General features: G+C 71.1%; 43 protein-coding genes and 6 pseudogenes. 32 read left to right on the top strand and 17 right to left on the bottom strand.

The window, feature by feature from the left end; all coding sequences use genetic code 11:
* Positions 1–1,068: 1,068 nt before the first annotated feature.
* Complete coding sequence (locus AC07D6_RS27250; RefSeq protein ID WP_479048653.1) at positions 1,069–4,266, bottom strand: AfsR/SARP family transcriptional regulator; 3,198 nt, start codon at positions 4,264–4,266, stop codon at positions 1,069–1,071.
* A gap of 142 nt (positions 4,267–4,408) precedes the next feature.
* On the opposite strand from AC07D6_RS27250, the gene AC07D6_RS27245 reads away from it, so the two are divergent.
* Entirely contained in the window at positions 4,409–5,188 is a 780-nt protein-coding gene (locus AC07D6_RS27245) for an SDR family oxidoreductase (RefSeq protein ID WP_479048651.1), read from the top strand.
* A 461-nt stretch (positions 5,189–5,649) separates the two neighbouring features.
* Here the strand turns inward: AC07D6_RS27245 and AC07D6_RS27240 are convergent, their stop codons facing one another.
* The 3 genes and pseudogenes from AC07D6_RS27240 to AC07D6_RS27230 all read right to left on the bottom strand — a co-directional run.
* Positions 5,650–5,841 carry a hypothetical protein gene (locus AC07D6_RS27240; RefSeq protein ID WP_479048762.1) on the bottom strand — a complete coding sequence of 64 codons (192 nt, stop codon included), beginning with the start codon at positions 5,839–5,841 and terminating at the stop codon, positions 5,650–5,652.
* Positions 5,842–5,975: 134 nt separating this feature from the next.
* Entirely contained in the window at positions 5,976–7,670 is a 1,695-nt protein-coding gene (gene tcmP, locus AC07D6_RS27235; protein WP_479048649.1) for a three-Cys-motif partner protein TcmP, read from the bottom strand.
* A 378-nt stretch (positions 7,671–8,048) separates the two neighbouring features.
* A pseudogene (locus AC07D6_RS27230) lies at positions 8,049–8,523 on the bottom strand (transposase family protein); the annotation flags it as partial.
* A gap of 413 nt (positions 8,524–8,936) precedes the next feature.
* Between AC07D6_RS27230 and AC07D6_RS27225 the strand changes: the two are divergent.
* Positions 8,937–9,419, top strand: coding sequence for a hypothetical protein (locus AC07D6_RS27225; RefSeq protein ID WP_479048646.1), 483 nt, complete (start codon positions 8,937–8,939; stop codon positions 9,417–9,419).
* A gap of 281 nt (positions 9,420–9,700) precedes the next feature.
* Here the strand turns inward: AC07D6_RS27225 and AC07D6_RS27220 are convergent, their stop codons facing one another.
* Positions 9,701–10,063, bottom strand: a complete 363-nt coding sequence (locus AC07D6_RS27220) for a hypothetical protein (RefSeq protein WP_479048643.1) — start codon at positions 10,061–10,063, stop codon at positions 9,701–9,703.
* 64 nt (positions 10,064–10,127) lie between these two features.
* Positions 10,128–11,183, bottom strand: a pseudogene (locus AC07D6_RS27215) (IS630 family transposase).
* Between the two features lie 63 nt (positions 11,184–11,246).
* On the opposite strand from AC07D6_RS27215, the pseudogene AC07D6_RS27210 reads away from it, so the two are divergent.
* A pseudogene (locus AC07D6_RS27210) lies at positions 11,247–11,850 on the top strand (transposase family protein); the annotation flags it as partial.
* Here the strand turns inward: AC07D6_RS27210 and AC07D6_RS27205 are convergent.
* The 4 genes from AC07D6_RS27205 to AC07D6_RS27190 form a co-directional block, all read right to left on the bottom strand.
* Entirely contained in the window at positions 11,839–12,420 is a 582-nt protein-coding gene (locus tag AC07D6_RS27205) for a hypothetical protein (protein ID WP_479048640.1), read from the bottom strand. The pseudogene AC07D6_RS27210 and the gene AC07D6_RS27205 sit on opposite strands and share 12 nt — an antisense overlap.
* 138 nt (positions 12,421–12,558) lie before the next feature.
* Positions 12,559–13,866 carry an MFS transporter gene (locus AC07D6_RS27200; protein ID WP_479048637.1) on the bottom strand — a complete coding sequence of 436 codons (1,308 nt, stop codon included), beginning with the start codon at positions 13,864–13,866 and terminating at the stop codon, positions 12,559–12,561.
* Positions 13,867–13,989: 123 nt separating this feature from the next.
* On the bottom strand, positions 13,990–15,159 hold the full coding sequence (locus AC07D6_RS27195; RefSeq protein ID WP_479048634.1) for an acyl-CoA dehydrogenase family protein: 1,170 nt from the start codon (positions 15,157–15,159) through the stop codon (positions 13,990–13,992).
* Positions 15,160–15,173: 14 nt separating this feature from the next.
* Entirely contained in the window at positions 15,174–16,730 is a 1,557-nt protein-coding gene (locus tag AC07D6_RS27190) for an acyl-CoA synthetase (protein ID WP_479048631.1), read from the bottom strand.
* Positions 16,731–16,843: 113 nt separating this feature from the next.
* On the opposite strand from AC07D6_RS27190, the gene AC07D6_RS27185 reads away from it, so the two are divergent.
* From AC07D6_RS27185 to AC07D6_RS27175, 3 genes are all read left to right on the top strand, one after another.
* Complete coding sequence (locus tag AC07D6_RS27185) at positions 16,844–17,470, top strand: TetR/AcrR family transcriptional regulator (RefSeq protein ID WP_479048628.1); 627 nt, start codon at positions 16,844–16,846, stop codon at positions 17,468–17,470.
* 300 nt (positions 17,471–17,770) lie between these two features.
* The gene (locus tag AC07D6_RS27180) at positions 17,771–17,896 is read left to right on the top strand and encodes a hypothetical protein (RefSeq protein WP_479048625.1); all 126 of its coding nucleotides are present in this window, start codon (positions 17,771–17,773) and stop codon (positions 17,894–17,896) included.
* Positions 17,893–18,732 (top strand): DciA family protein, encoded by an 840-nt coding sequence (locus AC07D6_RS27175; protein ID WP_479048622.1) that lies wholly within the window; start codon positions 17,893–17,895, stop codon positions 18,730–18,732. Before AC07D6_RS27180 ends, AC07D6_RS27175 begins: the two co-directional genes overlap by 4 nt.
* A 25-nt stretch (positions 18,733–18,757) precedes the next feature.
* Here AC07D6_RS27175 and AC07D6_RS27170 read toward each other — a convergent pair whose 3' ends face one another.
* Positions 18,758–19,045, bottom strand: coding sequence for a hypothetical protein (locus AC07D6_RS27170; RefSeq protein ID WP_479048619.1), 288 nt, complete (start codon positions 19,043–19,045; stop codon positions 18,758–18,760).
* 180 nt (positions 19,046–19,225) lie between these two features.
* Between AC07D6_RS27170 and AC07D6_RS27165 the strand changes: the two genes are divergently transcribed.
* The 9 genes and pseudogenes from AC07D6_RS27165 to AC07D6_RS27125 all read left to right on the top strand — a co-directional run bounded on the left by AC07D6_RS27165 (position 19,226) and on the right by AC07D6_RS27125 (position 29,545).
* Positions 19,226–19,516 carry a transposase gene (locus AC07D6_RS27165; RefSeq protein ID WP_479048616.1) on the top strand — a complete coding sequence of 97 codons (291 nt, stop codon included), beginning with the start codon at positions 19,226–19,228 and terminating at the stop codon, positions 19,514–19,516.
* A gap of 860 nt (positions 19,517–20,376) precedes the next feature.
* The gene (locus AC07D6_RS27160; protein WP_479048614.1) at positions 20,377–22,581 is read left to right on the top strand and encodes an MMPL family transporter; all 2,205 of its coding nucleotides are present in this window, start codon (positions 20,377–20,379) and stop codon (positions 22,579–22,581) included.
* Between the two features lie 42 nt (positions 22,582–22,623).
* Positions 22,624–24,090, top strand: coding sequence for a streptophobe family protein (locus tag AC07D6_RS27155; protein ID WP_479048611.1), 1,467 nt, complete (start codon positions 22,624–22,626; stop codon positions 24,088–24,090).
* 87 nt (positions 24,091–24,177) lie between these two features.
* Entirely contained in the window at positions 24,178–24,918 is a 741-nt protein-coding gene (locus AC07D6_RS27150; RefSeq protein ID WP_479048608.1) for a response regulator transcription factor, read from the top strand.
* A 41-nt stretch (positions 24,919–24,959) separates the two neighbouring features.
* A complete protein-coding gene (locus tag AC07D6_RS27145; protein WP_479048605.1) occupies positions 24,960–26,477 on the top strand; it encodes an ATP-binding protein in 1,518 nt (505 codons plus the stop codon).
* A 160-nt stretch (positions 26,478–26,637) separates the two neighbouring features.
* Positions 26,638–27,126 (top strand): annotated as a pseudogene (locus tag AC07D6_RS27140) (transposase family protein); the annotation flags it as partial.
* Between the two features lie 48 nt (positions 27,127–27,174).
* Positions 27,175–28,364 (top strand): annotated as a pseudogene (locus AC07D6_RS27135) (IS3 family transposase); the annotation flags it as partial.
* A gap of 12 nt (positions 28,365–28,376) precedes the next feature.
* Positions 28,377–28,667: a UDP binding domain-containing protein gene (locus AC07D6_RS27130; protein WP_479048754.1), complete on the top strand. Its 291-nt coding sequence runs from the start codon at positions 28,377–28,379 to the stop codon at positions 28,665–28,667.
* A 449-nt stretch (positions 28,668–29,116) separates the two neighbouring features.
* Positions 29,117–29,545 (top strand): DUF6892 domain-containing protein, encoded by a 429-nt coding sequence (locus AC07D6_RS27125; protein ID WP_479048602.1) that lies wholly within the window; start codon positions 29,117–29,119, stop codon positions 29,543–29,545.
* A gap of 24 nt (positions 29,546–29,569) precedes the next feature.
* Here AC07D6_RS27125 and AC07D6_RS27120 read toward each other — a convergent pair.
* Together AC07D6_RS27120 and AC07D6_RS27115 are read right to left on the bottom strand one after the other, a co-directional pair.
* A pseudogene (locus AC07D6_RS27120) lies at positions 29,570–29,728 on the bottom strand (IS5/IS1182 family transposase); the annotation flags it as partial.
* A 98-nt stretch (positions 29,729–29,826) separates the two neighbouring features.
* Positions 29,827–30,762 (bottom strand): transposase, encoded by a 936-nt coding sequence (locus tag AC07D6_RS27115; RefSeq protein WP_479048600.1) that lies wholly within the window; start codon positions 30,760–30,762, stop codon positions 29,827–29,829.
* Between the two features lie 1,190 nt (positions 30,763–31,952).
* On the opposite strand from AC07D6_RS27115, the gene AC07D6_RS27110 reads away from it, so the two are divergent.
* A complete protein-coding gene (locus tag AC07D6_RS27110; RefSeq protein ID WP_479048597.1) occupies positions 31,953–32,084 on the top strand; it encodes a SapB/AmfS family lanthipeptide in 132 nt (43 codons plus the stop codon).
* Positions 32,085–32,407: 323 nt separating this feature from the next.
* On the opposite strand, the gene AC07D6_RS27105 is transcribed toward AC07D6_RS27110, so the two are convergent.
* Positions 32,408–32,800 carry a transposase gene (locus AC07D6_RS27105; RefSeq protein ID WP_479048750.1) on the bottom strand — a complete coding sequence of 131 codons (393 nt, stop codon included), beginning with the start codon at positions 32,798–32,800 and terminating at the stop codon, positions 32,408–32,410.
* Positions 32,801–32,946: 146 nt separating this feature from the next.
* Positions 32,947–33,780 carry an SDR family oxidoreductase gene (locus AC07D6_RS27100; protein WP_479048747.1) on the bottom strand — a complete coding sequence of 278 codons (834 nt, stop codon included), beginning with the start codon at positions 33,778–33,780 and terminating at the stop codon, positions 32,947–32,949.
* A gap of 1,338 nt (positions 33,781–35,118) precedes the next feature.
* Between AC07D6_RS27100 and AC07D6_RS27095 the strand changes: the two genes are divergently transcribed.
* The 12 genes from AC07D6_RS27095 to AC07D6_RS27040 all read left to right on the top strand — a co-directional run bounded on the left by AC07D6_RS27095 (position 35,119) and on the right by AC07D6_RS27040 (position 51,359).
* Positions 35,119–35,562 (top strand): hypothetical protein, encoded by a 444-nt coding sequence (locus AC07D6_RS27095; RefSeq protein WP_479048594.1) that lies wholly within the window; start codon positions 35,119–35,121, stop codon positions 35,560–35,562.
* Between the two features lie 508 nt (positions 35,563–36,070).
* Positions 36,071–36,703: a hypothetical protein gene (locus AC07D6_RS27090; RefSeq protein WP_479048591.1), complete on the top strand. Its 633-nt coding sequence runs from the start codon at positions 36,071–36,073 to the stop codon at positions 36,701–36,703.
* 37 nt (positions 36,704–36,740) lie between these two features.
* Positions 36,741–36,986 carry a hypothetical protein gene (locus AC07D6_RS27085; RefSeq protein ID WP_479048588.1) on the top strand — a complete coding sequence of 82 codons (246 nt, stop codon included), beginning with the start codon at positions 36,741–36,743 and terminating at the stop codon, positions 36,984–36,986.
* A 908-nt stretch (positions 36,987–37,894) separates the two neighbouring features.
* Positions 37,895–38,161 (top strand): hypothetical protein, encoded by a 267-nt coding sequence (locus AC07D6_RS27080; protein ID WP_479048585.1) that lies wholly within the window; start codon positions 37,895–37,897, stop codon positions 38,159–38,161.
* 1,317 nt (positions 38,162–39,478) lie between these two features.
* Positions 39,479–40,006, top strand: a complete 528-nt coding sequence (locus AC07D6_RS27075; protein ID WP_479048583.1) for an effector-associated constant component EACC1 — start codon at positions 39,479–39,481, stop codon at positions 40,004–40,006.
* Positions 40,003–44,667 carry a caspase, EACC1-associated type gene (locus AC07D6_RS27070; protein WP_479048581.1) on the top strand — a complete coding sequence of 1,555 codons (4,665 nt, stop codon included), beginning with the start codon at positions 40,003–40,005 and terminating at the stop codon, positions 44,665–44,667. The genes AC07D6_RS27075 and AC07D6_RS27070 overlap by 4 nt, the downstream gene beginning before the upstream one ends.
* Positions 44,668–44,875: 208 nt before the next feature.
* Positions 44,876–45,070, top strand: coding sequence for a WD40 repeat domain-containing protein (locus AC07D6_RS27065; protein ID WP_479048579.1), 195 nt, complete (start codon positions 44,876–44,878; stop codon positions 45,068–45,070).
* A gap of 21 nt (positions 45,071–45,091) precedes the next feature.
* A complete protein-coding gene (locus AC07D6_RS27060) occupies positions 45,092–45,328 on the top strand; it encodes a WD40 repeat domain-containing protein (protein WP_479048744.1) in 237 nt (78 codons plus the stop codon).
* A gap of 198 nt (positions 45,329–45,526) precedes the next feature.
* A complete protein-coding gene (locus AC07D6_RS27055) occupies positions 45,527–46,264 on the top strand; it encodes a hypothetical protein (RefSeq protein WP_479048759.1) in 738 nt (245 codons plus the stop codon).
* Between the two features lie 70 nt (positions 46,265–46,334).
* Entirely contained in the window at positions 46,335–47,492 is a 1,158-nt protein-coding gene (locus tag AC07D6_RS27050) for a hypothetical protein (RefSeq protein WP_479048742.1), read from the top strand.
* 441 nt (positions 47,493–47,933) lie between these two features.
* Complete coding sequence (locus AC07D6_RS27045) at positions 47,934–50,369, top strand: SdrD B-like domain-containing protein (protein ID WP_479048576.1); 2,436 nt, start codon at positions 47,934–47,936, stop codon at positions 50,367–50,369.
* Between the two features lie 309 nt (positions 50,370–50,678).
* The gene (locus tag AC07D6_RS27040; protein ID WP_479048573.1) at positions 50,679–51,359 is read left to right on the top strand and encodes a hypothetical protein; all 681 of its coding nucleotides are present in this window, start codon (positions 50,679–50,681) and stop codon (positions 51,357–51,359) included.
* A 7-nt stretch (positions 51,360–51,366) separates the two neighbouring features.
* Here the strand turns inward: AC07D6_RS27040 and AC07D6_RS27035 are convergent, their stop codons facing one another.
* Positions 51,367–52,704, bottom strand: a complete 1,338-nt coding sequence (locus tag AC07D6_RS27035; RefSeq protein WP_479048570.1) for a right-handed parallel beta-helix repeat-containing protein — start codon at positions 52,702–52,704, stop codon at positions 51,367–51,369.
* Positions 52,705–52,790: 86 nt separating this feature from the next.
* On the opposite strand from AC07D6_RS27035, the gene AC07D6_RS27030 reads away from it, so the two are divergent.
* Positions 52,791–53,948 (top strand): Dyp-type peroxidase, encoded by a 1,158-nt coding sequence (locus tag AC07D6_RS27030; RefSeq protein WP_479048568.1) that lies wholly within the window; start codon positions 52,791–52,793, stop codon positions 53,946–53,948.
* A gap of 134 nt (positions 53,949–54,082) precedes the next feature.
* Positions 54,083–54,424 carry a hypothetical protein gene (locus AC07D6_RS27025; RefSeq protein ID WP_479048566.1) on the top strand — a complete coding sequence of 114 codons (342 nt, stop codon included), beginning with the start codon at positions 54,083–54,085 and terminating at the stop codon, positions 54,422–54,424.
* Between the two features lie 669 nt (positions 54,425–55,093).
* On the opposite strand, the gene AC07D6_RS27020 is transcribed toward AC07D6_RS27025, so the two are convergent.
* Positions 55,094–56,287 (bottom strand): trypsin-like serine protease, encoded by a 1,194-nt coding sequence (locus AC07D6_RS27020; protein ID WP_315875987.1) that lies wholly within the window; start codon positions 56,285–56,287, stop codon positions 55,094–55,096.
* A 186-nt stretch (positions 56,288–56,473) separates the two neighbouring features.
* Between AC07D6_RS27020 and AC07D6_RS27015 the strand changes: the two genes are divergently transcribed.
* Both AC07D6_RS27015 and AC07D6_RS27010 read left to right on the top strand, forming a co-directional pair.
* Complete coding sequence (locus tag AC07D6_RS27015; RefSeq protein WP_479048563.1) at positions 56,474–56,656, top strand: hypothetical protein; 183 nt, start codon at positions 56,474–56,476, stop codon at positions 56,654–56,656.
* A gap of 150 nt (positions 56,657–56,806) precedes the next feature.
* The gene (locus AC07D6_RS27010; protein ID WP_479048561.1) at positions 56,807–57,028 is read left to right on the top strand and encodes a DUF6207 family protein; all 222 of its coding nucleotides are present in this window, start codon (positions 56,807–56,809) and stop codon (positions 57,026–57,028) included.
* Positions 57,029–57,671 lie beyond the last annotated feature (643 nt).

The raw sequence follows: 57,671 nt of genomic DNA, 5'->3' as shown, positions 1-57,671 counted from the left end.
GGCGACCATCCACGACACCGCCGGCGGCCCGTTTTGCCGGACCCGTGCCGTGCGCGGGGCCCTGGCGGACCTGCCGCCCCGCGATACCGCGATGCTGCGACGCCGTGGTGACCGCGCCCGCCGCGCGGCACCTGGTTTTCGACGTCGACTGGGACGAGGTTTGCCTCGGCGACCCGGTGGCCTTCGTGGAGCCGCTGCTGGCCCGCGTGATCCTCGGCCTTGCCGTGGTGGGTACCGTGGCGGCCTTTCGCTCGCCGAGCGGCTGCGGGCGTGGCCCGCGACGGCTACGGGGGCCGGAACCTGATCACCGCCTGCCTCGGCGGAGTCCGAGACGACGGGGGGACCGAACAGCTCTGGGGCCACCCGGCCATCGAGCACCTGCGTGTCCCGGCCCGGCCGGGGTGGTTGTTGCTGGCTTCCGACGGCGCCTACGAACCCCACAAGGACGCCGACCACGACCTGGCCCCCCTACCTGACCAGCGACCCCCGCGACACCGCCGAGCGCCTGGTCGACGACGCCGTCCGGCGCCCCACGCACTACCGGACCCGTATGCGGACAACGCCACCGCCCTGATCGCCCGCGTCACCTGACCAACCGCCAAGGAGAACCACCCATGGACACCCCACCCGCCCCGCCGCCGACATCCGCGACCAGCACATCACCGACCTGCGCGCCGCGCTCCAGCGCACCATCCCCTGGCTCGCCTTCGCTGCCAGGCGGGAGGCGGTCACCGACCCCGGGCAGACGGAGCTGCTGCTGTCGGCCGCCGATGACATGACGCACGTCGTGAACCGCACCGCCCCCTGAGGCACGGACCCTTAGAAGGGCCCCGGGCGGCTGTGCGACGGGCACTGACAGGGTGCCCGTCTGGGGACTGTGCGAAAGGAGGAGCTGATCGAATGCGGGAAGGCCGCCCCCGGACCGGCGACGAGACTTCTCCCGTCGCTCAGGGGCCCTGTCAGCGGGGTAACGGCAGATGCACCGACCAGCGTGGCAGGGCGTCGAACGGTGCGGTGCGGGACAGGGCGGGGGCCGCTGGGGCGGTACGGCCTGTTCTGCGGTTGCGGTCACCTGCCCCCTCGATGTGGACGCAGCGTCGAGGACCGGTCCGCGGATGCCTTGTCGATCGCGGCCTTGATCCGGTCGACGTCCGCGCGCTCGGCCGCGGGCAGCGGAGCGCCGAGGCGTGCCCTGGCCGTGGTGGCTGCGTCGAGCAGCCGCGCCGCGCCTCGGTGTCGGCCCGCCAGGGCCCGGGCACCCGCCAGTCCTTCCAGAGCCAGGGCCACAGCGCGGGGATCACTGGTGCGCCGGGCTGCGGCCAGGCCGTCGCGGTGCAGAGCGAGCGCGGTCGGCGCGTCACCGCGCAGTTCGGCGATGAAGCCCAACTCGGCCAGGATCAAGGCGGTTCCGTGATCACTGTCCAGCCGGCGGTTCCACTCCAGCCAGTCGGTCAGGTACGCCTCGGCCTCGTCGAGGCGGCCCCGCCTGCGGGCCACCAGGCCGAGACCGACCTCGGCGATCTCCTGACCGGGCCGGTCGCCGTGGCGCACGGCGAGGTCACGGGCCTGCTCGTGGAGCCGCTCCGCTTGCTCCTGGTCGCCCGCCAACAGGGCGATCCTGCCCAGTTCGACGAGCCGTCGGACGGCTTCCGTCCACATCCCGAGCTCTTCGCTCATCCGCAGTCCCTCGCGGTGGTGCGACGTGGCCCGCTCGTAGTCCCCGGTGATCTCCGCGAGGGTGCCGAGCACGGCGGCAGCCTGCACCCGGCCCCATCCGTCACCCAGTTCCCGGAAGATCCTCAGCGCCTCTTCGCTGTCGGTCCGGGCGGCGGCCAGGTCACCGCACACATGCCTCAGTACGCCCCGCGTGCTGAGCGCCGCGGCGGTGACCCACCGGTCGTCGAGCTCCGCGGCGCCCGCCAGGGCTCCCTCGATGAGCCTCTGGCTCTCCGCCGGGTCGCCGATCCGGCACGCGGCGAACCCCAGGACCCACAGGGCCCGTATCCGCTCTTGCGGATCGTCGATGGCGTCCGCGATCGAACCGAACCGTGCTTCGGACCCCCGCTCCCCGCGCAGCATGGCGAAGGCGGCCAGCCACGCCGCGGCGGTGGTGTGCGCGGTCCGCCGTGCGGGGAGGCCCACCGGGAGGGTGAGGACAGCGGCCAGGGAGCGGACGGCCTCGCCGGTCCGGCCGCGCAGGAACCAGTACCAGGACAGGGCACAGGCCAGTCGTAGTGCCTCGTCCGGTGCCGCGTGCCGTACGCAATGGTCCAGGGCGACACGGCAGTTCGCCGCTTCCGCGTCGAGCCGGCGCAGCCAGCGCCCTTGCTCCGCGCCGCGCAGCCCGTCCTGGGACAGGACGGCCAGGTCCGTGTAGTACCGGGCGTGGGCGAGTCGCACGGCCGCCGTCTCTTGCACCTCGTCGAGTTTCTCGAGGCAGTACGCGGCCACCGACTCGAGCAGGCGGTAGCGCGGTCCGTCCTCTCCGTGGGTGACGCGGACCAGGGAGCGGTCCACCAGCCGGGCGAGCAGGTCGAGGACCTCCGCGGGCTTCACTCCGTCTCCCTGGCACACCGCTTCGGCGGCTTCGAGCGTGCAGCCCTCGACGTGTGCGGCCAGTCTGCGCAGCACGATCCGCTCGGCGGCCGTCAGGAGCTCCCAGCTCCAGTCGATCATCGCCCGCAGGGTCCGCTGGCGGGCCGGCGCGTCACGGCGTCCCGCGGTGAGCAGGTGGAACCGGTCGTCGAGCCGCCGCGCCAACTGCTCGACGCCCAGAGCCCGGATGCGGGTGGCGGCCAGTTCGAGGGCGAGGGGAATGCCGTCCAGACGTCGGCAGACCGAGGCGACGGCCGTTGAGTTGTCGTCGGTCAGGGCGAAGCCGGGGGAGGCGTCGGCGGCTCTGGCCGCGAAGAGGCGAAGGGCGTCCGGCTCGTCGAGGGGTTCGACCGTCCACAGCCGCTCTCCCGCGATTCCCAGCGGTTCTTGGCTGGTGGCCAGGACCCGGACGCCCGGAGCGCCGCGCAGCAGCGTCTCGACGAGTCTGGCGGCGGGTTCGATGACGTGTTCGCAGTTGTCCAGGAGGAGCAGCAGACGCTTGTCACGCACCGCCTCGACCAGGCGCTCGGTCGTGTCCGTGCCGGGGGTTTCGGTGTCATCGCGGACGCCCAGGGCCGTGGTGGCCGCTTCGGCCAGTTCGTCGACCGTGCACCGCGGACCGGGTTCCTCGGCCCGGCCGCGGCCCGCCAGCTCCACCAGCCAGGATCCGTCGGCCAGGTCCGCGGCGACGCGTGTCGCCGTCTCCAGGGCCAGCCGGGTCTTGCCCACACCGCCGGGGCCGGTCAGGGTCACCAGTCGGCCGACGGACAGCAGGCCCTCGATCCCGGTGACCTCCTCGTCGCGGCCGATGAGCGCGGTGGCGGGCGCGGGGAGATTCGTCCGCGGGCGCGGGCCGGCGGCGGGCTCGTCGTCTCCTCCGGGCGCGAGTGCGGGTGCGGGTGCGGAGAGCGCGGTGCCGTCGGCCCGCAGCCCCGGCTCGTGCCGGAGTATCTCCTCGTACAGGCCGGTCAGTGCGGGCCCGGGGTCCAGACCGAGCTCCTCGGCGAGCAGACGGCGCAGCTCGTGGTAGGACTCCAGCGCCTCGCTCGTCCGGCCCGCCCGGTACAAGGCGCGCATATGGGTCGCGCGCAGTTGTTCGCGCAACGGGTGCCGCCCCACCGGGCCGGCCAGCTCGGCCGCCACAGCGGCGTGCTCACCCAGCTCCAAGCGTGTCTGCGCGTGTTCTTCCAGGGCGTTGAGCCGTTGCTCGTCGAGGCGAGCGACGGCTTCCCGTACGAAGGGCTCGTCGCGGAAGTCGGCGAACGCGGGCCCCCGCCACAGGCCCAGGGCCTCGGACAGCAGCGTGGCCCGGTGGCGCGGTTCCCGGGTGGTTCGCGCCCGGGAGGTCAGCGCTGTGAACCGTGCTGCGTCCACCGCCTCCTCGTCGACGTTCAGTACGTAGCCCGGCGCCCGGTACGACACCAGGTCACGGACGCCACCGCCCGCCGTCAGCGCGCGGCGCAGCCGGGAGACCCGGGTCTGCACCGCGCCCGCAGGGTCGGCGGGCGGGCGACCGTCCCACAGATCCTCAAGGAGGGTGTCCACCGGCACCACGTGCCCCGGTGCGACCAGGAGCTCGGCCAACAGAGTCCGTACCTTGCGTTCGGGCACCGGTACCGGAACGCCGTCGTCCGTCCATACGGTCAGCGGCCCCAGCACTCCAAAACGCATGGGGTGAGCGTATCCCGGCCCGCTGCCGGCGAGCGGACCGCAAGAAGACCGTCAGAACTCCTCCAGCGCACGCGGCCACCGTAGTCCTCGTCCACACGAACCGCGGGAACCCGTGGGAACCCGTAGGAAAGAGGCAGGGACCATGAACACGTACGCGGGCAAGAAGGCCGTCATCACCGGTGGTACGCACGGCATGGGGCTGGCGATCGCCAAGGCGCTGCTCGACGGGGGCGCCGAGGTCGTCCTGACCGGACGCAACGAGAAGACCCTGGAGGAGGCGAGGACGAAGCTGGCTTCCCGGCCGGTCCACGTCGTCCGCTCCGATGCCGCCAGCCTGGCCGACATCGACGCGCTCGGCGCGCTCGTCGAGGAGCGGCTGGGCCGGGTCGACGCCCTCTTCGTCAACCACGGGACGGCGGAGTTCCAGACCCTCCAGGAGGCCACGGAGGAGTCTTTCGACCGGCAGTTCACGGTCAACACCAAGGGATCCTTCTTCACGGTGCAGCGTCTGGCCCCGCTGCTCTCGGACGGTGCCTCGCTCGTCTTCACCACCGTCGCCAACGACGTCATCTTCCCCGGCCTGAGCGCCTATTCGGGGTCGAAGGAGGCACTGCGGGCCATTGCCCAGGTGCTCGCCGCCGAACTGCTGCCCCGGCGGATCCGGGTGAACGCGGTGGCGCCCGGGTTCATCGAGACACCGACCATGGGTGTCGTGGGCCTGACCGACGAGCAGCGGGCCGCCTTCCTCAAGCAGGGCGAGACGAGCACCCCTCTGCGGCGCAACGGCACCGTCGAGGAAGTGGCGAAGGCCGCTCTCTTCCTGGCCTTCGACGCCACCTTCACCACGGGCATCGAGCTGCCCGTCGACGGGGGATGGGGACAGGGGCTCGTCGCCCCCGCCCACGAGGAGCAGGCGCCCTGATACGCCGGGGACCGTGTCCGGGTCGCCCGCGTGTTTCCGCCGGCCCGGTCACGCCTTCCTCGGCCGTCCCGCCCGGCCTGGCCTACGCCCGCCTGCTGGCCGAGCTGGAGCGTTACGACACCTACCGCAACGCGCCGTCGTCCGGACGCGGTAACGCCAACCGCGCCCCGCGCTCGCAGGAGACCTACGCCGGGCCGTCCACGGACCGGTCCTTCCCACCGCTGCTGCTCGTCTCGTCTTCGCCCCTGCCCCGTGCCGCGCGGCCCCAGCGACGAGGGAGGCCGCCTTGCACCACCGCGGCTGCCCGAACTGGCGGATCACCGTGGTGACGACGACCTTGCCCCTGCTGACCGAGCAGGGGGTCGATGGGCCGGTGCGGCGGGTCGTCGGCCACTGTGAGGAACGGCGGTCGCTGGTCGCGCTACCCAGGGCACGGTGAACACGGCGGGTCCGGCCTCCACTCAGGCCGGGCCCGCCGGCTCTGCCCGGTTGTCGGTGGCGGCTGGAAAACTGATGGGATGAACGGTGACGAACAGTTGCTGAACGGCCGTGTCCACGGCGCGGAACACCGCGATCCCCACCCTGGCCCGCTTCCACACCGAACCTGCGCCGAACTGGTCGGCGGGCCGCTGGACGGTCTGCTGGTCGTTCACGGCGCGGTCCCCGGCAGCCAGGACACATGGCCTTGATGAAACGGATAGCAGTACAGCGCCCAGGTGCCGCGCCAGACAATGCAGGCGATGGCTCGGACGTGAGCACGGGACGAGGGTGAGGTGGAGGAGGGCAGTCAGATGCCGACCGCCAGGCCGACGAGTACCAAGACCCACCACAGTATTTCCGCCGCCACCACATGCACGTACTTCCACGACTGGTGCTGGTTCCAGTGCACCGTGGTCACCAAGGCGCAGTAGCCGAGGGGAGGTGCGGCGTGGCCGAAGTACAGCGGGTAGTACTGCCAGCGTCGTAGCCCGGGCTGCGGTGGCGGATCGAATGGCCGAGGCGGTATTACCGGGGGCGGTGGCCCTGATGTCGTCGCCGGGGACTGATTGTGTTCGGCCTCCCACGCCCGGCGCAGCCAAGCCGTGCCCCCGGCATACGCTTGCTCTCGTTGTCGTAGGTCGGTGACACAGCAGTCCGCGAGTACTCGTACGGGGTCGACGCCCGCGCTCGGTTCCGGCAGTAGCCGACCGCTGAGGTACTGCTCCCACACCACGTCGTCGACGTGGCAGGCGTACTGCAACTCCCGTCGCGGCCGTTCACCCGCCAGGTTTCGCAGCCACTGTGCGAACGCTGCCGCCTCGGGTGTCGGTAACCCCGCTACCCCGCCCCCTCTCAGGTTGCGTGCCGGGAGCGGAAGTCGCGATGTCTCGCCCGCGTCTCGCTCGTCCATAATTATCGTGTCAACACACCTGCTGGGCGTCTTGCCCTGCGCGTGCAGGAGATGCACCGCCCGGCGCACCACGGGCTCGGTGACCTGCCCGTAGAAGGCTCCGAAGACCTCCAGCGTGTGGTCGACGAGCTTGACCGGCCGCCCGGTCCGCTCCAGGAGCTTGGCCAGGTTCTCGGCGATCTCCGGCACCGCCTTGCCCTCGACCTCCTTCGGATCCGGGCGCTCCAGCGAGGCCATGGTGAACAGCGCGCCGTCGTCCTCGCGCTCCTCGAGCGTCGCCCACCACGTCGCCCGGGCCCGGGCGACGGTGTCACCGAACACCCACAGCCCGTACGGGCTGCGGGTGGCGAACACCAGCCGGTACACAGCCCGCTTGTCCGGTGAGTGCGACACCGGCGCCGACCGCACGAGCATCCCGGTCCGGCGCTCCAGCCGGCGGGCGTACTCCTCCGCGACCGCCTCGATCGCGTCCGCGCCCGCATCGTCCTTGTTGCGGGAGGCCACCGCGTTGGCGAAGTACTCCCGCCACCAAGTGCCGCCGCACACGTCGTCGAACCGCTGCAGCGACTTCTCGTTGCCGTGGGGGGAGCGGACGTGCCCGCCCAGGCGCCAGACGGCCATCATGCTGAAGTTCATCAGCAGCTCGGTCGGCGGCCGGCCCCGCTGCGGGCGCTTGCGGGCCAACACGTCCACGAGCCGGTCCTGCGGCAGCACCAGCCCGCACGGGTCCAAGAAGAGCAGCAGCGGCTCCCGTACGGCCCGCTCGACGACCTGGTCGAGGACGCCGTCGCCCTCACCGCGGTGGGCGTGCGCCCTCACCCCGCGCGCCCGGTACTGCTGGACGACCTCGTGTAACCGGTCGAACGACTTGGCCAGCGGCTCCGAGAAGAAGCACTCCAACGCCAGTCCCGGCTTGCTGCGCAGGTCGGAGGCGACTTTCAGTGCGATCTCCGCGGACGCCGGCTCGCCGTTCTCGTAGCGGCCTTCACCGGCGTACCCGTCGAGGTAGACGACGCGCTTGTCGTGCGAGTGCGTGCCCGTCATCCCGCCGAACTGCGGCAGGTACCGCTTGAGAAGATCATGCTTGAACACGCTGGGCAGCGCCTTGTCCGCCCAATACCCCCCGCCCGTTCCCGACGACATCGCCACCCCCACGTCACCAGTATTCGTATGATCACAGATGGTGAGGCACGGCGGGGACAACGAGCAACCCCGCCGAGAGGGCCCCACGAGTTCCTAAGCTGCACACGACCGAGCCAACCCGCCCTCAGCGCCGCCTCCAGACCGCGGCGATCAAGGCCGCCGCCCCCGCGCCGAACCCGCGCCGGGAGAGCGAGCCGCCAGATAGAGCGACCATTTAGTTACTTTTCGTTACTAATTGCTGGTGTTTTCCCGCGGACACTCGGAACGGCACGGGGATTTCCAGGTCTTCACTGGCCGAGCATTCCCGGTTCCGTACGGAGTTCCAGGGCGGGCGGCGGTCAGGTCGTGAGTGGAGCCGGGCGGCGCGGGCGAGGCCCGCAGCAGGCGGCCGAGCGGGTCGGTGAGGTCTTGGACGTTCACGCCGTGGCGCTTGTGTTTGCCCAAGTAGTACGGGGTGTCGGCGGCGATCCGATCGATCGGCGGCAGGGTGCCGTCCAGGGACACGAACGCCCTGGTCCGCGCGGTACGCATCGCCTCGGCCAGGGTGGACGCGAGCGCGGCCAGTACGCCGAGGGCTTCGCGTATGCAGCGGTATGCGGTCGCGATGCCGCTCCCGGACCCGGCGGCGAGCTGGGCATAGGTGTCACCGCACCGCAGATGGGCCAGGGCGGGGAGCGCCTGACGATCGGCGGTCAGACGCCGCCATCGGGTCCCGATCTCCCCTTCGCCGGGCAACGAGTCGTCCGGTCAGGTATCGCAGAGTGCGACTGGACAGGCCGATCGAGGAGGGGTCGACAAGCACACGAAGCTCCTGGCGGATGGTGGATCTTGGTCGTGAGCCCGTCTGCCAGGAGCTTCGTCGTTCCGTCCAACATGCAACCAGCGCGCGCCGACAGGTTGGAAACGGCTCACGACTGGCGACGGTCGACTGACGAACTCACCGGATAGATCGTAAAACCGCACTCACAAAACCAGGCGGGAGTAATAGATCATGACTGCAATGAGATGCGTGTGCTTGACGCGCTCCTCATGCCTGCAGACACTGGGTGAGCTATCGGCGGCGATCGGCAGGCAATTCGGTTGCCTGTCGATCGGTTCAGAACAGCGAACGCATCCCTCCGTACGGGATTCAACAAAACCGGAGGAAAAAAGACGATGTGGACGAGAAAGTCAGCAAGAGTGGGAACTCCGCGGATGTTGTTAACCATGGGGTTGGTGGTGTTGATGACCACCCTAGGGTTAGCCGTTACAGCCACTCCGGCAAGCGCCGCTGGAACATGCAATGCTGCCGCCGTTACCGGGCGATTCTCTCCCGGGATTCTCCTTGTGGAGACGCGGAACAGCTCGCTGGACTTCACCACGGTCGCCGCTGTCTGTGCGACGACGAATCCAGACATAACCTCCATGCGCATGGAGGGCCAGGGCAGTGGAGAAATCTCCTGCACCACCGGCGCGTTGAGCGGTACTGGGAGAATCTTCTGGGGCACCATATCCGGGACTGAACTTCGTTCATCGGTCGACTGGGTCGCGACACACGGGCTGTCCGAATGGGTATTCGTCGGAACTGTCAAGTCTGGCGAATTCCAGGGAGAGACGTGGACCATGGTCTTGCCTGCAGGAGGGTCGCATCCGGCCGAATGCCTGTCGCCGGACGGCTTGGAGAACTTCGCCGCCACGGCAACGGTGAACTTCGCCTGACGTTGACCCTTTTCCCACCTGGCTGAAGAACTGGCCAGTTGGCACAAGGGCGGCGCTGGAAAAAAAGAGTGAAGCTCCTGGTGATGGGTTGTCGACCAAGAACAACTCATCTGCCCGGAGCTTCACGTTGTCTAAGGGATGCCCCGCAACTCTGGAGACTGCTTAACAGCGTCCGATTCGACCTGATCGGCCGGGTTGCTACTGAACTTGAACTCGTGATGTCGGTCGACTCGTGGTGGCGGCGTCAGCGTCCGAGACCGCCGGTTGTTACCGGCTCGGGTTCAGGACGATGGCTGTAGCCAGCGCCGCGCCGCGGCGAGATTCACCTCGACGTCATCGCTCCAAGAGCAGACCTCCAGCCATGAGAGGTAGCCGCCTCGCGTGAAGACCAGGACCTCGCCAGGGCACTCGCCGGTTTCGGTGAACAGTTGTACGTCGGCAGCCACGACGGTGCCGGGGCCGGTTGGCGCGGGCTCCACCGCGTCGGCGTCGAGTTCGAAGTAGGCGGTTCCGCACTCGCACTTACAGCGGGATTGCACCCTGAGTTGGGGCACCTGCCGTCGGAGGGCGATGTGAATAGGCTCGTCCGAGTGCAGGACGAGGTCGAGCACGTCGGCTACGTCCTCGGGCAGGCTGTCAGTCATGCCGTCACCGTAGCTGACCAGCAGCTTTGGGCTTCGACCAATTTCGGGTCCGTCGATCCGAAGCTCACAGGGTCAGGTCGGTGCCGCCGAGGCAGCCGTCGATGACCTCCGGCCGGTACTGCAGCATCTTCATTTTGTGCTTCACGGCGCGGGTGATCTGGCCGGGCTCGGCCGCGGTGAGGCTGCCGATGCCACGCTTGACCAGTGACCAGACGCCCCCGGCCGAGTTGGGGCCCGGGGCATAGACGGGCAGCTGGAACACGGTGAGCCACTCGGCGTTCGCGTCGATGAACTCGCGCATGCCGGCCGCCAGGTGCAGGCGGACGCTGTCCCAGACCAGCACGATCGGTCCGCCGAGCTGGAAGCGGGTGCGGACGATCAGGTCGCGGAAGTCGCGCCAGCCGAAGCCCTTCGGCTCGTCCTTGTGGCCCCGGTACTCGCGGATCGTGTGGATCAGCCGGGACCGCTGGCCCGGCTTGCAGCAGGCCGCACCCGCCGTCGACACGCGCCCCGAGCCCGGCCCCTCACCCTCACGGCCGGGGTCCGGCCGATCCGGCCCCAGGTCCTGGCGCGCGGCGGAGTCATCGACTGCCCGGCCTCGTCCTCGAAGACGATCCAGGCCCCGAGCTCCGCCGCGGTGCTCTTACCCGCGGCCAGGTCTCCTTCTTCCACACCTCGACCGCGTCGTCATCGCGCTCGATCACGCGCCTGGTGGGCTGCTGCCAGCCCCAGCCGTGGCGCTTCAGCAGCCGCCAGGTGCCCTCAACCGTGTAGGAGACGTGGAAGAGCCGGCCGATCAGCGTCTTGATCCGTGCCAGGGTCCACCGCTCGTCCGCCCAGCCGTGAGCCAGTAGACCACGCTCCAACTCCTGCTCCAGCCTGGCGATCTGGGCCCTGCTGAGTCGAGGTCTTCCCGGCGACCCCTTCGACAGGACTCCCGCCTCGCCGCCCTCGCGCCAGGCCCGGCGCCACCGCTCGATCGATCGCACGCTGATCCGCAGGGCAGCGGCAATCTCCGCGTTCTTCTGCCCGCCCTCGAAACGCTCCACGGCCTGGAGCCGTAACCGCTCCCTCGCGGTCCTCTCAGCGTCGGTCAGCCGCCGCCCTGCGCATACCTCACACCCGACGGCTATCGGTGCCGACGGCCAGCTGTCAGGTGAACGGCACCGACATCACTCAATCAAGTTCAGTAGCGGCCGGATTCGGCATCGGAACCACGACCGCATACCGCTACATCACCGAGTCCGTCGATCTCCTGGCCGCCCTCGCGCCCACCCTGGCCGGACACCGTCCGCGCCACGTCGGCGAAGGCGTACCCGCTCCTGGACGGCACACTTCTGCCGATCGACCGCATCGCCGCGGACCGGCCCTTCTACTCCGGCAGGCACAAGAGGCACGGGATGAACGTGCGGGTCCTCGCCGATCCCTCCGGCCGGCTGTTGTGGGCCTCACCGGCCCTGCCCGGCGCCGTCCACGACGTCCGCGCGGCTCGCGAACACGGCATCGTCGACGCACTTGCCCAGGCCGGCACCGTGTGCTGGGCCGACGAGGGCTATCGAGGCGCCGGCGGAACGGTCCGCACCCCGTACTGGGGGCGGTGGGAGACCCTCTCCGCCGGTCAGCAGGCGGTGAACCGGTCCCACGCGAAGATCCGCACACTTGTCGAGCAGGCCGTAGCCACCCTCAAGTCCTGGCGACTCCTCCGCAAACTCCGGTGCTCGACCGCCCGGATCACCTGCCCTGTCCAGGCCGTCCTCACCCTGCATCTGACCAGCTCAAGCCGATGATGGAAAAGCCTCAGTGCCTCCTTCGAGGCTGAACGACTGGGCATTGCCACGGAAGGTCGGCTGGGGGGTCACCGAGGTGCTTCCGTCGTTCCAGGAGATGATCACCTTGCCGTAGTCCGGGCCGAAGGGGCCGGGGCACGCGGCCTGGAGCGTCGCTTCGATGCGGACGGTTCCGCCTGTGATCTTGGGGTGCTCGGTCGACGTGCACAGGCCCATGTCGCCGAGGCTGGAGAGCCGTACGGTCTCCTTCTTGGACGTGATGACCGGGTTGGTGGTGTCCATGTTCGTGGCGAACGACCACCGGCGTTCTCCGCTGATCGGCTGGGTCGAATGCAGCAGGTACCCCTTGGCGTGCGAGTATCCCGCGATCACCCTGGCACCGCCACCGGTCCGGGTCTTACCGGGCAGGCATGCAGCCATGACCACGGCCCTGCCAAGGTAGCGGCCGGAGGCCACCGGGATGGTCACCTCGTCCTCCACGGCGCACACGACGTCGTCGGCCTGTGCCACGGCGGCCGACCCCATCACCAGCGCCGCGGATGCGGCGGCTACGAGGAACTTCTTCAGCACGCGCTTCCCTGCTTTCGGGAGTTCGACAACCCCCGGAGGCGCAGCAACCTTCAGGAAACGCGGGCTTGGTCGCGACCGTGGACAGCGAGTCATCAATGCGCTCCCGACCTGCCCGGACGTGCCCTTCCGCAACGCGCATCAGGACGGGGGCCGGGTGTCGAGCCCCAAGCGTCGTGCGTCCCGCTCCGGGCGGATGGCCGTGAGGGCACAGGCGCCGGCCATGAGCATCACCGCGCCGGCGACGAGGAAGGCGGTGGTGTATCCGGCGGCCGAGGTGTCGGCCGTGTCGATGAGGTGGCCGGTCAGGAACGGTGCCGCGAGTCCCGGCAGGGTGCCGATACCGGCGACGATGCCGAAGACGGCACCACGCTGGGCGGGAGGAACGACCTCCGCAGTCGTCATGTAGTGGAGTGGGATGGCGATCGCGGTGCCGCCGAAGGCCAGCGCGATCAGCACCAGCCGGGGGCCGGACGCGTCGACGAACGGGAACGCCGTCATCGCGCACCCGGCCGCGCACACGGCGATGCTCTGTGCCGCCCCGCTGGACCAACGACTGCTCACGCCCCGGGATTTCAACGCATCCACAAACGGCGAGACCGCAAGCAGCAGCACCAGCCCGAAGCCGGACATGATGCTGATGGCCGTCGCGGAGGCCGCCGCCGACAGGTCCAGCTGTGTCCTGAGGTAGGCGGGCAGCCAGGCATGGCTGAGGGACAGTGCCCACGCCGCTCCGAAGGCGCTGGCGATGCTGCCGAGCACGGTGCCGGTCAGCAGGATTCTGCGGTACGGCAGCCGAAGCCCGCTGGATCCGGTGGTCGTGTGCTTGTGGTCGTATGGTCCGTCGTGGCCCACGTGCCACCACAGCAGCGCCCAGCAGGCGCTGACGACCGCGAGGACCGCGTAGGCGGAGCGCCAGCCGAAGCTGTCGATCAGCCAGGTGACCAGGGGGGCCGCGAGGAGCGTTCCCAGGGCCGCCCCGCCGATCTGGAGGGCCGAGGGCAAGGCCCGGCGCTCCGGCGGGAACCACTTGTAGAGGGCGTGCATCGACATGGAGGCCGCCGGTCCTTCGGCGGCACCGAGCAGGATGCGGCCGGCCATCAGGGTCGGGACCGTGGCCACCACGAGGACCGGAAGCTGGGCCACGGCCCACAGCACGGTCATGACGAACAGCAGGACCCGGCTGGAGATCTGGGTGGAGAGAAGCCCGACGAGGAGTCCGGAGACGCTGAAGAGGAAGAAGAAGGAGCTGGAGATCAGGCCGTAGGTGCTGTTGCTGAGGTCGAGTTCTTCCATGATCGGGACGGCGGCGAGGCCGAGGACCGACTTGTCGGCATAGTTGATCACCATGAAGGCCACGATCATCGCCGTGATCAGCCAGGCTTTGCGGCGGTCGGGCGTCGGGACGGCGATGTGCCGGGATTGCGCGGCGGCGGTACGGGGTGCCATGGGGCGACTCCTGCGGATGCGGGTGGAGCAGGGGGTCGTACGGGTGGGCGGCGGTCCCCCGTGGCCGCGGGCCCGCTCGTCGAAGCGGGGGCCGTGGCACCGCCCTGGGCACCAAGGGGTCGGTCAGAAAAGGCCCTTGGCGATGGCGTTCTTGTGGATCTCGGTGGTTCCGGTGACGATCCGGAACATCCGCAGGCTGCGGAAGATCTGCTCGACCTCGTGGCCGTGGGTGAGCCCGGCCTTGCCGTGGATCTGGACCGCTTGGTCGGCGACGCGGAAGGACGCCTCGGAGGTGAAGAGCTTGCACATGTTGGCCTCGACGGAGACGTTGTCTCCCCGGTCGGCCTTCGTAGCGGTGGTCATCACCATCGCGCGGGCTGCGTAGATCTCGGTGGCCATCTCGGCGATCTTGTGGTGGATGGCCTGATGGGCGAGGAGCGGCTGGCCGAAGACGACGCGGTTCATTGCGTACCTCACCGACAGGTCCCAGGCGCGGCGGGCGGCGCCGATGAGGGACGGGCAGTGCAGCAGGCGGTTGAGGGTGATGCGGCCGATGCCGATGCGCAGGCCCTGTCCGACCTCGCCGAGGAGGTTCGCGGCGGGGATCCGACAGTCCTCGAAGAGGAGGTCGCCCTCCATCTGCTGTCCGGACATGGGGACTTCCCCGTCGAGGACGCGACAGCCGGGGGTGTCCAGGTCGACGAGGAACGCGCTGTATGCCTCTTCGGTGCCGGCCATGCGGGCGACGACGATCGCAAAGTCCGCGAAGGGGGCGGCGGAGCTGAACACCTTCTTGCCGTTGAGGACGTAGGTGTCCCCGTCCGGGGTGGCGGTGGTCGTCATGCGGCGTACGTCGGAGCCCGCGTCCTCCTCCGTGATGGAGAAGCAGCAGGCCCGCTCGCCCCGGACGACGGGCATCAGGTAGCGCTCCCGCTGTTCCTCGGTGGCGTACTTCACGATCGCGCCGACACGCAGCGGGCCGCCCATGTCGCCGAGGACGGAGTGGGAGAGAGCGGCGCCGGAGGCGGTCAGCTCCTCTTTGAGGGCGCACAGTTCGTAGAAGCCCAGGCCTTGGCCGCCGAGCTCGGGGGGCAGGCTGATGCCGTAGAAGCCGAGTTCCGCGCTGCGCTTCCAGACGTGTTCGAGGGTGGTGCGGTCGAGCTTGGTCTCCGGAGTGATGCCGTGCTCGCGCTCGTACGGGATGAGCTCGTCGGCCAGGTAGGCGCGCAGTCGGGCGACGAGGTCCTGGAGGCGCGGATTGTCGTCGTAGGAGGGTTCGAGGGTGAAGGGCATGCCGGGGGTCCTGTTCAGTTGACGCGGCGCTCGGCGCCCGCCCAGTAGCGGTCGCGGATGGCGCGGCGGTCGATCTTGCCGTTGGGGTTGTGGGGCAGGGCCGCGACGAAGTCGACGGAGCGTGGCTTCTTCATGCGGGCCAGGTGCTCGGCGCAGAAGTCGATGAGGTCGGCCTCCGTGAGGGTGACGTCGTCGCGCGTCACGACGACCGCCTTGACGGCCTCGCCCCACTGCTCGTCCGGGACGCCGACAACGGCGGCCTCATAGACGTCGGGGTGCTGGTGCAGGACGGACTCGACCTCGACGGCGTAGATGTTGAACCCGCCGGAGACGATCATGTCCTTCTTGCGGTCGACGATGAAGACGTAGCCGTCCGCGCGGCGGCGGGCGAGGTCGCCGGTGAGGAACCAGCCGTCCCGGAAGGTCTCCGCCGTGAGGTCGGGTTCGTTGTGGTAGCCGGGGACGACATCGGGGCCGCGGACGGCGATCTCTCCGATTTCTCCGTCGGCGACGGGCTTTCCGCTGTCGTCGACGATGGCGACCTCGGCCTCGGCGAGCGGGCGGCCGCAGGAAAGCAGCAGTTCCTCGTCCTCGCCCTCGATCGCCCGTCGGTGGTCCTCGGCGGAGAGGAAGAGCACGCCGGAGGTGGTCTCGCCGCACCCGTATCCCTGGGAGAGGACGGGTCCGAAGAGGTCCCAGGCGGCCCTGATCCGGACCGGGGACATCGGCGCGGCACCGTAGATCAGCTGGCGGAGGGTGGAGAGGTCGTAGTCGCGGGCGTTCGGCAGCGCGAGCACGGTGTTGACCATGGTGGGGACGACGAAGGCGTGGGTGGCGCGCTCGCGCTGGACGGTGGCGAGGAACTCCTCGGCGTCCCAGCGGGGCAGCACGATCGCGCAGCCGCCGGCGAAGAAGATGCCCATCAGTGGCATGCCGGAGGCGTGGGTGACGGGTCCGGCCAGGATCTGTCGGTCTCCGGGACCCACCCGGGTGTCGGCGCTCATCACCGACTTGCGCATCAGGGCGAGCCGGTTGCCGTAGGTCTGGACCGCCGCCTTGAGTTTGCCGGTGGAACCCGAGGTGAAGTGCAGGACGGCGATGTCACCCTCGTCGCACTCCGTCTCGACGGGCTCGGGCTCGGTGCCCGCGAGGGTCTCGACGTAGCCCGGGCCGAGATCGCTCGGGCCGTCGTAGCCGAGGACGGTCCTCACTTCCGAACCGGGCACCGCGGCGCGGGCGACGTCGAGATGGGCCGCGTCCGTCAGCAGCAGTCTCGCGTCGGACTCGACGAGCAGGTGAGCCACCTCGGCGGCTCCGAGCCTGGCGTTGATCGGCGCTCGGGCCAGGCCGGCCTTGTAGAGGGCGACTTCCGTGACGACCAGTTCCGCGCGGTTGCCTGCGAGGGTCGCAACCCGGTCGCCCCGGCTCAGGCCGAGGGCACACAGCGCCGTCGCGAGCCGGTCGCTGTGCTGGTCGAGTTCCGCGTACGTCAGGCGCGCGGTTCCACAGACCACCGCCTCGGCATCGGGTTGGTGGCCGGCAGTCCGGCGTACGTACCGCCCGAAGTTCATCACACCTCCAGAGTTTTCGAACAATGTGTCTAGTAACAAGCTTGGTGTGCGGCAACGTAAAGGCAGCGTTAGTGTCAGGTCAACGGTTCGGACGAGAAGGAAACGAAGTGGACATGAAACCCGCGGGAGACCGCCGCGTCCGCAGGACGCGGGCCGCGCTGCGCCAGGCCCTGGTCGAACTGGTCCTGGAGAGGGGGTTCCACGCGATCACGGTCGAGGAGATCACCGAGCGCGCCGATGTCGGCCGGGCCACCTTCTACGCTCACTACCGCGACAAGGAAGACCTCCTGGTCGGCATCGTCCGCGACCTCGCCGAGGATCGGGACCGCCTCCTGCCGGCGGTCCGGCAGGCGCACGCGGAGGGGTTCACCGGACTGCCGGTGAAGTACATCTTCGAACACGCCGAGCAGGAGAAGCCCGTCTACCGGGTCGTCCTGCGGGGCGAGGGCGACGGGCGCGCCCTACGAGAATTCACGGAACTCATCTGCGCCCACGCCGAAGCCGCCTTCCGCACGCGGACCGAGCAGCTCGGGGTGACACCGCGAATCCCCCTCGATGTCGTCGCCCGCGCCTGGACCGGCGAGCTCATCGGCCTGCTCACCTGGTGGGTGGAGAACGACACCGGCTACAGCGCCGCCGAGATCACCGCGCATCTGCGCGACCTGTCGGTCTACGGCCGCGTGTGGGCCACCGGACTCGCCCCGTCCGACGCCCCGGGAGCCCTCGACCTCACCCCCTGAACCGCGCCTGCACCACGCGGTCCCGTTGCTCCACGCTTGACGCGCCTGGAAAATTACCAGACACAATGTTCGACATCGTCTCCAGTAGGCGACACGACCGAAAGAGCGGAGCGGACGTGTGACTGGCCTTCCCTCATTGGCCGATCTTGTGGGGGGCACGGGATACACGGATCCGTCCTGGTACACCACCGAGCGCGCCAAGCCCTGGTTCCAGGCTTTGCCCGACAGCGACGACGCCTGCGGGCCGCGACCGAGGCCGCCGCGCAAGCTCAGGCCCGCACTGCCGAGTACCTGCTCGCCGTGCGGCTGGAGCAGCTGCGCACCCAGGCCCGTCCCGAGCCGGTGAGGTCCGCGCCGTGGCCACAACGTCTGCCCGAGCTCGCCGCCCACCCGCTGGACGGCGAGACCCTGGAGGTGATCGCGTGAGTTCCGCACCGGAGACGAGCGGTGTCGACCCCGCCCGCCAGGCTCTCCTCGCCGCCCGCGAGGCGGCGAAGGCGAGGAAGACCGAGGCCCGGCAGAAGCCGAAGCGGCGCACCACTGCGGTGGTGCGCGACGGCCGCGCGCCACTCGCGTTCGGCACGGCGACCGGGGTGATGATGACCGAGCGCGGCCTGGTCGACCCGGCCGCCGGCGGCAGCGTCCTGGCCCAGTGGGAGACCATCCTCACCACGGCCGCGCCCGAGCTCGCCGGGTGCGTGAAGGCCACGGGGTTCGACGAGGAGTCCGGCCGCCTGAACGCCGTCCCCGACGCCCCCGCGTACGGCACAAAGGTCCGCTGGATCGCGCCGAGGCTTATCGCGGCCGCCAACAGCGCGGTGCCCGAGGCGAACGTCCGGGCCGTGCACGTCCTGGCACCCGCCGCCCGCGCCACCACCACGGTCATGTCCTCGGTGGTCGCCGACGACCCCGCCCCGCAGCGGGTCGTTCCAGCCGGACCGGTGAAGACGCGGGAGAGCGCGTCGGCCGGCTACCACCGTGCTCTCGCCGCCCACCGTGCGGTCGCTCCGCCCCGCCAGGAGGACCCGGCCCTGGCCGCTGCCGTCGTACGGCAGGAGCAGGTCCGCCGCGAGCTCGCCGCCACCGCTTTCCCGGACGTCGAGCAGGACCAGGAGGACGAGGTACCGACGTCGCTCGAGGACATCCGTGCTCAGCAGCGTCAGGCCGCCGAAGCCGTACGCGCGGCCGCGATCCGCCGCGCCCGTGCCGAGCGTGCCGGGCAGGCCGGTGCGACCAGCTCTCCTGCGCTGCGGGCCGGGTGAGCTCGTGCGCCCCGTCCGGCCGGTTTCAGCGGAAGCGCCAGTCGGTGAAGACCTGTTCGGCGTCGGCTTCGACGACGTCCCGCAGGTCTTCGTCGTCGTCCGGGGCGTCCAGGCCGAGTGCGGTGAGGACGCGCCGGTAGTACTGGTAGGCGAAGTGCGGGTCACCCGCTGCCAACAGGGACGACAGGAGCGGCTCGTCGCCGGCCGTGGACCGGTCGACCTGGACGAGCACCTGGACGCGTTCGTTGCTGGTGAGAGAGGGGAGCGCGGAGCCGAGCCGGCGCTCCAGCCGGTTCCAGCCGTGCCAATCCAACGGATTCCGTCCGGACTGCTGAACATCCGCTGTCCGTTCCCGGGTTCTGGCTCAAAGAGCGTTTCGTCCTGGCAGGGCTGTTTGACATCTCGGGTGGCAGGGCGGCTTCATGCCGAGGGGTCACGAAGTTTCCGGACAGGCTCCCAACAGGATTGTCCTGGACAAGGAAACGAGGAAGAAGTGGCACCACCCAGTAAGTACTCTTCGGATTTCCGCGAGGAAGCCGTCCAGATCGCGTTGAAGTCAAGCAAGACGATCTCCGAAGTCGCCCGGGAGCTCGGGCTGAACTCGGAGACGCTACGCGGCTGGGTGAAGAGGTACGAGAAGCAGCGGGAACCAGCCTTCGATGCGGAACTGACGGTGAACGAGCGGGCGTGCCTGAAGGAACTCGAACGACGCAACCGCGAGCTGGAGATGGAAGTCACCTTCCTGAAAAAAGCCGCAGCGTACTTCGCGAAGGAACCCCGGTAGCCAGGTAGTACGAGTTCATCGACGAGATGCGGCTCGATATCGAGGGGTACGCATATAGCGTCGAGTTCATGCGCGGCCGACTCGGCGTCTCCAGATCCGGCTACTACGACTGGCGATCCCGTCCGAATCCGCGACAGCTCAGAGGCGTGAAGAACTGAAATTGTTCATCGAGAAAGTCTTGGGCCTGTCCGTCTCCTCGGTCGTCTCCCGAGCCGGGACGGTCGCGCTGAGCACCGCCGTCCATACCGTGTGCCGGGTGCGCACCGCGCGGGCCTGTTCCCCTCTCGCCCGGTCGTTCCCCGGACAGGGAACGACCGGAAGGACGCAGTGCCCGCCCCCGGGGTCCGGGTCACCGGACGAGATCGGCACCCGATGCCCGGCCGAGGCGAGGTGCGGGTTCGGTGAGTCGGTTCCGGCAGCGGCAGGCGCGGCCGACCCGTACGAGGGTGCCGGACGCCGCCACCTTTCGGAGCGGCACCGCACTGCTCGACGGCTGGTGGGGCGGCGTGGTGTAGCCCGCGAATCGCGGACCGGCCTCGCGCAGCCGTGCGGCAGCCCGTCCCCGCTCATTCCCTGGTACCGGTGCCCACTCGCTTGACGCCCGGCTCCACCCGCGCCGCGCTGGTCCGGGCATTACCGCGGACCGGGAGGCCCCCTCGCGGGCCCGGACCGACCGCGGCGGCCCCGAGAGCTTCCTGTGAGTCGGGCCGCAACGAGAGGCGATATGTCCGCCTGCTCCTGCCGGAAGTGACCGGAACTCCCAGGAAGCTCCCAGGGTCTCTCCGAATCCGGTCAGAGAGGACTGACAGCGTCGGGGCCCAGTTCTTCTGTGAGCCTCGACCTGACTTGGAGCCCTCTTCGTGGCGACATTCCTCTCCAGGCTGGGCCGGTTCTCCTTCCGGAGGCGCCGGCTGGTCACTTTGCTGTGGGTGGCACTGCTCGTGGGCGTGGGGGTGCTGGCCGGACGGGCGCCCGCCGCGCCGCCCAACGACTTCTCCATGCCCGGCACCGAGGCGCAGCAGGCGTACGACCTGCTGGAGAGCAACTTTCCGGAGCTGAACGCCGACGGGGCGACCGCCCGGGTGGTCTTCCGCGCCGAGGAGGGCAAGGTCACCGACCCCGGGACACGCGCGGCGATCGGCGAGACGGTCCGCACCCTCGGCGAGGATCCGCAGGTCGCGCGGGTGACCGACCCGTTCATCACCCGGTCCGTGAGCCAGGACGGCACGACCGCCTACGCGCAGGTCTCCTACGAGGTGCCCGCCTCGCAACTGGCGAAGGACTCGCGCACCGCGCTGCGGGAGACCGTCGAGCAGGCGGCCTCACCGGAGCTGGCCGTCGAGGTGGGCGGTAACGCCGTCGACGCCAAGGCCGCCGGCCACTCCGCGGAGGCCGTGGGGCTCGCGGTGGCCGCCGTGGTGCTCGTCCTCACCTTCGGCTCGCTGCTCGCGGCCGGTCTGCCGCTGCTGACCGCCGTGCTCGGCGTCGGCATCAGCGCCCTGGCCATCCGGGTGCTGTCCGAACCGCTGGGCCTCGGCTCCACGACGACCGGCCTCGCCGTGATGATCGGACTGGCCGTGGGCATCGACTACGCCCTGTTCGTGGTCTCCCGCCACCGCGCCGAACTCGCACGTGGCCGCAGCCGCGAGGACGCCGCCGCGCACGCGGTGGGCACCGCCGGATCGGCGGTCGTCTTCGCCGGGCTCACCGTGGTCATCGCCCTCGCGGGCTTGTCGGTGGTGGGGATCCCGCTGCTGACGCAGATGGGCCTCGCTGCGGCCGGAACGGTTGTCACCGCGGTGCTGATCGCCGTCACCCTAATCCCCGCGCTGCTCGGGCTCTGCGGCCGCCGGATCGGCCCGGCCCGCCCCCGGCGCCGGCGGTCGGCGGACGCACAGCCGCGGCCGGCCGCGGGCGTGCGCTGGGCCCGGTTCGTCGTCCGTCGCCCGGTCGCCGTGCTCCTCTGCGGCACCGTGCTGCTCGGCGTGGTGGCCGTGCCGGCCGCGGCCCTGGAGACGGGCCTGCCAGGCGATGACAGCAAGCCCGTCTCGACGACCCAGCGCCGGGCCTACGACATGATCGCCGAGGGCTTCGGTCCGGGCTTCAACGGCCCGCTCAGCGTCGTCGTCCAGCCCGACGGCGACGGCAGCGCCGAGCAGGCCGCGTGGCGCGTCACCCACCGGATCGAGGGGCGCGAGGACGTCGCCGCCGTCGGACAGCCCCGCCTGAGCGCGTCGGGCGACACCGCCGTCCTGAGCGTCGTACCGGCCGCCTCCCCGAGCAGCACGAAGACCGCCGGCCTCGTGCACGCACTGCGTGAACCGGCGCTCGCCGAGCGCAGCGACGCCCGAGTGCTCGTCACCGGTACGACCGCGATGAACGCGGACGTCTCGCAGAAGCTGTCCGATGCGCTTGTCCCGTACCTGGGCCTGGTGGTCGGTCTGGCGTTCGTGCTGCTGATCGCGGTCTTCCGCTCGTTGCTCGTCCCGCTCAAGGCGGCGCTGGGCTTCCTGCTGTCGGTGCTGGCCGGCCTGGGCGCGGTGGTCGCCGTCTTCCAGTGGGGGTGGCCGGGCCCCGCCCTCGGGGTGACAGAGCCGGGGCCGATCGTGTCGATCATGCCGATCTTCATGGTCGGTGTCGTCTTCGGCCTCGCCATGGACTACGAGGTGTTCCTGGTGACACGCATGCGCGAGGCGTACGTCCACGGGCAGTCCGCGGAGGACTCCGTGGTCAGCGGGTTCGAGCACAGCGCACGCGTGGTGACCGCCGCCGCCCTGATCATGATCTCGGTGTTCGCCGCCTTCCTCGGATCGGAGGAGCAGATCCTCAGGACCGTTGGCTTCGGGCTCGCCGCCGCCGTCCTCCTCGACGCGTTCGTCGTCCGCATGGCAGTCGTCCCGGCCGTCCTGGCCCTCCTCGGCCGACACGCCTGGCACCTGCCCCGATGGCTGGACCGGCTCGTGCCCGACCTCGACGTCGAAGGCGAGCGGCTGGAGGGGGCCGCGCGCGGGGCCGTGCCCGAAGGGAGTGGCGCCGACCCCGCCGGTGAGGCCACCGGCCACTGAACCCCGACCCCGACCCCGACCCCGACCCCGAGGAGCCCACCCGTGTCCGCCCCGCCGTCCCGTCCTGCCCGTCCCGTGTGGCGCCACGCCCTCGAAGGCGCACTCGCCGCCGTGTCCTCCCTCGTCGCCATGGCCGCCACCGCCTGGGCGGCCCTGGCCCTCCTCGGCGCCGACGCCGTCGCACCGGTCTCCCGGCTGATCCCGGCACTGGTGAGCACGGCCGTCGGTGGCGGGGTCACCCTGGAGTCGGGCGCCGGGTCCACCGGGTCCGCCGGCGCGGGAGGGCTCGGCGGACTGTTCGGCGGGGGCGACGGCCTGAGCCTCGGGCTGGCCGGCGAGGTGGCGCTGACCCCCCTGACGCTGTCCTTCCTGGGCGCGGCTGTCCTGGCGATCGTGTTCTTCCGGCCACTGCGCCCGAGGGAACGGCCCACCCCGGCTATGCTGTGGGCACGGTGCGGCGGCGCACTGGCGACCGCAGTGGTGGCCCTCCCCGTGTGCGCCGTCCTGGCGCGGGGGACGGCCCGGCTGCCGGAGAGCGTGAAGGACCGGATCGGCGAACGTGCCGGATCCGACCGTCTCGGGGGGCTCGGTGGCGGCGGTGGCCTTACCTCAGGCCTGTCCTCGGTGACCTTCCGGGTCGACGCCACCGCGACGATCCTCCTCGGCCTCCTGGGCGTGGTCGCCGTACTGGCGTTCGGCTGCCTCGCCGCCCGCCGTACGGTACTGCCGCGCCCCCTTGCCCTGGGCAGGCCGCGGATGAAGTGGAACGCCGTCCTGTCCACCCTGACGGGGACCGCGGCCGTACTGTGCTGCGCCGCCCTGACCGTCGCCGTCCTCGCCGGAGCGGCGGCCCTGACCGGCCGGGAGCGGGCGGCCGAAACCGCGGGCGTGCTGCTGCTCGCCGCCCCCAACCTGATCGCTGTCCTGCTCACCGCCGGGACGGGCACCTGGTGGGAGGCGGGAGTGGAGCGGCTGCGGCCCGCGGCCGGCGCGATGCCCGGCGCGTTCGGCGGGGGAGGACAGGGGGACACGGCGGGGCAGGACCGGTCCGTGAACCTGGGGGATTGGGGGATCGCCGGCATACCGCTGTGGGTGGTCGCACTGCTGCTCGTCCTGTTCCTGCTGCTGCTCGTCGGATACGTCGCCGCCGCCCGCACCCCGGCCCGCACGCCGCGGGAGAACGCCGACGCGCTCCTGGACCGCCACACGGACACCGCCCTGCGCACGGGGATCGCGGTCGCCCTGGTGACCTTCGTTCTCCCTTTCCTCGCGCGCGGCTCGCTGCGCGTCGGCATCAGCCTCATGGACAACGAGATGGGCGGACTTCGCGCCGGCCTCGACACGAGTCCCCGGCTGTCCGCCCTCACCGCGTTCGTCATGGCCGCCCTCGCCGCGTACGGCGGGAGCCGCCTGCACGGCCGGCGGGCACGGCGCCGCCGCGAACGCCCGACGGGAAAGCCCGGCGCCGCGCCCCGACGCCGCACCCCCACCTCCGACCCGGTCTCCTGAGGGTCGTGTGATCTCCTGGGAAGACGTCGAGCACTGTCGGCGAACGCAGCGGCACCGCGGCATCCGGGAAGGCGGCGAACCACGATCATGACGGTATCCACACCCCCCTCGCGCACCGCGGGGCGCCCGGCCCACCTGCTCGTCGTCGACGACGAGCCCACCGTCCGGGAACTGCTGCGCACCGCCCTGCGCTACGCAGGCTTCGACGTCGAGGCCGCCGCCACCGGCCAGGAGGCCCTCGACCTGGCCGCACGGCACGCCCCCGACCTGGTCCTCCTGGACGTCATGCTCCCGGACATGGACGGCTTCGAGGTGATCCGCCGGCTGCGCGCCCAGCCCCGCTCGCTGCTGCCCGGACGGGGCGGCGGCGTGCCGGTCCTCTTCGTCACCGCACGCGAGGACCGGCAGGACCGGCTGCACGGACTGCACCTCGGCGGCGACGACTACGTCACCAAACCCTTCGACCTCGAAGAGCTGATCGCCCGCATCCACGCGGTCCTGCGCCGCACGCGGGGCGAGCCACCGGCCCGCCTCACCGTCGGCGACCTGCACGTCGAACCCGACAGTCACCACGTCACCCGGGCGGGGCGGTCCGTGCGGCTGTCCCCGACCGAGTTCCGCCTCCTGCACTTCCTGGTCGCCAACGCCGGACGGACCATGACGAAGAACCAGATCCTGGACAGCGTCTGGGAGTACGACTTCGGAGGCGACCCCAGCATCGTCGACACCTACATCAGCTACCTGCGCCGCAAGGTCGACACCGACGGGCCCAAACTCATCCACACCGTCCGCGGCGTCGGCTACGTCATCCGCGAGCCCCGCCCGTGAGGCGCCCCCGCCTGCCGTCCCCCGGGGCGCGGCTGGGCCGAATGTCGCTGCGCACCCGCCTGCTGTGCCTGTCCGTCGCCCTGGTCGCCGTCGGCCTCCTGGGCACGGGCCTCCTCGTCACCACGGCCCTGCGCGGCTACCTCCAGGACCGGGTGGACGACCGGCTCACCCTGACCGGGCAGATCGCCGCCCGGCTGGCACCCCCGTCCGGCGCCGACACACCGCCAGGCGCGCGCGCCCTCGGCGTGCTCGGCGACACCACCGTGACGTACGTGGATGCCACCGGCGCCCCCCGCAGGGCCTTCGACGCCGGCACCGCGCCCCCGGGCGGCGGCCCCGCACTGCCCCGCCTCGACCGCGCGGCCGTCCTCGCCCTCGGGGGCCGCGCCTTCACCGTGCCCGCGCGCGAGGGCGGGCACGACTGGCGGGTCATCGCGCTGCCCCAGTCGGCCCAGGTCTTCCCACCGAACCGGTCAACGCCGCGGGGAAGCGTCGCCGTGGCCACCTCCCTAGGGGAGGTCGACCGCACCATCACCAAGACCCGCAACCTCTCTCTGACCGCAGGAGCCGCCCTGCTCACCCTCCTGGGCATCGCCGGCTGGTTCGCCGTCCGCTCCGGACTGCGTCCCCTGACCCGGATCGAGGAGACCGCGACCGCGATCACCTCCGGCGACTACTCCCACCGCGTCCCCGAACTGGCCGCCCCCCACACCGAGGTAGGGCGCCTCACCGCCTGCCTCAACCAGATGCTCGGCCGGATCGACACGGCCTTCCGGGCCCGAGCGGAGGCCGAGGCGAGGACCCGGCGCTTCTTCGCCGACGCAAGCCACGAACTGCGCACGCCACTCGTCGGCATCAAGGGCTACACCGACCTGTACCGCATGGGCGCCATGCCCACACGTGAGGACGTCGACCGGACGATGACCCGCATCGCGGAGGAGTCGGAGCGCCTCACCCGACTCGTCGAGGAGATGTTCCTCCTCGCCCGCCTCGACGAGGACACCGGGGAAGCGGGCGGTGGCACGCGCCCCGCCCGGCAACCCGCCTTCGCCCTCGACCTCGCCCCCATGGACCTGCGCACTCTAGCCGCCGACGCCCTCCGCGACGTACGCGCCCTGGACACCACCCGCCCGGTTGCCCTGACCGGGCCCGGAGGCGGAAGACCCGCCACCGCCCCCGCCCACGCCGACGAGGCCCGGCTCCGCCAGGTGGTCACCAACCTCATCGGCAACGCCGTCACCCACACCCCTCCCGGCACCCCCATCCGCATCGGCGTCGGCACCATCGGCCCCCACGCCGCCCTGGAAGTCGCCGACCGGGGCCCCGGTCTGACCGCCGACGAACGCGACCACGTCTTCGACCGCTTCTACCGCACCGACGACTCCCGCACCCGCGCCACCGGCGGCTCCGGCCTCGGCCTCGCCATCGCCCACGCCCTCGTCACGGCCCACGGGGGCCGCATCACCCTCGACACCGCCCCAGGCCAGGGCTGCACCTTCCGCATCCTGCTGCCCCTGCCCGACCCACCGCAGGACGGGACCACCGAGGCGGAGAGTTGAGCGGGAAACCCCGATGACGCTCGGAGGGGGTCGTTGGTGTACGGGACGGTGGCTGGTCTGGGGTGGTGCAGGTCTGTCGAAAGGCCGGGTGCGAGGTCCCAGCGGGGTGGTCGTGGTGTGTGAGCTGGGGTTATGTGTTCTGCACTGAGGGTAAACGGGTTCGGCATCGACGAAGGCGTGCGTGCTGCCGGACGGGACTCTCCCGCCGGCCGACCGGATCGCTGCCGACCGCCCCTTCTACTCCGGCAGACACAAGAGGCATGGGATGAACGTGCAGGTCCTCGCCGCTCCATCCGGCCGACCGCTGTGGGCCTCACCGGCTCTGCCGGGCGTCGTCCACGACGTCCGGACCTTCTGTGAGCACGGCGTCATCGACGCCCTCGCCGAAGTCGGCATCATGTGCTGGGCGGACAAGGGCTACCAGGGCGCCAGGGGCACCGGCCGTGTCCCGTACCGGAGCCGTCGGGAGACCCCTTCCACGGGCCAGCAGGAAGTCAACCGTTCCCACGCGAAGATCCGGGCCCTCGTCGAGCAGGCCGTCACCACCCTGAAGTCCTGGAGGCCGCTCCGCAAGCTCCGCTGCTCGACCACTCGTATCACGAGCCCCGTCCAGGCGGCCCTCCCCCCGCATCTGGCCAGCTCAAAGTGAGGTTGGAAAAGGCTCACTGGACCCTGAGGATCTGAGAACGGACATCTCGTGGTCATGAAGAACTATCCGCCTCAGTTCAAGGCGGATGCGGTCGCGCTGTACGAGTCGCGGCCGGAGGCGACGATCAGGTCGGTCGCCGCCGATCTGGGAATCAACCCTGAGACACTGCGGAATTGGGTGAGGGCAGCCGGGGCAAGCCGGCCCCGGGGACGCCGGGCGCAGGAACCGTCCCAGCCGCCGGCCCCGCTGGAGGCGGAGAACGCCGCCCTGCGCAAGAAGGTCCGCGAGTTGGAGGTGGAACGCGAGATCCTGCGTAAAGCGGCGAAGTATTTCGCCGGGGAGACACGCTGGTGAACCGCTTCCAGTGCGTCGCCGGCCTCCAGTGCCGTTACGGCGTGAAGCGGCTGTGCGGAATCCTCGGCGTTGCCCGCTCGAGCTTCTACTACTGGCGGCGGACAGCCGCGGACCGGGCTGCCCGGCAGGCGGCCGACGCGAAGCCGGCCGCCCGGATAAGGACCGTGCACCAGGAATCGGACGGCACCTACGGAGCCCCGAGGCTCACCGCCGAGCTCCGCGAGGAGAATGGTGAGGCGGTCAACCACAAGCGGGTCGCCCGGATCATGCGGGTGTCCGGGATCGAAGGGGTCCGGTTGCGCCGCCGGCACCGCACCACCGTCCCGGACCCGGCCGCGGCCAAGGCCCCGGACCTGATCGGCCGCGATTTCACCGCCACAGCCCCCGACACGAAATACGTCGGAGACATCACCTACCTGCCCATCGAAGGTGGGAAGTTCTGCTACCTGGCCACCGTCATCGACCTCGCATCACGACGTCTGGCCGGCTGGGCGATCGCCGACCACATGCGTGCGGACCTCGTCACCGACGCCCTGGCCGCAGCCGTCCGCACCCGAGGCAGCCTCACCGGATCGATCATGCACACCGGCCACGGAGCCCAGTACACAAGCAGGGCATTCGCCGGCGCCTGCAGGTCAGCAGGGGATCGGCGGAGCATGAGCGCGGTCGGGTCCAGCGCGGACAACGCACTCGCCGAGTCCTTCAACGCGACCTTCAAACGCGAGACCCTGCAAGGACGAAAGAGCTGGCCAACCGAGCATGAGGACCGACTCGACGCCTTCCGATGGCTCCACCGCTGCAACACCCGACGCCGACACTCCCGCCCTGAACAACGATCACCGATCGCCTTCGAGAACGCCTTCCCCTCTCACACCAACTACGCTGGCACAACCCGCATAACCCGTGTCCAGGATTCGGGGTCAAGGCCCACCGTCACCGACCCCAAAGGCTTGGACAACGCCCGCAAGGCCCACCCCGACCTCGACCACACCGACGACCCCATCGCCGCAGCGGAAGACGCCGACCTGCTGCTGCACCTGACCGAGTGGCCCCAATGCCGGCACATCGACCCCACCCGCCTTGCCTCCCGCGTCACGAACCCGAAGCTGATCGACGCCCTCGGCACCCTCAACGCCGACGACTGGAGCGCAGCCGGGTGGACCTACCAAGCCCTCGGCCGACCCTGACGGCCAGGCAGCGGCACAGCGGGCCCGAGCAGCCAGGGGTCGCCGTCGGAGCCACTGCTCCAGTTGCTGCCTGAACAGCCTGCTGCCCTTCCGGCGCCGGTGGCCCATGGCCCAACCACGCAGGTGTACACCGTACACCTCACTCCTTCCTGCACCGACAGGGTAAAGCGGCCGCTGGTGACGAGGACAACGAACCGAGCACCGTGGATAGAGGGGCACTTCCGCGTGGGCGAGGAGCACGACGCCGGAGGGAGCGGCGTGCCAGCCGCCAGGAGATCATCCCCGCAGGGGCGGGGAGCACGCCCCGGGACCTGTCGTCGGGACGTTGCCGAGGAGTCATCCTCGCGGGCGCAGGGAGCACCACCGGGCGGCAGGCGATCCGCGCAGGATCAGGGTGGTTGCCAGGCTGCGGAGGTCTTGGTGTCAGTGGTGCCGTCTAGATTGTGCGCATGGCAACGTTTAAGGACTTCAACTTCAAGCTCATCGTCGTCGAGCAGCTGATGTACATCGATGAGACGCTCACGCCTCAGTTCTGCCTCGCCGATCTCCTTAAGGAGAAGGGGATCAGCGACGCCCCCTGGGAGTACGCGCAGCAGCACGGCCTGGCGTACCAGGTCGTGCCCGAGGCACGCGGCTACTTCGCATCACTGGAGATCAGCGATGAACTCCTGGCCGGCGTCGAGGAGCTGTGCATGGACGGCGGTAACCGGGTGTACCAGGAGTGCGCCCCCGTCTGGGACGGCGAGGACGACTTGTTCGACGTCGCTTCCCTCGACGACCTCGTGCTACTTCCGAACCTCCGGCGCGTCCTTGGCTCCGAGTTCCTGGGCCCGGAGTTGCGAAACGTCCTCAGCGCCCGCGGCATTGTCGCCGATTAGTGTCGCGAACGTGCGGCCCCGGCCAAGTGTCCGGTCCGCCAGCGGCAGACACCACGGCCGGCCGCCGCCAGGCCCGTTCCCGCCCCGTTCACACACGACCTTCAGCAACCGCTCGAACTGCCGCATCCGCAGACCCGTGAACGTCTCCACCCATAACGGCTCAATCCTCAACGCCCCACGCATGCACGGGAAATGGCCGATTCGCCGCCTTCCGCAACACGCTTTACGAGCTCGTGCACGGTAGGCGGTGAGGCGTCGAGGACTGCGGCGGGGATCAGTGTTCACTTCTGCCGTGCCGAGGTCAGGTCCGCAGTCTGCTGATGGGACAGCAGGCCGGCAACGGCTTGGGCCATGTCGCTGATGTGCTCGCGGCGGCCGAGGTGGCGGGCCAGTGCCCGCCAGTTCTTCAAATGCGCGATGCCGTGCTCGACGCGGATACGACGTGAGGAGTGCGCCTTGCGTTGCCGCTCGTGCATCTCCTCGTACCAGTCCGGGGCGTTCTTCTTGAACTTGCGGTGTGGTGGCGTCACCACGCGCCCGCCGGTCTGGGTGCCCAGGCCCTGGTAACCGGCATCCGCGAGGATCTCCAGTGCGGGGCCGCCGTCCAGGAGCCTGACCAGCCCTAACTGGCGAGCATGGGTGATGTCTGCGCAGCTGCCGTGCTGAGCCGGACTGCAGAAGAGGACGCGACCGTCGTCGTCCGTGACAACCATGCTCTTGACCGCGTTCTGCTTGCTCTTGCCGGAGATGAACTTGTCCCGGTCCTTGCGCCCGGCGGCCGGGCGCCTGACGCGGATCTCGGTTCCGTCGATGATGCCGGTCTTCCCGCTGGTTCCCAGGTGGCCGACGACCTCGGCCAGTGCCCGCAGCCGCACACCCGGGCTGATGGTGCACCCCCGCTCGGCGAGCAGTGGCCGCACCTCGCCGATGGCACGGGTGATGGTGGAGCGGTCCACACCGAACCAGCAGGCCAGCACGTCATGAGTGACGGCATGGCGCAGATGCACGAGCGCGGCCAGGAGCCGGTCGACGAAGACCAGCCGGTGCTTCGCACCCGTGCCCACAGCCCGCTTCCGCGGTCTGGCCGCGAGCTTGGCCTGGTGTCGGTCGCGCCACAGCGGCCCCAGTTCGGCAACGAGTTCAGCGATCACGTCAGCCGACAGGCCCGTGATCCTCCGGTCGCTGACGATCACTTCACGAAACGCGTTCCCCGCCACACGACCATGATCGACGACCAGGAGCCCGACACCTCACCGCCTTACCGTGCACGAGCTCGTTAGGACCGAGATCTGCACGCCTTCCGGTCCGCACCCGCCGAGGTCACCGTGGGCCGCTCCAGCGAGCTCAACGTCTTCGCCCGCCCCACCGGTCCCGACCATCCGGACCGCTGGAGCATCCAGCAGCTCGTATGCTGCCCACCGTCGTGGGCGCCGCCGCTGCTGTACGGTGTCGGCGCCCCGTCGTCGACCACCACCGTCGTCCCTCGTGCGGCGTCCCGCTCCGTCGTCGGCCGCCGTCGTCGACCACCGCTGTCCCGGCGTCCCCGCCACCGCCCCGTTCCGGGCGTCGGCGCTCGCCCGTACGGCCTCCGTCTCCCGGCCGAGCCCTTGACCGCCGCTTCGGCCGCGTCGCCGACCGCCGCCCCATGCGGCCGAGGGGGGGCGGCTGGCCGTCCCGCCGTACCGGTCCGTCGTCGGTGCGTCAGGTCGTCGCCGGGCTCTGGCTGTCGATGCCGTTGCTTCGCCGCGGAGGGTGGTGTCCGGCCGCCCAGCCCGTCGTCGACCACCGCTTCGGCACTGCTCTGCCGCCCCGTCGTCCCGGCCTGTTGCCCCGGCCCACCATCGACCACCCGCCGTACGGTGTCGCCGTGCCGCTGTACGCGCCGTCCTGGCCCCCCAGCTCGGTATCGCCGTCGGCCGGCTGTCGTCGAGCGCTGTCTCGCCGCGCCGTTTTGCCGTCGACGATGGCCGCCGTCCTCGCCGCCGTGCCGCTCGCCAGCCGTTGGCGCGGGTGCTCGCCGTGAGTCGGCCGCCGCCTCGCCGCGCCACTTCGCCGTCCCGGCTCGCCGCCGGTCCTGCCGCTTCGGAGGGCGGTGTCCGGCCGTCCCGCCGCACCGGTTCGTTGTCGGTGCGGACGACGTCCCCGGCCTCTGGCCGTCAGCTCCGCTGCTTCGCCGCGGAGGGCGGCGTCCTGCCACCCTGCCCCGCCGCCGTCGTTCTTCGTTGTACCCAGCGTGAGCCTGGTGAAGGCTCAGTGATGGTGTGCCCCGCGCTGTGCTCTCACTCGTTTGGGGGTTCCGTATCACCGTCGGGTGCGGGCGTCTTCACACAATCCCACAAGGGGATTACCTTCCTGTATGCGCACAGTCAAGCGCTACAAGGGAACGTAGGAAAGGGTGGGAACGGCCATGGCACTTCTGGACCTCCAGATGATGAAGACCCCCTGGGACTGCGACGGCGTGGAAGAGGCGCCCAGCGCGCTCAGCATCGCGGTCTGCGAGCCTCCCTTCAGCAACCTGAGCATCTTCCTCTGCGCCTGAACACGCCTCGCCATCAACGAGCTGCGCGGACCAGGCCGCCCAGCGGCCCAACCGGCTACAGCAGATTATGAGAGGGCCTCCTTCCGGCTGCCGCGCAGCAGCCGGAGGAACGCCACCCCCGGTCGGCGAGAACGAGATGGGTTGGGCACGTCAGTGAAGCGCTGTAGAGGGTGAGCGGCCAGCGCCGTGCCCACTGGCGTCGGTCGACGGGGCGCGAGCAGGCAGACCGGGGGACCCGGCCCGTGCTCGATACCCGGCGCGGGCAGGGTCCGAGTACGCGGCAGGTGGCCTGATTGGACTTGTCCGGGCGATCACGTTCGGAGTCAGATGGTGAGGGCTGCCGCTGTCGCGGTGCCGAGGTGGACATAGCCGCGCTTGTCGTATCTGGTGGCGACCGCCCGGTGCTGCTTCCATCGGTTGATGGCCCGTTCGACGGTGTTGCGCTTCTCGTACCGCTCTTCGTCGAAGTCGGGCGGCCGTCCGCCGCGTGCACCCTTGCGCGGGCGAGGGGCCTGGCTGTCGGTCTTCTCCGGGATCGTGTGCCGGATACCGCGTCGTCGCAGGTATTCGCGGCACGGCTCGTTGCTGTAGGCCCTGTCGGCCGTGAGGCTGTCCGGCTTCTTGCGGGGCCTGCCCACCCAGGGCCGTGGCACGCGAATCTTCTCTAGGACCAGCTTGAACTGGGTGCAGTCAGCCCGCTGGCCTGCGGCGACGATCAGGGACAGCGGGGGCCGGGGCGGGCGTCCGCGCTCAGGTGGAGCTTGCTGCTGAACCCGCCCCGTGAGCGGCCCAGGCCCTCATGCCGGCGTACTCCTGAAAATGCGCATCTGGGTACGGACGAACGTGCTCAGGTCCTGGCGGTTCAACGGAAGGCGTCGGCGTTCTCCGAAGCCCACTGCCGGAACGGGCGAGCCGGCGTTCCGGTGACCTGTGAAACCGTGTCGCGCACCATCAGCAGCTCGGGGTTCACGTCTCCGCCAGTGATGTCGAGCACCGCGTCCGCGGCCTCGATCCCGAAGACCGCGACCATCTGCGCGTGGGCCTGCCGACGGCTGATCTCGGCGAAGGGAATCTCCCGACCCAGTACTGCCGCGATGGCCTCGACCTGCTGCCGGGCGGTTATCGGCTCTGGCCCGGTCAAGGCATACGTGCGTCCGTGGTGGCCGGGCCCAGTCAGTGCCACCCGTGCCACCGATGCGATGTCCGCGGGGTGGATGGTCGGCAGCGCGGTTTCGGCGTACGGCACGCGTACGGTCTCGTGGCCACGGATGGACGCAGCCCACATCAGGGCGTTCGACGCGAACTGCGTCGGCCGCAGGATCGTCCAGTCCATGCCGGTTTCCTTGAGTAGTTGCTCCACCGCCAGGTTCTCGTCGGCGGGGCCGAGGTGCGGGTGGGTCTGCACGGTGATGGACGACACCAGCACGACGTGCTCCACTCCCGCCTGCCGGGCGGCTTCGAGCGCGTCGGCGTCCGAGCCCAGACGCGACACAAGAAACAGCGAGCGCACTCCCTCCAGCGCGGACTTTAACGATGTCGGCTCTGCGAGGTCGCCCTCCACAGCCTCGATCCCCTGAGGGAAGACGGCCCGTGCGGCATCACGGGTGAGCCCTCTCAACGGCCCGACGTCGCGCGCGTGCAGCTCCTTCAGCAGGGGACTGCCTATGTTTCCAGTGGCTCCGGTCACGAGGATCACGAGCGCATTTCCCATCGTCAGATGATCGAGCAGGCGACACGCTAGAACCTCAATTATGCTTCAGGTCAAGAAGACGCCTGACCATGCCCGCAGGTGGGCACGTTCATCCGTACTCGGCTGTGCACGTTCACGTGTACGCCGACATCCGTCGAGGACCGCGGGACCATCCCCGCGGACGCGGGGAGCACCCACGGTCACCTCGACGGGCTTGCCGCCCTTGGACCATCCCTGCGGACGTGGGAAGCACTGTGGGCCGTCGGTGTCTCGGGGGTTATCAGCGGGACCATCCCCGCGGGCGCGGGGAGCATGGTTGCCGGGCCGGTGAAGACCGGGGAGACGGCCTCACCCCGCTACCGCCAAGCCCTCACCGCCCACCAGGCCGCCATCGCCGGCCTGCCCGAACGGCGCGTCGACCCGGCTGCCGCCCCGCGCCGCCGAAAAGCAGACCCGCGTCGTGCCCGCGCCGAGCGGGCCCCGACAGGTCCAGGCCGTGACGGCTCGTGGCGGCGCGGCGGGTGTGGCACAGCTGGAGGCCGCCGCCCGGCTGCAGTCCGGCCATGGGTGTCCCCGCTGCCGCGCACGGTGTTGCGGTCGGCATCGGCTGGGTGGGCCGGGCAGGGCCCGACAGCGGATCAGCGTGCTGTTCGCAATGCTCCGCGACGGCACCTTCTACGAACCCCGCCTCCCACAAGCAACGGCTGCATGAACCAGCCCACGGGCAGGCCGATTCAGGTCAACACCTTGTGTCGCCTGTCCACGCCGAGATCTGCGCGGCGCCCCGCCGGACAGCTTCTTCCTGGTCCTGGGCGAGGTTCCTGCAGGCCGCTGCAACGTCCGGCACACCGCCCGGTCCCACGAGCGCGTCGTGCACCCCGGTCTGCAGCCGTGGTCGCCGGCCACGACCGCTGGCTGCGCCGACGGTGGCGGGGTTGGGAGGTTCGACTGGCCTTTGGGCCGAACCGGCGGGAAGCGGCATCGGTCCGGTCCTGACGGAGGCGGGACCGCGGGACGGTCCGGCGGATCGCGGGACGGTCTGGCCCGGGTAGGTCCGCCCGTACGTCTCGTGCGGGGTTTCGAGACGGGCCCGGCCCGGGTCCGGGCGCCGGTGCCCGTCGTGCGCGGGGCGAGCGGTCCTGTCGCCTCCGGCGCCCGGGTGTGGCGAGTGGCGCGCACGGTCGTCGACGGACACGTCGCCGAGGTCCCGGTCGCCGCGCACGCGGCCCACTACAGTGCGCCGGGCGTGATGGCCGCGCTGACCAGAGCATTCTCGACAGGAGGGCGCCCGTGGAGCCGTCGAAGACTTCCCCCCGTACCCGGACCGGGCACGGGGGAAGGCCCTTGCACCGGCGCGTCCTGCCCGGCGTCTCCCCGGAGCGGCGTGGCCTGGTGCTGGCCTGGTGGGGGTTCGCCCTCACCTTCGGCGGGATGCGCCTGCTCACCTGGCTCATCCACATCGATGTGGCGGGCCTGGGCGACGTCCAGGCCGGCGGGGTGCACATCCACCACTATGTGTGGGGCATCCTCATGCTCGCGGCCGTGGGGGTGGTAGGCCTGGTCCAGCGCTCCGCGCGGACGCGCGCCTGGATGGGCCTTGCCTACGGGGTGGGACTGGCGCTGGTCCTGGACGAGGCGGCGCTGCTGATCAGCCTGGAGGACGTGTACTGGGACACCGAAGGCGGGGTCAGCATCGCGCTGGCCATCGCCGTGATCGCCGTCGCGGGCGGCGTCCTCGCCATCACGCGGAGCCGGCACCCCTCCACCGGCGGCCGGGACGAAGGGTGAGCCAGGCGCCCGGCCGCCCGGCGAAGCCCGGGCGATCCGCGACCGGACCACCCACCCGGGCCGGCTCGTCCCGTGGGAGGACGTCCCGGCGGGGCCGGGTCATCCGAAATGTCCGGTGGCTCCTGGGACCCTTCGACGATGTGCCGGTCCGTCCCGCATGAGACGTTGGACGTGTCCGCAGGCCGGGAGCCCTTTTCGGGCCGAGGCCGTTTCCACGTCCGGTACGGACGCCCGACCCGCTCCCTCTCCCGAGGAGGAGGTACACGATCATGACCGCGTTCGAACCGACCGGCCGGGCCCCGCGTCTGGTTCGGCGATCCCCGATTTTCGGGTTGGACTCCTATGGTGGGGGTGGGGGTGGCATTCTGCGCGGATGAATCGTGTGCGCAGGGTGGGGGCGCTGGCGGCCGGGATGGTCGTGGTGGCGCTGGTGTCCGGGTGTAGCGGGGGCGGGGGAGGCGTTGAGGCGGGGTCGGATGTGCCGACGGGCCCCGCGGAGACGGTAGAGGTGCCGGACGTGCCGGATGAGGTGCCGTCGGAGCCGGTGTATCCGTCGACGCCGGAGGGTGAGATCGACAAGCTCGCCGATGAGAAGGGCTGGGTGGTCGACGACCTGTACGACAGTGCGTCCGCGTTCGTGCAGGACATTTGTGACTCGTTGCCGGTGAGCGGGGTCAAGGGGATGTCGCGGCCGCAGTGGTTGGCGGAGTCCGGGAGCCTAGGCGGGGACGGCGCCGAGATGCTGCAGGTGGGTGTGCCGAAGTTGTGTCCGAAGTGGACGACCGTGGTGAAGCAGGCCGGGTCGGGGAAGTACGAGCGGTGGTTCACCAGTGGCACGTACGTAGTCGCGGCCGATGCGAAGGTGTCGCCGAGCCCGTCGGGGCCGCCGGACCCGGACGATTTCGTCACGGACGAGAACGGTGAGCGGCCGGCGGATGAAGTGGCGAAGGAGACGATCCCGCCGGGCACGTACCGGGCGAAGGGCCAGATGACGGACTGCTACTGGGAGCGGACGGCGAAGTCGGGAGAGATCATCGACAACCAGTTCGCGACGTCAGCGCAGGAGATCACGGTGACGATCCGGGCGTCGGACGGTCAGTTCACGTCGACGAACTGCGCGGTGTGGAAGCCCGTCAAGTAGACGGCGCGGGACGTGCGCGGACTCCGCTCCTCGGGAGGTGTGGGAGCGGGACCTGCGGGCCGTACGGATCGGGCTGGGCCTGGGCGCGGGGACGCTGAGATCCCAGCCCGCCCCGGGCTGTTGCTGTGACAGCCGTGAGCCGCTCGGACCGGGTGCGGCGATCACGATGATGATGACCGAGCGCGGCCTGGTCGCCCCGGCCGCCGGCAGCGTCCTCGCCCAGTTCGACGACATCGTCGCCGCGGCCGCATCCGAGCTCGCCGGGCACGTGAAGGCGGCGTAGTGCGACGCGGACACCGGCCGCCTGGACGCCGCCCCCAGCGCCCCGGCGTACGGCACGAAGCCGCGCTGGATTGCGCCGGAGCTGATCGAGGCCGCCAACGAGCAAGTGCCCGGCGCGAGCGCGCGCCCTGCACGTCCTGCCGTCCATCCCCGGGAAGGCCGGCCCCGCCACGGCGGCCGCCGACCCGACCCCACAGTCGCATCTACCGACCGCGCCAGCACCACGCCCCGCTCCGTCGGTCGGCTACCGACGCACCCTCGGAATACACCGCGCGGTTGCGCCGCCGTCCCCCGTGGACCCGACCACCACCCAGGCAGTGCAGCAGCAGGCCAGGTTACCCAGGGCTGTCGAAGCCGAGTCAGTTCCTCTGCCCTGACCACGCGCGGATGGTGCGGCACAGGTCGGGCTACCCCCGCGGGTGCGGGGACGACGCCGGTCGGGGTGCTCCTCAACAGTCATCCGCAGTCGTCCCTGCGCCCGCGTGGGTAGTCCATCATCAGCCGGCGGGAGCACGTGCCTCACGGCGCTCGCCGTAGCCGGAACGCCGGGAGCGCAGGTGCGGGAGCCGGCTCCTCGCTTCGGGGCGCTGCCGGCAGACGTGGTGCCGATGCGCACGCCCGCCCGGGGCGTCCCGCTCCGCCGCCCCGCGCCGTTGCCCGATGACGAGCTGGCCGAAGCGTGAGCCGGTGTCGTGACCCAGTTCACCGGGCCGGGCCACACCCTCAACGAAGAACACCAGCGGGCGCTCACTCGGTCGAAGGCACTGGCGGTGGCCGCGGTTACCGTAATGATGCCCTGGACGCGTAGACGCTGCCCGCCGGGCGGGCAGGTAGACAGTTCCCTGTCCGCTTGGCGACAGACGAATCCCTCGCCCTGGCGGACGCGGGACCTGCGGGAGGATCAGGCCCGTGACTACTCCCTCTCGTGACCGCGCGGGCCTCGGCCGCGGCGTTCGCACCCTGATCCCGGCCGGCCCCCAGGCCGTCTCGCCGGCCGAGCAGGCGTCCGCCGCTCTCGCCGCCCTGCGCACCGTGCCCGTACCCGTCGGTGTCCTCCAGGCCACCGTCGTCCTCCTCGACCAGTTCGCCGACGCCGAGGACCAGGCGGTGCAGGAAGCCGCGGCCGCCACCCGCGCGCACATCCTCGCCGCGCTCGGTGAACCTGACGACAAGTAGAGGAAGGCTGACGCTCCGGACGGCAACGGCTCTGGATACCGGGGGTGCAACGGGTGTGAGCTGCGCGTTATCCATCCCGTAGCCGGGTGGTCTGCTGTGTTGTCCGGCGGGCCACGGCCGGGTCGCTGGCGGTGAACGGCCGCGCGCTGAGGTGCTCGACGACGCCCGGACGCGGTTTACCCGGCGGGATGAGGCCCGCGTCCTGGGCGGCTCCGTCGACCCACACGCCGTCCGGGCCTGGGCCACCCTGGAGCTGACGGGCTACCGGCGCGGTGGCCAGGTAGAGGACGCAACGCTGTGTGCCGGTAGGCCCGCAGAATCGCCCGGATCGCGGCCAGGGCCTTCGGGGTGAGCTCGACCTCGACGGCGATCGGGAAGCCGGGGGGCTCGACGATGACCAGGTCGGACCAGCGCACGGCGTGGGCGCCGACGGGCGCCGCCAGGGTCTCGCCGCGCCGGGCGCCGGTGGGCACCCCGGGTACCCGCAAGGCCTCCAAGCGCTGCGCCGGCCAACCAGGCACTGCTTCGGAGGCGTGGATCTCCTGCTCGGAGAGCACGGCGTACCCGCTCGCCTCCAGGAAGGTACCGGCGCCCGCGACGGCCAGGCGGTGCAGCAGCCGCTCGCCCGGCGGCCGCGGGGCGCTCAGGCCGGTGCCCGGCGATCCGCGCGCCGCGCTCGGTGGGCCACACGGCCGTCCGGGCCCAGCGCACGTCCACGCAGCGGTGCAGCAGCCCGGCTTCGACCATCAGCCGCGCCCGCCGCCCTGGTCCGGGGGAGCTCGCCGCCGCTCGAGTGCCGCGCACCGTCCCGGTGCGTCGCTGGCCGGCCCGGCCCCGGCGGTACTGGCCGTCCTCACGCTGCGCCGGGCCCTGCCCGCCCCCGTGGTCGGCCAACTGACCCCTACCGCTGGCCTGTTCGCCGTCCAGGCGCTGTTCGACCTGCTCACCCTGGCGTGGCGCACCGACGTCGACCTCGTGACGACCTGCCGGTCGCCTCGAACCGCCTCTACCGTCTCGCCCAGTCCTCGCCTGTCCCGCCGTCCCGCCCTCCCGCTGGCGCGGGCACCGCCGCGCCCGCGCCCGCGCCCGTGGCCGACGGCGCGGTCGATGCTCGGGCGGGACCAGTCGAGCCGGCTGGTCAGGCGTCGCAGTTCAGGGGGGGTAAGGGGTACGGGTTGGGAGGATCCGTTTCTCTTTCGGCGACCGTTCGCCGTGAGCGGGGACGGGCTGCTTCGGCCGGAAGCGGGCGCTACCGAGAGACGATCTTCAGTACAGTGAGGGGCAGTTGACCTTCGTACTGTTCCAGGCGGGAGAACCATGCAGATCGCCATCACGGCGCGGGACGACGGCGGTCGGGTCGGTACGGACGATCTCAGGGGCTGGCTCGGGAAGCAGCGGGAGCTGCGGGGGCGCGTGCAGCGCGGGGCCGGTGAGCCGCCGGTGCCGGGGACGATGGGGACGGCCACCGAGTTCGTCACCGTGCTGCTGGAGCCGGGGGGCATCGTCACCGTGCTGGTGGCTGCGGTGGTCACCTGGGTGCAGAACCGCAGCGGCAGTCAGACCGTGACCATCACGCGGCCCGACGGCACCGAGGTGACCGTGACGTCCGACCGAGTCAAGGGCCTCAACGCCCAGCAGGCCGGCGCACTCGCCCAGGAGATCGCCGGGCAGCTGGGCGTCCCGATACAGCCCAGGGACCCGGCCGAGCCAGGCGAGCGTGAGGTCCAGGCCGGGCCGTCCGTCACCCCGGCAGAACCCGGGGCGGCGAACGGAACCGCCCAGGCACCCGGTGACGGACGGGAAGAACCCGGGCCCGACCCCGGGGCTGACGACCGCCGTCCGTGACCGTTCCACCGCGCCGTACCAGCGACCTCGCGGGCCCCGGCGTCCGCGCCGTGATCGTCGGTACGAGCGTCCACGGCGTCGGGTCCCAACTCCTCGACCTGCCCAGCGTCGAAGCGTCCGCCCGCGACCTCGCCCGCGCCCTCCACGGGATTTGCGGCATGGAGCTCTCGCAGATCGAGCTGCTCCTCGATCCTGCCGACGGCGCCACCGTCGTCGAGGCCGTCGAGCAGGCCGTCGCCGACGCCCGCGGCCTGGTCCTCTTCGCGTTCATCGGCCATGGGCTGCTGGGCCCGCAGGACCAGCTCTACCTCGCCACCGCCACCAGTTCCGCGCAGGGCATCGCGCGCTCCATCCCGTACCAGGTCATCAGGGACACGCTCGGCAACAGCGGCGCCCGCGTCGTCGTCCTACTCGACTGCTGCTTCTCCGGCATGGCGCAGGCCGCCTCCCGGAGATCCGTCCGCGACCCCTACGTCACCGCACGGCCCGACGGCAGCTTCCTGCTGACTTCCGCCTCGAACTACGCCGTCTCCTTCGCCCCCGAGGGCGAGCGCCACACGCTCTTCACCGGGAAACTGCTCGACCTCCTCCACGAGGGCGATCCCTCCGCACCCGCCTGGCTCACCCTGGACGGCGTGTACGCCCACCTCGACCGCCGGTTCCAGGACGGGCCCGTACGCCCCCACCGGCAGAGCGAGGACCGGGCGGGCGAGCTCGTCGTCGCCGCCAACCGGGCCTACCCCGCCGCCTCCGTACCGACGCCCGAGCCCGCGCACCCCGCCGACGGCGTAGCCTGCCCCTACCCCGGCATGGAACCCTTCCGGGCTGAGGACCACGAGCGGTTCTTCGGCCGTGAGGCGCTCGTCGGCGACCTGATCGCCGAAGTCGTACGGCCCGCACAGCCGACGGGCGCGCCGGAGGCGGCGGCCCCCGCGCCGATCGTCCTTGTCGGCGCCTCCGGCGTCGGCAAGTCCTCCGTCCTGCGGGCGGGTCTACTCGCCGGTCTCGAACGCCGCTACGAGTCCGACCCCGCCACGCCCTGGCCCGCGCTGTTGCTCGCGTCGCCCGGACCGCACCCGCTGCGCGCCCTCGCCGACCTGTGGTCCCGGGCCTCCGGCACACCGCGGGCGGAGGTCGAGCGGCAGCTCGGTGAGGGCCGCCTGCCCGACGACGGGGCCTGCCGGGTGCTGGTCGTGGACCAGTTCGAGGAGGTCTTCACCGCCTGCAAGGACACCGACGAGCGCGCCCGGTTCATTCGCGCCCTGTGCCGCGGCGCGACCACCGCCACGGATGGCGACAACCCCCGCATCGTCCTCGGCCTGCGGGCCGACCACTACGGCAGCTGCCTCGAACACCCCGAACTCCGTCCCGCCCTCAAAAGGCAGTGGAACATCTGGCCCATGGACGAGGACGCCCTGCGCGCCGCCATCGAGCACCCGGCCCACGACGCCGGACTCCGGCTGGAGACCGGCCTCGTCGATCTCCTCCTCCGCGATACCCGCGAGGGCGGCGGCCGCGACCACGGTTCGGCGCTGCCGTTCCTCGCCCACGCCCTGCGCGAGACCTGGATGCGCCGCAGCGGCGCGACCCTCACCCTCTCCGGATACGCGGCGACCGGCGGAATTTGGGAATCCGTGGCCCGTACGGCCGAGGACATCTACGAGGGCTTCGACGAGCCGGGCCGCGAAGCCGTCCGCGAACTGGTCCTCGCCATGGTCACCCTCACCGGCAGCGGCGACGAGGCCGTCCGCCGCCGCATCGGCCTCGACGAACTGCTCGAGGACCGCTCCGAGGCCCGGCGGCGCACGGTCACCGACGTCCGCGACCGGCTCGCCCGGGCCCGACTCATCACCGTCGACCAGACCACGGCCCAGATCTCCCACGAAGCGCTCCTGCGTGCCTGGCCCCGGCTCCGGCGCTGGATCGAAGAGGACCGGGCCGGGCTGGTGACCCGCCAGCAGCTGACCGACGCCGCGGACGCCTGGAACCACGCCGGGCGTTCCCCCGAGTACTGCTACCGCGGTACGCGCCTGGTGGCGGCCGACGACTGGTTGGGCGAGCAGCGGCACGCACGGCTGGTACGCCCCCTCGACCGGGAGTTCGTCGCCGCGAGCCGGGCCCTCGACCGCTCTGAACGGCTGCGCGAGCGGCGCCAACTGGAGGAGGAGAAGCGCCGTACGCGCGAGCTTCGGGAAGCGCTGGAACGGGAGCACGAACAAGCGGAGAGCCTCCGTCAGGCGGGGTTACGGCTGCGGCGCCAGGCGCGCCGGCTGAGGCAGTTTGCCGGGGTGATCGGCGGGATACTGTGCCTGGCCCTGGTCGCCACGGGAATCGCGCTCCAACAGAGGTCGAACGCCCGCACCAACGGCGAACGGGCACAGAATCGTCAGCTCCAGGCGGCCGCCCGCGCTGGCCTCGGTACCGATCCGCGCGCGGCCCTGCTGCTCGCGGTCGCCGCCTACCGCGAGGCCCCGTCGTCGCAGAGCCGCGACACACTGATGGACGTACTGAGCGGAACGCAGTACGCGGGCTCCCTCGACGCCGGGGGCGCGGTCGAGACGATGGCGTACAGCGACGACGGCCGGACCCTGGCCGTGGGCCAGTACGACGGGGTCGTCGGCCTGTGGGACGCGTCACGGGCCGGCGGGGAGCCGCGCAAGCTCGCCGAGGTCGTCGCAAAAGAGCCGGGCTTCCAAGGGAAGACCGCGATCTGGATCGGCGACGGCACGTCCCTGCTGCTCACCGGGGCGGACGACGAGAAGTCCGTGGGCGCGTTCTCGCTCGCCGCCGACCGCGGCCGCCCGCAGCCCCAGGGCAGGTATGCGCTGCCGATGGAGGGGTTCGTGGAGCAGGCGGAGTTCAGCCCCGACGGCCGGCTGCTGATGACGTCCTCCTCCTACAAGACGAGGCTCTGGTCGGTGGAGCCGGAACGCGGCGCCGTCCGCGCCCGCGCAACCTTCCCGCAGCGCAAGAGCAACGTCCAGGCCGCCGCCTTCGGGCCGGGCGGGGCCTTCCTCGCGCTGGCCTGGCAGGACGGCACGGTGGAGCTGTGGGACGTCGGGGACCCCGGCCGGCCGCGCACCCTCGGCACGCTTCAGGGCACCGGCGGCCCGGCCCGCTCCATGGCCGTCAGCTCGGACGGGAGCACCCTTGCCGTCGGCTCCGGCGACGCCCAGGTCCGACTGTGGGACATCTCCGCGGCCGCCAGCAGGGGCCTTGCCGCCGTGGACCGCCGCCCCACCGCCGTGGTCAGCGGCCACGGCGGCCCCGTCGAAGCCGTCGCACTCAGCAGGGACGGCCGCCACCTCGCCCTCGGCAGCACCGACCACTCGGCGACGGTATGGGACGTCTCCGGGGCCAGCCCGGCCCGTTCGGCCGTATTGTCCGGCCACGCCACCACCGTCACGGCCCTGGCCTTCGCGCCCGACGGCCATACGCTCGCCACCGGCGACCGCGACGGGGACGTACGGTTCTGGTCGCTGACGGACCGGTTGCTCCCCACCGTCGCGGCGCGGCCGTTCACCGTACCTGCCTTGGACTACTACCGGTGGTTGGAATCGGTGGTCCCCCACGTCCTGTCCCCGGACGGGCGCCTGCTGGCCGTGGCCACCGCGGTCGATCGGCTCGAGCTGGTTCCGCTGACGGGGCTGTCCGCGGGCCACCGGACGGGCACGGTCCGCCTGGACAAGGGCGGGAAATTCCGGAACGCGGCGATGTGGTTCTCGGCCGACGGCGGTCGACTGGCGGCCGAAGGCCCGGCAGGCGTCCTGACGGTGTGGAACGTACGGGATCCCGCCCGCCCGAAGCGGGAATTCCGGTTCCAGGCGGGCGCGGCGGGCGACACGTACGATCTGAAAGTCTCCATCCGGGGCAGCCTCATGGCGATCGGCTCCAAGGCCGGAACCACCCTGTGGGACCTCTCCCGGCCCGGCCGGGAGAAGCGGCTCGGCTTCGTCAAACAGAAGTGGAAGCACGTCCCGGAAGTCCTGCTCGCCCCCAACGACCCCGTCCTGGCCATCGACGGGGCACTGTACGACGTCGGCGACCCGCGCAAGCCCGACCGGCTGTCCGTCCTGCCCTCCGCCGACGGCAGCCGCCCCTATCCGACGCCGCGCGCGTTCTCCCTCGACGGCACCCGACTGGTAGCGACGGAATTCGGCAAAAGGGGAGGCTTCCTCTACGACGTCTCCGACCCGGCCCGGCCCCGGTTCCGGGGCCACCTCCCCCAGGGCAGCGATATGGGACCCTACGCGTTCAGCGCGGACGGCCGACTGCTCACGGGCACCGGCTCCGGCACCCGGCTCCTCGCCTGGGACGTGTGGGACCCCACCGCCCCGCACCCCGTCGCGACCCTCACCCTGGACGACGAGGCGCGCGCCCTCGGCATCTCCTCCGACGGCACCACACTGACCACCTACAACTACCCCGGCCAGGCCGTCCGCTGGAACATCGCCCAGCTCGGCGCCACCCTTCGCGACCCGGTCGCCCGCGCCTGCCGCCTCGCCGCAGTCAACCCCACCCTCACCGAATGGGAACGGATGGCCCCGGGCGTCCCCTTCCGCCACGTCTGCCCCACCCTCACCCCCGCCCCCTCCCCACCTCCCATGGACGCCTTCCCGACCTTCCCTGTCCGCCCGACTCCGCTCCCTGCGGGGAACTGAGGACAGCCCGGTCTCCCGAACCGCCGGATCAGCTTGCCCGCCCTGACCACCCTCATCACCGACGACGAAGCCCCCACCCCCCTGCCGGTACGCCGCGCCATGGCAGCCGAGCGGGACTTCTTATCCCCGGTCGTACCGGCGACACCGAGGCAGAGGTCGCCTGGCGGCTTCACCGGGCTCCGACGGAGGCGGACGCAGAGCGTGGGATGTGCCGCACACGGTCGGCCTGTGCCGGCCAGGAGCAGGGCGTCGGGCTGACGCGGGTGGGCGGTGGCACGCGGCCACACGCGAGCAGATCGGGGATGCGCTGACCGGCCACCGCAGCGGCGTCACGTCCGTGGAGTTCAGCCCCAACGGGACGATCCTGGTCACTGGCGGCATGGACCGCACGGTCAGGCTCTGAGACGTCACCACCGGGCGCGAGATCGGCGATCCGCTCGACGGACACAGCGCTGACGTCACCGGTGTGGCCTTCGGCCCCGGCGGTAGCACGATGGTCAGCTGGGGCAGGGACGGCACGGCACGGGTGTGGAACATCGAGGCGACTGTGGATCCGGTGCGGTCACTGTGCAGATGGGCCAAGGGCGCCTTCACCGCCGACCGATGGCGTGACAACGTGCCGCCGGGCCCCGCCCCCCGCGCACTCTGCCCGGCATCCTGATGGACGTGCGCCGGGGCGGGCTCGGTGTCTCCCGGCCGGCTCGGCGCGATCGACCGCTCCGGACCGACGGACGCGTCGGCTGCTTCGCCGGCGCCCCGGTGCCGCGCACACGTCGGCGGCGATCCAGCCTTCGAGGACGCCGGTGGAGCGGGACCAGCGAAGGCCGGCCGCCGTGCGGTCCGCCGACGAGCCGCCGGAATGACCGCGACCGAGGCCGCGGCCGTGCTCGAGGAAACCCGGCCGCGGCAGCATCTCGACCACGACCGCCAGGACCTGGTCGATGACGAACGCGGCCTGGCCGAAGTCGCCGAGTGGGGGTGCACCGTGCGGCTGTTCACCACCACCACCACCACCATCGGCGGCTACGCTCCGGAGACCGACGCCGTCGTCCAGAAAGCCGACCAGCGAGCTGCGGAAGCCGAGCAGCAGCGTCTCCAGACGCAGCAGCAGCTCGCTGCGCTCGTCGGATCCGGCCGACTCGACCGGACCGTGGAGAGCCGGCCGGGACTGCCGAAGCCCGCGCAGACCGAGACCCGGGCCCTGTGGTGGAGGAGGATCACCGATCCTCTCTGGCAGCCACCGCAGGCGGAACTGCGTGCGGCCGAGTATGTACGCGTCATCCTGCCGACGGGCGAACGGTTCGACGATCCTTCCACCGTACGGGGCCGCACCGGTCCGCCCGGCCCCGTGTTTCGGTCCCGGTCGAGGGCATACGGGTGTCACGGCGCCGGGCGGCGCCGTTCACCCCCAGGAGGTCCCGTGCTCGCCATCGTCGCCGCCGTCCTGTTCCTCATCGCCTTCCTGATCAACGCGGCGGACATCGCCACCAACGACGTCTTCGCCTCGACCAACTTCATGCTCGTCGGGCTCGCCCTGTTGGCCCTGCACGTCGCGGGCGTCGGCAGCGGCTGGTCCGCCCGGGGACGTCGGCACTGACGCCCTCAGGTCGCCACGGCCCTGGAGCGGCGCGGCCTCCGCCACGGAGCGGGCACCTTCCTGCGCCGTCCTGTACGGAAGCCGGCGGTACACGCAGCCCGGGAACGACTGCCCCGTGACGAGGACCGTGAAGGTCGTCTGCCAGGACGGTGCCCAAGGGCCGTGCGACGCCCAGGTCGCGGGCGTACCGCAGCGCTGCGAGACCGGCCCCGCCGTGCACCAGCAGCGTCTCCCCGGGCGCCAGCCGGGTCAGCTCTTCCAGGCTGTGCTGCACGGTGAGGTAGACCGCGGGCAGGGTCGCGGCCTCGCCGTGACCCATGCCGTCGGGGATGCGTCCGGTCTGCTCGGTTCGCACCCGTACGTGGGAGGCGAGCGTGCCGTGACCGAACGCGAACACCCGGTCCCTGGGCGCGGGTTCCGTCACCCCTGGTCCGACGGCGACGACGTCCCCGGCGCATTCGAGACCGAGCGCCGGCCCGCCGGGCACCCACGCCGGTCGGTGTGCGAGCCCTGGTTCGCGCAGCCGGAGGGCGTGGGGGCGGCCGGCGCCGTCCTCCTTCCACGCGGTGGGAGCGCAGTCGAAGGGCCTGGGCACGAACCTGCCCCGCCGGGTGAGGACCACCTCGTCGTCACCGGTGGGGTCGAGCAGTTCCCGCGTGATCCGCCCGGCAGCCGTGGACGGGTCGGCGCGGTGCTCCACCGACAGCCGGCGGACCGTCGGCCCCGGTCGCTCGTTGGCCAGCACGCGTCCGTCCCCCACACTGCGGCGTCGGCGGGATGTCCGGGCCCGGTCGGCTCCGGGAACGACCGGTCTTCCCGGTCACCAGCCACAGCGCGCCGCCGCGGTCCGGCCTCGCGGCGCCGCAGGCGTCGGCCACGGCCCGCACCAGCCCGGCCCGGCGCACCGTGCCGGCCCGGTCATCCTCCCCGGCCGGGGAGTCGAGGAGTACGACCACGCCGTCCTGCCGGCCCAGACCCAGCGAGAGCCGGGCCCGCCGGGGGCCGGGGACGCGGCGTCTCACATCGGCAGAATCGGGGGGTGCAGCCGTCCTGGGCGTCCTGGAGGAGTCCACCTGTTCGGAGTGCTCGCGTCATCCGGACGGTACCGGTCCTGAAGGGACGGGATTCGGCCATCACTTTCACTGTCGCACATTCTTTCCGGTTGTCATTCTCCGAGCGCTCGGAAACGATCGCGGATGCCGATGGATGTGAGGGATCCTGCTGGTGACGGCGAGATGCCAGGGATACGATATCGCGCGCTGCTTGCGTTGGCAGTCGGTGAGGTCGGGGGTTGGGGGAGAGGGCGCCGTGGTTGAGCTGCAAAAACACGTAACCCGCAGCGGTCCTGCCCGAAGTCGTGAACGTATGTTTGCTTTTCCTTGCCTGCGGCGCTTACCACTCACCCACAATCTTCTTGCGATCACCACGAAGCGGTCCACGAAACAGGAGTGGACCCTTTTTCCTTCCGTGACGTTCGCGGCCGGTGTCCGCGCCCGGGGTCGGGAAGCGGACGCGCAGCGAGAAGCGGGTGCTTCGTTTTCACGACGAGAGAAATCTGGAGTGTGATGCCATGAACCGATCAGGCAGGACCGCGCGCCGGTTACCCCGGAGGCTCGCGGAGCCGCCGGCGCGCATCGCGTTATCCGTTCTCCTCCTGGCAGGCGGCGCCGTGGGGGCGACGGCTGGACCGGCCGCCGCTTCGACCGCCGACGGCACGCTGACGGTCGAGGTGCTGCGTGACTTCTTCGGCACCGGCGTGATCAACGCGACGATGGACGTGCCGCAGCGGGGCATGAAGGTGGCGGTCACCGACCCCGCCGGGCGCGTGGTCACCGGCGTCACGGATGCCACCGGAAAGGTCGTGGTGTCGCCGTCGGCCGCGCTGAGCGGCGGCCGGTACCGCGTCGACGTCAGCATCCCGGCGCCGTACAGCGACTATCTGCGGGCGGCGCCCGCATCCACGGCGGAGAACCACTTCGACAGCTTCACGTCGTTCGTGGACGTGTCGGACGGAAAGAACGCCTCGGTGGTGACGGCGGTGTGGAATCCGGCCGACTACACGCTGCCGGACTCCCGGTACTTCGTGCCGGTCCACAACGGCCCCAACGCGACCGACAACCGGGCCTTGGTGGCGTTCGGTACGAAGGCCCGGGGCACGTGTCCCACCGATGCGGCGTGCCCGACCACGCTGGCCACACAGGACCAGGTGGGCACGACGTTCGGGCTGGCGTACGACAAGTACCGGACCCGGCTGTTCCAGAGCGCGTTCGCCCGCCGGTACGCCCCGTACGGGCCCCAGGGCGGGGGCGCGATCTACACGGTGCCGGTCAACGGCTCGGGCGCGCCGAAGCTGTTCGCGCGGGTGCCGGACGCCGCGGTGACGCCGCACGACACCACCAACATGATCAAGGACGCCGGGTTCACCGACGCGCCGGGCAAGGAGAGCATCGGTGGCCTGGCCCTGTCGGAGGACGGCTCCACGCTGTACGCGGTGAACCTGCGGACCCGCAGCCTGGTGAGCTTCGACGCGACCGGGGCCACCGCCGCGGCGCCCAGGTCCACGGTCCCGATCCCGGATCCGGGGTGCGCGAGCCCCGAGGACTGGCGGCCCTTCGGTCTTGAGGTCCACGACAACAGGCTGTACGTCGGTGGCGTGTGCAGCGCGGAGAGCACGCAGCAGCGCACGGACCTGAAAGCCGTCGTCCACACCTTCGACGGCAAGCGGTTCACCACACTGCTGAGCCATCCGCTCACAGCCAAACGTGGCAGCGTCCACCGTTCCGACGCCGACCATGCCACCCACTGGAACCCGTGGAACACCAGCCTGGACACATGGGACGACCGGAAGGTGCGCAACACCTTCATCAATCCGCAGCCGGAGCTGGCCTCGCTCGCCTTCACCCGCGACGGCTCGATGATTCTGGGTTTCCGTGACCGGTTCATGGACGTGCTCAGTTGGGGAGGGCTGGACCCGCGCCCGGGGAACGACACGCCGCAAAACGGCATGTCCGGTGGTGACATCACCATGGTCTGCGCCACTCCCACCGGTGGGTACGAGTGGGAAGGCACCGGGAGCTGCCCCAACCGCGCCACCCCGGCCAACAGCGGCACCCAGGACGCCGATGTCGTCGAGTACTTCCCGGGCGACTTCTACGGACGCGGCGTGCACCAGGAGACCGCGCTGGGGTCGGTGGCCTATATTCCGCAGCAGCAGTGGGTCGTCAGCACGGAGTTCGACCCGGTCGTCGAGGTCGCGACCTCGGGGACCGGGTACCACCACATCACGACCGGTCAGGGCCCGGGCAATGACCCGACCGCCAACGGGTTCCAGTTCGTCAGCGCGGAACAGGGCGGGTTCGGCAAGGCCGGCGGGCTCGGTGACATCGCGTACGCGGCGGCGAACGCGCCGATCCAGATCGGCAACGTCGTGTGGTTCGACGGCGACCGCAACGGGATCCAGGACCCGGGGCACGTGCTGCTGCCGGGGGCGACGGTCAACCTGCTGGACGCGGACGGCAAACAGGTCGCCACGACCAGGACCAATGCCGCCGGCGAGTACTACTTCGGTGGTGTCGGCGCCGCGTACGAGCTCACGCCGGGCGCGAAGTACACGGTGCAGTTCGACGTGTGCACCGCGGACACCAGCAAGGTGCCCGAGCAGCCCCCGGCGAGTGAGCTGAGGTTCACGCTGCCGCGGGCCGGTGCCGACCGTGCGCACGACTCCAACGTGACCCCGCCGACCACCGGGCGGTTGTGCAACGGCTACGCGCCTGTCACCGCCCCGGACAAGCCGGGCGGGGTCGATCACACGATCGACGCCGGGGTGTACATCCCGAAGGAAACACCGACCCCGACTCCCACACCAACCCCGTCTCCCACACCGACTCCGACCCCGACACCGGCTCCGACGCCGCCGGCGGCCTCCACGCCGCCGTCGCCCGCACCTCCCGCCAACCACCCGGCCCCGGCCGGTGGAGGCGGGGGTTCGCTGGCGAACACCGGTACGGCCGGGCTGCCGGAGATGATCGGCATCGCCGGGCTGCTGGCGGGTGCGGGCCTGGTCATCGCGTTCGTGACCCGGACTCGTCACGCCCGGAAACACTGAACGAACCGCACCACGGTGATCTGCCCGTCCGCGAACCCGGACGGCGCGGGCGGGCAGATCACGTCTCGGCCGGTCCACAAGGGCCGGCCTTCGCGTCGTCCGCCACCACACCGTCCGGCCACCGCGAGCCCGCGGCGGCCGGACGGTGTGGTGATCGAAAGGGTGAATCGGAGAGTGTCAGCGTCGAACCGCGTGCGGAGCGTGAGAATCCGGCAAGCCCCACTGGGGCGTCCGGCTGACCGGCGGCGATGGCCGCGGTCGCGCCGGGCCGCAGCCGCCATCGGCATCGCGGTGGCCACACTGGCCGCGGTGACCGCCTTCCTGATCGCCGACGGCGACTCCGGCGGTGACGGCCCGCGCTCGCTGACGACGGACGAGGCGAACCGACTGGCCATCACGCGATTCCGTAACTACCAGGCACAGGGCCGCGCGGTGACGATCACCGTGCCGGGCACTGCCGGCGGGGTGACCGTCACCGGGTCCGTCGACTATCGGCGCAAGGTCGGTTACGGCGTGGTGCACGGGAGCGGGCGCAGCGAGTCCAGCGACGGGCTGATCCAATGGACGCCCACCTCGGTGCGCGTCCGCCCGATGACGGACGCTCCGGCGCACGCGCCCGCGTCGCCGCCCCGTTCGGGCTGGTACGACCGTCCGCTGCTGTCGTCCGGCAGCGCGCTGGACACCTCCCTGTCCATCGCGCTCGGCCTTGGCGGCGACCGGCCGGACAACGCCGAACTGTTACCGCAGAACGGCGCCGCCTGGTGGGGACGGGAGCGGGTGGACGGGCGATGGGTGGATGTCATGGCCGGGCCGTCCTCCCCTGACCGCTCCGGTACGGCGGGCAATGTGCGCTACTGGATCGGCTCCGACGGCACCATGTACCGGGTCCGCGTCAGCGTGGGTTCGCAGCCGGAGCCGGTGGTCATCGATTTCGACACCCACACCTACGTTCCGGTCGAGCCGGTACCCGGAACCACCCCGGCCCGGTAGCCGCCGTTCAGGACGTCCGCACCCGCGCGTGCGCGGCGAGCAGGGACGCCGGCGGCAGCCGGATGTCCTCCGTCTTCGGCAGGTCCGGGACGGGCGGGACGACGGTCGCGCCGGCGGTGGCGGCGTCGGGGAACTGCGGCTGCGGAGCAGGCGCCGCGACCTCGGTGAACGGGATGCCACCGGGGGCCGTCGGCGCCGCCCAGGTGCCGGCCGGCGAGGACGACCCGGCCGGCAGCGGACAGACCGCGGTCGTCGCGAGCCGGGCGGGCACGGTGGTGCTCAGGTCGTTGCCCCGCAGGCAGTTGCCCCGTCCCCGCGTGGCGGTGGGGAACGCCCAGCCGACGTCGACGCCGTTGCCGGTGAACGCGTTGTCCACGATCTGGTTGCCGGTCGGAGGTATGTCGGCGGTCGCGGTGATCACCAGCCCGGCGTTGCGGTTGCCGGTGATGCGGTTGCGGACGAACCGGTTGTCGCTGCCGCCGTCGACGCCGGCGCCGATGCCCCACCCGCCGTCGGCCTGCTCCGGGGTGGCCGTCTGCTGGTTGGCGGCGATCAGATTGCCCGCGATGACGGAACCCTTCTGCGGGAGCAGTTTCTCCTGGTGGTTGGAGTTGGTGGTGAGTCCGACCCGGTTGCCCACCAGGCGGTTGCCGACCACGTACATGTTCTCGCTGGCGTTGGTGCCCTCGTAGCCGACCGCGTTGAGCTCGGCGACGTTGTCCCGCACCACGATGTTGCAGGGCTTGCACTGGCCGACGTAGATCCCCGAGTCGGCGCCGCCCGAGGCGTACGAGTGCTCGATGACACCGTTCTGGGCGGAGAACGCATAGATGCCGTACAGGCCGTTGCGGGTCGCGGTCACGTGGGAGACCAGGAACGACTTCAGGAAGGTGACGGGCTCGTCGCCGGTGTCGTAGCCGCCGCTTCCCCCGGGCAGGCCGGCGGCTGCCTTCGCCGAACCGGTGACCAGGACCCCGTTCTGCGTGTTGTTCTTCACGGTCAGGTTCTCCACGGCCACCCCAGGCGCCGAGACGACGACGCCGCTGGGCTGCTGCAACCGCCCGTCGATGACGACCTGGTCCCGGGACAGACCGCGAAGTGTGATGCGCGCCGTGTCGATCCTCACCGACTCGTGGTACACGCCCGGCGCGACCAGGACCAGGTCACCGGGCCGGGCCAAGGACACCGCATCCGAGATCGTCGGGGCGTCGGCAGGTACCCGGATCGTCACGTGCGCACCGGCCGGACGCCGGCCTTTTCCCGATCCGCCATCGCCACCGCAGCCGGCCACCAGGGTCAGCGCGCCCGCTACCGCCGCCAGCACGCGAAGAGCTAATCGAGGCATGATCCCAGTCTGACATGGCACCCAATTCCACGCCAGAATTGCCATGTTGAGCAGCACGCGCGATGCGGGTGTGGCACCCTGCCCCCATGCGCCGAGCCGATCACCACCCGACACGCCGCACGTTCCTCGAAGTCACCGGCGCCATGATGGTTGCCGGTCTGACCGCCGGGTGCACATCGGACTCCACCCGGCCGGGCCGGCACGCCCCTGCCCCAGGGGCCACGCCCCTGCAGGTGTCGGCGACGGGCCGCCATCAGGCGGGCATCACGCTTCCCCAGCCGGCCCAGCCCCACCTGCTCGCCGTGGTGGCGGACCTCGGTGCCACCGTGGCTCCCGGTCCGTTGCTGGCCGAACTCGGCGAGGCCATCCGCACCCTCACATCGGGGACGGACGCGCGGCTCCTGGGCCTGCCGCCGGGCGACCTCACCGTGACCGTCGGCGTAGGCCCCCGGCTGGTGCGCGCGGCCGGTGCCTCGCTGCCCGGCGCGGCCGACCTCCCGCGGTTCTCCCGCGAGCGGATCGCCCCGCAAGCACGCGGCGGTGACCTGCTGATCCAGATCTGCGCCAGCGACGCGTTGCTCCCGCCGGTCGTCGCCGCCGCGCTTGTGGACCAGGCCGGTGACCGCATCCGCGAACGCTGGCGCCAGTCCGCACGCCGCGGTACGAACGTATCCGTCGGCGACGGCCTTGCCGCGCCGCGCAACCCGCTCGGTTTCATCGACGGCATCGTGGGCCCCCACACGACCGCTGAACAACGACGCGACCTGTGGCTGGCGGGGCCCCCTGCGGTCGCCGGCGGCACCCTTGCCGTACTGCGACGTATGGAACTCGACCTGCCGCGGTTCGCCGCCCTGTCCGTAGCCGAACAGGAAGCGGTCATCGGGCGGCGCCGGGCCGGCGGCGTCCCCCTCTCCGGCGGTACCGCCGCCTCGGGCCCGGAACTCGGAGCCAAGACACCGGACGGGCGCTATCTCGTCCCCGCGGACGCCCATGTGCGCAGGGCGCACGCCACCGTGGTCGGGGTCGGCCTCATGCTCCGCCGCTCCTACAGCACCGACGAGCCCGCCCCCGGCCTGTTCTTCATCAGCTTCCAGAACGACCTGCGGACCTTCACCGCCACCCTCACCCACATGGAGACCTCCGACGCGCTGCTGCCCTTCACCACCACAACCGCGAGCGCGACCTTCCTGGTCCTCCCCGGCTTCGACCGGCGACGCCCGCTCGGTTCCGGGCTGTTCGGTTGAGCGCGATCACCTTGACGGCGGGGAGACCGCGATGCCTCACACGGAGCTTCCGCCCCCTTGAAGTCGCAGCTCAAAGGCTCGTGTGACCGTCTCTCGGAGGGCTCGCGCCGGTCGATGACGGCGCGGACCTTGTCATGCTCGCCCCACACGGCGTGGTGGAAGGCGAGTTCGAGGACGGCTTCGATTGCGGTGATGACGGCGTCGCGGATCTCGGCGCGCAGCGCGCGGGCGGCTTCGAGGCAGTGTGGGGTGCCGGCGTCGCGGACGAGGGCGGTGATCCTCACGGTGAAGCCGGTGGGGCACAGGTCGAGGTCGGTGAGGAGTTGCTGGGCGAGGTGGGTTTCGTCGTCGGCGGTGTCGGGGTCGGTGAAGGCCAGGACGAGGGCGCGGTGGGCCTGGCTGGTGGCGCGTTCGCCGGCGACGCCGTGCTGCTCGGCCTGGTAGCGGGCGGCGGCGTATGCGGTTCGAACACCTGAGTGGATTACTGGCCTGTGGGTTCGACTGCCGCTTCCAAGGCGCTGGAGGGCTGGCGCGGCGATGTCGGCGCGGCACGCGGACCGCGTGGAAGTACCGGCCGCATTCGACAGCGACCGTGCGAGAGCGCGGGGTCCACGGCCGCGTGGAGCCCGGTGTGGCGAGGGCCAGCCCTGGCTGGGCGGGTCGGTCAGGCAAGGAGCAGGCTGTCTCAGAAGCCGTTGTCGTAGCACGCCGGTTCCGGGCGGAACTGCGGGCGAGCGGCGCGCTCGTGGACGCCCCGGCCGGCCCCGGGGCGCGCTGGGTGGCGGCCCGGGACATCGAGTGCAACTCCTCCTCGGCCGCCGCCGCGTTGGTGTACGGCTACGACGCGTACACCGCTGACACGCTGAGAATCGCATCCTGCGCGCCGCCGGCGAGCGGCCGCTGCGGCTGCCGGGCGTCCCCGGCCCCGTCTGGCGGCGCCTGGCCCACCAGCGGTCCGGCTCGCCGACACCTTGCCGCTGGTGCGGGGACAGGAACTGCCGCACTGACAGCCGTCCCGCCTCGGCTCCCACCACCAGCCCGCGCTGCGACTCACCGAGGCCGCCGCGACGGAAGCCGGCGTCCTCCCGGCCTTCACGGCCGCCGAGGACGCCGGGCGGGCCCTGGCACGGGCCGCGAGGACGGATCTACCTGTTGATCCAGATGCCGAAGTCCCGCGTGGCCGTGTAGAAGTCCTGGAAGCCCAGGCGCGCCCCCGCACTACGGGTTACCGTGCCCTTGGCGATCGCGCCGCCGGTGGCCGAGGCGGTGTAGATCGGGCCGCCGCTGTCACCGCTGCGGGCCGCCTCCCGACCGTCCATCTGCTCCGCCTCCACCAGGTCTTCGGAGTCGTTGTAGAAGAAGAGGACCTTCATGTTGCAGACCGGGCCGCCCGTGACTCGTGCGCTGGTGATTCCGGACTGGCACAGGTACTCACCCGGGAAGACGTGGTCCCAGCCGTCGACCCGCACGCCCGCGTCGCTGTCGGGTCCCCCGGTGTACATGAAGTTGTCGGAGTTCGTGGGGATGAGCATCACGTCGTGGGCGTCACTGGACTTGGTGGAGGTGCCGATGTAGGTGCCCTGCGGGTTGGTGAACCGATTGCCGCTCCGACCGCAGTGCTCAGCGGTGAGCAGGTAGGTCGCGCTTGCGTCACGCACACCGAACCCGGCCGTGCACGCCCCGCCATTGAAGTTTATCTGTGCTCCGCCCGACCACGGCGCACCGTCGTTCACACGCGAGCGTTCCTGGAGAGGCTCCTCGCTGATCGTCTTCACGGACACGCCGGCGATCCGGTCGACCGTGCTGTGGTCCTGCGCGACGGAGGCGGTGCGTGCCGCGCGGGTGGTGTCCTGTGCCAGGACCAGTCCGCTGCCGTCAGTGGGGATCTTGACACTGTGGCCGAGCGAGGGGTCCTTCTCCAGTCGGGCTTGTAACAGCTCGGAGGCGTCCTTGAGTTCGGCCAGCGAGTGGTCCGCGGCGACGATGTGCACGGGGGCGGTTCTGCGGGCCCGCTCCGCAGCACGCTGTACGGGCTCGGGCAGGTCGCCCTTCCACCACAGGGTGACGTGGTCTTCCTGAAGGCCGATGCCCGTGTAGCCCTCGTAGTGGCCCCGCTCCTGGGCCTTGGCCAGGATGCTCGCAGCGGCGACGAGGGGTCGCTGCTCGTTCATCTTCCGCAGGTTGTCGGCGCCGACAACCTGTGAGATCGGGACGCTCTTCTCACTGTTACCGTCGCGCTGCTGCTCGGCGCTGGCGCCCGGGGCGAGGGTGCCGACGAGCGCCATCGCCGCGGCCAGGGCCGAACCCGCAGCCCACAGGCTGGTTCTGCCGTATCTCATGAGTATGCCTTTCCTCTTGGCGTAGCAGTCTGTGATCAGACGGCACAGGCATCCTCATGGGCCCCGATTTACATTCGATCTACAAATGATTAATACCAACCAGATACTCGGGGGTCGGAAGTGAAACACGGAGTCGCACGTGCAGCCGGGTGCGGTGCCGGGAAAGCCACCTTCTCGACGGACTCCGTGAAGACGTACCGCTCGACGTCCACGCACGGCTGGACGCCGACCGAACCGTCGAACCGAGTGCCGTACCGGCTCCGGCGCGACCGGCAGGGAGCCCGGCTCCACCGCAGCGTGCTCTCCACCGCCGTCGGCCGGAAGACGGCCGGACCCCACGCCCGTCATGCCGACTTCCTGCGCACCTGAAGGACGGACTGCCGCACTCGGCCCGCGACACCCCAAGTGGGCGCCCCCGCCGGCACCTTCACCCAGCCGCTGTCGTCCACGCGGCGCCCGGCTCGCCCGGCTCGCCCGGCTTCTCGCGATCTCCGGCGATAGTGGAGATCGCGGCAGCCGATGACGAAACCGCACCCGCGGTCCAGGAGTTGCCCGCCGCTCCGTGCGATCGCACCGGCGGACCGTACGAGCCTGGAGCCCGGCGAGCCCGGTGTACGGCCGCGCTGCTTCCTGGACTTGCGCCACGCTCGTGGCGCCGGGGGCGGCCGGCCAGGTTCCGCTGACCAGCCATGGCCGGGTTCATGGTCGGGGTTGGCGGCAGCCGTCGGTGACCCGCTCTAAAAGATCCGAACGAAATGGCTAGGCGAAGGCCCCTTCCACCACGCCTTCACCTCTGAAGGCCAGCGCAGGAAGCCTGCACCCGCCGAGCTGTGCCGGCCCCGGTAGCAGCTCTGCCCGACCACCGGGTTGCCACCGCCCGGTGATCGCCTGCCGGTGCCCGCCGCCTCTTCTGCCCCCGGTTCCAGCGCTCTGGACCGGGGACTTCTTCACGCAGGACACCTGCTGCCTCGAGACCTCCTTGCGGCCCCGGTACGCGGGGAGCAGGGCCTTCTCCCGGGATGGCGCCTCGTGGCGGGGCTCTGGTGGCAGGTGGCTCGGATCCGACGCTGGTGAGATCGTGCAGTGAGCCGCCACCATGCACATGTAAGGAAGAGGGGGGAAGTCTCCTTCCTGCATCGGCCGGGCGCGCGGGGGTGGCTCAAGGGGCCGGGGGCGGAGGCCTTTGTCGGACTCCCGTTCGGTCAAGTCGTTCTTGTGTGCGAGTTAGGCTCCAGCGCCATGACCAGTGACCATGGATTCACCTGCACATGCTGCGGGGCCCGCCACCCTGAGCTGCCGATGCACTACGCGGCCGAGGCCCCGGCCGTGTGGGATCCGGCTTTCGCCGGGGCCGAGGACTGCTTGCTCTCGTCGGACCAGTGCG

It is taken from the genome of Streptomyces sp. NPDC045287, assembly GCF_056432325.1.
Note: the sequence above shows the minus strand (reverse complement) of the source record. Positions and strands in the feature narration are given on the sequence as shown.

What these genes read in the sequence shown, in the direction of transcription:
- AC07D6_RS27075 (WP_479048583.1), top strand. Translation starts at nt 39,479, where the DNA reads ATGCAGATCGCCATCACGGCGCGGGACGACGGCGGTCGGGTCGGTACG.
- AC07D6_RS27125 (WP_479048602.1), top strand. Translation starts at nt 29,117, where the DNA reads ATGGCAACGTTTAAGGACTTCAACTTCAAGCTCATCGTCGTCGAGCAG.
- AC07D6_RS27250 (WP_479048653.1), bottom strand. Translation starts at nt 4,266, where the DNA reads ATGCGTTTTGGAGTGCTGGGGCCGCTGACCGTATGGACGGACGACGGC.
- AC07D6_RS27020 (WP_315875987.1), bottom strand. Translation starts at nt 56,287, where the DNA reads ATGAGATACGGCAGAACCAGCCTGTGGGCTGCGGGTTCGGCCCTGGCC.
- AC07D6_RS27185 (WP_479048628.1), top strand. Translation starts at nt 16,844, where the DNA reads ATGAAACCCGCGGGAGACCGCCGCGTCCGCAGGACGCGGGCCGCGCTG.
- AC07D6_RS27200 (WP_479048637.1), bottom strand. Translation starts at nt 13,866, where the DNA reads ATGGCACCCCGTACCGCCGCCGCGCAATCCCGGCACATCGCCGTCCCG.
- AC07D6_RS27195 (WP_479048634.1), bottom strand. Translation starts at nt 15,159, where the DNA reads ATGCCCTTCACCCTCGAACCCTCCTACGACGACAATCCGCGCCTCCAG.
- AC07D6_RS27055 (WP_479048759.1), top strand. Translation starts at nt 45,527, where the DNA reads ATGACCGCGACCGAGGCCGCGGCCGTGCTCGAGGAAACCCGGCCGCGG.
- AC07D6_RS27010 (WP_479048561.1), top strand. Translation starts at nt 56,807, where the DNA reads ATGACGAAACCGCACCCGCGGTCCAGGAGTTGCCCGCCGCTCCGTGCG.
- AC07D6_RS27220 (WP_479048643.1), bottom strand. Translation starts at nt 10,063, where the DNA reads ATGACTGACAGCCTGCCCGAGGACGTAGCCGACGTGCTCGACCTCGTC.
- AC07D6_RS27145 (WP_479048605.1), top strand. Translation starts at nt 24,960, where the DNA reads ATGTCGCTGCGCACCCGCCTGCTGTGCCTGTCCGTCGCCCTGGTCGCC.
- AC07D6_RS27190 (WP_479048631.1), bottom strand. Translation starts at nt 16,730, where the DNA reads ATGAACTTCGGGCGGTACGTACGCCGGACTGCCGGCCACCAACCCGAT.
- AC07D6_RS27245 (WP_479048651.1), top strand. Translation starts at nt 4,409, where the DNA reads ATGAACACGTACGCGGGCAAGAAGGCCGTCATCACCGGTGGTACGCAC.
- AC07D6_RS27030 (WP_479048568.1), top strand. Translation starts at nt 52,791, where the DNA reads ATGCGCCGAGCCGATCACCACCCGACACGCCGCACGTTCCTCGAAGTC.
- AC07D6_RS27035 (WP_479048570.1), bottom strand. Translation starts at nt 52,704, where the DNA reads ATGCCTCGATTAGCTCTTCGCGTGCTGGCGGCGGTAGCGGGCGCGCTG.
- AC07D6_RS27025 (WP_479048566.1), top strand. Translation starts at nt 54,083, where the DNA reads ATGCTCGCCCCACACGGCGTGGTGGAAGGCGAGTTCGAGGACGGCTTC.
- AC07D6_RS27150 (WP_479048608.1), top strand. Translation starts at nt 24,178, where the DNA reads ATGACGGTATCCACACCCCCCTCGCGCACCGCGGGGCGCCCGGCCCAC.
- AC07D6_RS27110 (WP_479048597.1), top strand. Translation starts at nt 31,953, where the DNA reads ATGGCACTTCTGGACCTCCAGATGATGAAGACCCCCTGGGACTGCGAC.